Genomic DNA, 57671 nt, shown 5'->3' with positions numbered 1-57671 from the left:
GGAAATTTGTAAACGAGTTATGGAAGTACGTGTGAAATCCCCCACTGGTAGAGAGTTATATCGAAAACGAAAATACATGGTCGAACCAGTTTTTGGTAATATGAAACATAATATGAGGTTTAGGAGTTTCTCTCAAAAAGGGAAAGAGAATTGCGAGGGAGAATTCTTTTTAGCTGCATTAGTGCATAATATAAAAAAACTTATCAGATTTGAGGGTATAGTTAAAATTAAAGAATTTGCTACGAATATTATAAAACCGTCAAGAGGTTCAGGTTTTTCCTATATTTTTGCAAACACAGTATGTAAAGTGGGAATTGATACATGCAGGTTCATACATCAATTAGTCTATTTTGGTTGATAGCTTAAGGGGTAGAGATCGATCATTTGTGATCCTGCATGATATTGATCATTGGTGCAACACCCTCATATGCTGTATTAAAAGAAATGGTAAATAAGGCTGATACCTATGGGATTTCATTAACCCTTATGTTCACTCCCCAGTGGGGAAAGATGATAGGATCTGATCCCGAAAAACTATCCGAAGTAAAATCATGGGAACAAAATGGACATGAAATTGCTCTTCATCATCACAGTATCTACCATGGGGGCTGGGATGGATATACGGATTATTCTCCGGAAGAAGCACGATTAGAGCGTTTGAAGCATACCAAAAACCCTGAACCATATCTGGGAACACTTGATGACATGATGGATGCATTAGCACCCTTAAATCCAAATATATCATCTGGTTGTGCCAATGATGAACAGGATAAAACAGTTCTCCCTTCCACCATCAGATATGATACCTGTTCAGGATTTCTCAACACAGGAGATCCTGGTATACGTTCCGATAGACAAAGTCAGGGAAAAGGAGTAAATGATTATATCATTGTTGGAACAGTAAATGGAACTGAACACCGATGGCTGAGTCACCGGATAATCGGAACCATGGAACCTGAACGAGAGGCAGAACAGGAGATGGCGAATTCAAACGTGAATAGTGTCTTTGGAGCTATCACCCATAGTACCTCTGAACAGGTAAAAGCAACATACAAATTCTTTGAGTATATCCATGCACGTGATACTACCGGAAGCCGGAGCAGAACGGTCAGTGAAATCATGGAAGAAGGAATTTTACCCGAAAAAACATTATCAGATGATATCATCAATGCCCGCTATTCATATGAACGGGTTACCTCTGATTCTGTCAAAGAGGGCCTTCCTTTAACAGAAACTCCCCGTGAAGAGAAACAATTTTCGCTTCAAAAACCAAGAAAACCATGATGAAAATGAAAAGAAATCCTATTCAAATTATTATTCTCATCACATGCATCGCACTCATGTATCCGGTTTTAACCGAAGCTACCTCCTGTCAGATTGAGATTGATCCCTCCCAGGTTACCGGAGAGATACTCCCACTTCTGGGGATAAATGCCGGCCCTTCTCCAATTGGAGATCCAAAAAATCCTGATATTACCTCCCAATACCAGAATATCGGGGTCCAATCAATCCGTAATCATGACATATATGGTGCTCATTCAATGTCGATACTCTACCCGAACAGAATGTGTGATCCACAAATCAGGGATTGTTACAATTTTTCCTCGAGTGATGATACCTTTGCAGCAATTGTGAATGGTGGATTTCAGCCATATTTTCGTATCGGAGATGGGTATGAAATTGTAAATCCACCAGCTCCCGAGGAACATGAAAACTGGTCTGATGCTACAGTACATGTCATTCGTCATTACCATCAGGGACTGTGGGATGGCTTTCATTCAAACATCACCGGTGTAGAAATCTGGAATGAACCAGATAATATTCATTTCTGGCCGAAACCACATACCCAGGAGGAATTTTTCAGATTATATGCGATGACGGCAAAAAAACTCAAAGCAGCATTCCCAGACCTGAAGATTGGAGGACCGGGAGTTACTCCGGCATGCATAAAATCAGAGAAAGGAAGGCAATACCTTCGTTCATTTCTCACATATATGAAACAGCACCAGGTACCACTGGATTTTCTTTCCTGGCATATGTACTCCAACAATCCGGATGATTATACTGAAGGTGGATTATACATTGACTCTTTGTTGAAGGAATTTGGATATGAAAACGCAGAAAACCACCTGACTGAATATAATACAGAAGTAAAGAAAGGAAAGGCAGATGAGGGGGCTCTGGCACTTCGTGCTGGATCTCGTGGTTCAGCAATCCTTACCGCTGCCTGGATCTCACTTCAGAATTCCGGAGTGGATGCAGCATATCTCTACAGGGGAAATGATCCCTCTATTGCATTTCCAGAGTTTTATGGAATCTTCTACGCGAACGGAAAGCCAAAAAAGACTGCTCTAGCCTTCTCTCTCTGGTCTGACTTGGTGAACTATCATACAAAAATTCATCTTGATATCCCTGATTCCTATGGTTTTATGTATGGACTTGCGGGTCAGGACGATAATGGGAATATCGGCATTCTGGTTAGCAATACAAATAATATGACCCAACCGGTACACTTCCATTTCAAGAACAGTACCTATACAATGGAGAAGGGGTTCATGGTATCACATCTTTCTGATTTAGTTCAGGAGATTAAAATAAAGGATAATCAGATGGTAATGCCACCAGATTCAGTTTTATTTATACAGATGAATACGATAGATCAGGTATACCATACCTCTTAATCAATTATTTATCGAATGATCTTCATATTCCATTCTTTCGATATATTCATCTCCTTTGATTTCCAAAAAGTTAGTAAATACAGTCCGTTTTTCATGAGATATGGAAAGATCATTATAGATTCACGTATTTCATTCTGGCCTTTCCTACAGGATTAATCTCATATGGACTGATATGAAAAATCTCTCTCAAATGAGAAGAGAGTGATTTTATGATATCATTTGGTTATCAGACAGGACCGATAGGTCCATATCTACAATATATTATTCCATTCCTTTCATTGCCCGGAAATAATGAGATTGATAGATCTGGAATGATTCATTCCTTCATAATTTTTAGAAAACGAGCACCACGAAATGAAAGATGAGATGGTAATATTTTTAAAAACACTCTTCTACACAATTATCAATGGAAGAATACTAACATTTTTCAAAATAAAAAATACACCCAACTATACATGATACAACGGTACTCTCTGCTCATGATCCTTCTTCTTTTCATATCCGCTTCACCGGGAATTATTGTAATATCTGATAGTGGGCAGGATGATCTTCAGGGTGATCAGAATGATACGCTCTCCAATAATGATCTGGTTTGTATTGGAATTCTGGTCATGCAAAGTGGATTTATTAAAGATATCGGGGATGAATATATTCGGGCTTTTCAGATGGTACAAGAAGAATTTCCGGATGTAACCATTGAACCGATAATCATGGACGGGGGAAGTGAACCTTCGGTATCTGTTTCTTCATGGGAAACCATGAAAGAATCACATCCCGATATTCCCGTAGTAATTACCGTATCAAGCTGGACTACAAACGTTGTTTATCCTGATGCAGCGGATACAGGCATCGTCCATTTGGCACTTGGAAGTGCAGCAATAAACCGGTCTCACACATCCGACCGGTTAATCCGGTTTACACCCGGAGTACAGCAGGAATTACCGCTGCTTGTATCCTACCTTGAAGGATTTGAACGAATCGCAATCATAGGTGGCGAAAATGACTACAGCCGGGAATATTATATTGCTCTGCATGAGGCTCTCCCGGATAGTATTGTCCTTGATTCACGGTATGATCAGAATAATGTTGCAACAACCCTGAATATTACATCAATAAACGAAGCTCATCCGGATGTTATTCTCCTGCTCAGTGAATCTGAAGGAGGAGAGGTTATCAAATTGTTGAGAACCAATAATATTCTTTCACCGATCATTGGAACCAGGGTTATTGAACGAAATACACTTACAGAAATTGATGAAACGGAGGGGCTTATCTTCACAACTCCGCAGCTCAATGAATCGCATCCATTTTTCACCCGGTTTTATGAAAAGTACGGAGAGATGCCAACATTTTACGGGGCGGAAGGATATGATGCATTAACGACCTTATTCTCTGCAATAACTGAATGTGGGAATTCTTCTGAATGTATTGCTAACTGGTATCAGAACCGGACATATGATGGAGCTCTCGGTTTCGTTCAGATAGATGACCATGGGGTCGCAACATATCCGATTGGGTTTAAAATTGTAAAAGATGGAGAGATTGAAGATTATATTCCTTCAAGTCTCTAATTATTAAATTTCATTCTTTTTATCTTGAAATTATCCCCTTTTTCATCAATTTTTTGATCTCTGCCAGGTATACACGTATATGGTAATTATCATTTCAAAAAGTGATGAATCATACGTTAAGGTTTTTAATCGCCCCATTTCATCTATTCTGCATTCAGCAAAAAGCGAATACATACCATTATAGTGAAAGCAGGTTTTTCAGATACAGAATTGTATCATCCGCTTATTGATGGTATTGTGCTCTGTTTTTTTATTGGCTTCCTTCAGATCATCGCGAACCAGATTTGTAAAAAGTATAATGAATACCAATCTCCTTACTTGTTCCATAGGTTAAAGGTATGGAACAGATTATTGATATCGTAAAAATAATTTCAGGGATATTGATCCTCATAATGGGGTTCGGATTTCACTGGATAGGTCAGTTAATATCCGTAATGAACCGTGATCTAGCGATCAGGTTAGGAATTTGGGAGAAAGACAATCTTCAGGAATATGAAGTCTATGAAAACGGGATATCCATTGCTGATGTATCACTTGGATGGATATATGGTGTTGCCGGTGCAGGCCTGCTCTTAGGATATGAATGGGGATATTCCCTGTGTTTGATCCCCGGGTTTGCCTTACTGTATCATGGGATAAGCTTCTGGTCATGGACTAAAAATCAAATCAAAACCGGTCATCCTTCATCGAGTGCCAAAAATCCCATAAGAATAAGCTGGACTGTATGTAATATGTTAACCGGAGCACTTGCAATTATGGTATCATTGACAGGACTCTATGTTTTCAGATAATGTGCGTATACATATTCGGGAGAGCTCATTCAAAAGAGAAAAGATTGAAAGTCTTATGTGAGGAAGGAATTCGCATACATTGGTCAGGCATCGTGTATGAATTTCTTATGGATACACAAAAAAAGATACCTGATGACGATCTATCAGCATTCAGGTTTGTACATTCGTTTATGGATTCTTCTCTTCCGGGATATTGTTCATAGGGGTGATAATCTACAATGTTTAAACCAGGGGTTCATTATCATGATGCGAAAATTATGTGATTTCATATATACGTATCTGCAGGCATTCAATATTCAGGGAGGTCCTATCATATGAAAATAGCCGTCACCGGGAAAGGAGGAGTTGGAAAGACATTCATTGCCGGAACTCTTGCCGGTCAGTATGCTGCTGCGGGGAACAAAACGATAGCTATCGATGCTGACACATCCCCAAACCTTGCTCTGACACTCGGCATGACCGAAGCTGATCTTGAGAAGATTATACCCATTGCAGAAAATACATCCATCATCGAGGAAAAGACCAAAACTGATTACCCGGGAGTTTTTAAATTAATCTTTACCGTTGATGATATCATCAAAAACCAGTCAGTTCAGACACCTTGCGGGGTATCCCTCCTGGTTATGGGAACGGTCCAGTCGATGGGGTCAGGGTGTGCCTGTCCGGCTTATAGTGTCATCAGAAATCTTATCGGCCATCTGATAACCGAATCTGACGAGGTCATCATCCTTGACATGGAGGCAGGAATTGAGCATCTGGGAAGAGGCACGGCTGAACATGTTGATGTGATGCTCATCGTCACCGATGCACATCAGGCATCCCTGGTTACAGCGGAGCGGATTGCACGACTGGCCAGGGAAGGAGGCATCCCACGAATTGCTCTCGTCGCAAACCGGGTCAGGGGAGAGGAATCATCCACCCGGATTTCAGATATGGCATCACCTCTCCATATACCAGTTGCTACAGTCATTCCCTATGATGAAGAGATTCTTGATGCCGGAGTCAGGGGATTGTCACCGGTCCACCTGGATACACCGGCAACAAGGGCAATAACTGACTTATTAAACTGGATTGAAGGAACAAGAAAATCATGAAGACCATCGTTATTATGGGACGGGGAGGAACCGGTAAAACCTCCTTTGTAAGTCTTATTGCGGATTATTTCATCAGAACAGGGCAGACACCCCTGCTCCTTGTAGACCTGGACCCGGATCAGAGTCTTGGCGAGATGATTGGAGTGGATCTACAGCGGGAAGGGAAAAAAAGCATTGCAGAACTTATTGAAGACACCTTTATTGAAAAAGGAGGGACCACGATTGGAGTTCCGCCATCCGAACGGATTGAGCACCGGATCTGGGAGGAGGGTATGTATGAAGGTGAGAAATTTGATTTCATCGCCATTGGAACCAAATGGGTTGAGGGATGTTATTGTATGCCTGATGCAGCCCTTCGTGATGCCCTGGGCCGGCTTATTAAACAGTACCGGTATGTCATTATCGATGCACCCGGAGGACTGGAACACCTGAACCGGCGGGTGACAGCCAGAGTCGATGATATCATTGATGTCCTTGGACCTTCTGCAAAATCCTTTGCTCACCTGGAACGAGCGAAAAAAATTGCGGATGAATGCGGGATTTCCTATGAACGATTCATCTCCGTTGGGGGATTTTTATTTCCGGAGGAACTTGGGAAGCGGGCAACATCCATCCCTGATACCCGGTTCTTTGGAAAAATTGCATATGACGATGAAGTCTCACGAAGGACGATAGCAGGAGAGAGCATATTCGGCATTAGATCTGACAGTCCGGGTCCGGTTTCTGTTGCAAAGATACTCGCTAAAGCGGGGTATGCGAACCCTTCCCATTCGGAATGATCAACAGAGGTAAATCATTAAACCATAATGAATTGTTACTTATGAGAAGCAACTCTCCGGCCGGATACCTGTGAACAGAAAAAATATACATATACGTTTGAGCGAAGCGAAAAGCTCGACCGGATCCATAAAGGATCTGGACATCAAGATTGGAAAAATTAAGGGCGAACAATGGGAAGAAAAGGAAGGGCCAACACCTTTCCCTGATCATACCGCACTCCGAAACTGGGACCGGATGCTCCTTACCCGGTACAAACCATTGTATATTCCTTTTTGTGACCTCTGCTGTTTATGTACTTATGGAAAGTGTGACCTTTCCGGGGGGAAGAGAGGAGCATGCGGGATTGGCATGGAGGCTCAGCAATCCCGTATTGTGCTTCTTGCCGCCTGTATCGGGGCAGCGACTCATATCAGTCATGGACGGCATCTGGTTGACCATTTAATAGAGAAGATGGGACGGAGAACACCCATCGATGTCGGGGGCTCCAATGTGGATGTTGAAGCCCCGATGATCCGTCTTGTCTGTGGGATTAAACCAAAGACCCTTGGGGATCTTGAGACGGTCCTTGACTATCTGGAAAGCCAGGTGACCGAGCTCCTTGCTGCCGCCCATACCGGACAGGAAAGTGATCCTCTTGATTTTGAGTCCAAGGTGTTCCATGCCGGGATGCTGGATCATGTCGGGCTTGAACTTGCCGATATGGCACAAATATCTGCTTTCAATCTCCCGAAGGCAGATCCTGATGCTGCATTGGTCGAGTTAGGGCTTGGAACTATCGATGCAGAGAAACCTGTTATCCTGGTTATCGGACATAATGTTCCACCGGCAATAGATATCATACAATATTCACGGAAACACAATCTCTCCGGGAAGATTGAGGTCACCGGTATATGCTGCACAGCAATTGATCTGACCAGGTTTGATCCAAATGCAAAAATTGTCGGGCCAATATCATGGCAACTCAGATATATCAGGAGCGGTGTTCCAGACCTTATTGTTGTGGATGAGCAGTGTGTCCGGGCAGATCTATTAATAGAGGCAGGAAATATCCAGGCACCTCTTATTGCCACCAGTTCGAAAAACTGTGCCGGCCTTGTTGACCGGACCGATGATGATCCGGATGATATTGTGAGAGATCTGGTATCAGGGGTCGTTCCGGGTGTCCTCATCCTGAATCCCCTGAAAGTCGGGGAAGTGGCAGTCCGGGCAGCCCTTGAATCTCATGAGATCCGGAAGACGAAGAAAACCAGTATCATACCGACTGCAGAAGAACTGATTGAATATGCAAAACGCTGTGGTGGATGTATGGAATGCACCCGTGCTTGTCCGAATGAAACACCGCTTCCGGAAGCGATGAAACAGGCAGCCACCGGAGATCTCTCCTTCCTTGCAGATATCTATGATACCTGTATCGGGTGTGGCCGATGTGATGATGCCTGTAATAAGGAGATCCCAATCCACAGCTCTCTGGTTGCAGCGGCACGGGAAAAAGTCCTGAACGAGAAGCATTTTGTCCGGGCCGGACGGGGTGCAATTCAGGATATCGAGATTCGTGAAGTCGGCGGACCAATAGTCCTTGGAGAGATTCCCGGTGTTATTGCCTTTGTCGGATGTGCCAATTTCCCGAACGGTGCATCTGAAGTTGCAGAAATGGCAAGGGAGTTTGCCAAACGCAGGTATATCGCGGTTGCAACAGGATGTTCTGCGATGGCAATTGGCATGTACCGCAATGAAGACGGACAGACCCCGTACGAGGAGTTTCATGGTCGATTTGACGCCGGGGGAATTGTTAACGTCGGTTCCTGTGTGTCCAATGCCCACATATCAGGGGCAGCAATTAAGATAGCCAGTATTTTTGCCAAACGCAACCTGAGAGGAAACTATGAAGAGATCGCCGACTACGTCTACAACCGGGTCGGTGCTGTCGGGGTTGCATGGGGAGCAATGTCCCAGAAAGCAGCGGCGATTGCGGCAGGATTCTGGCGGCTTGGTATTCCGGTTATCGTCGGTCCTCATGGTGCAAAATACCGCAGAATGCTCCTTGGCAGGAAAGACCATGACGAGGACTGGTATGTCTTTGATTCACGGACCGGTGAAAAGGTGCAGGTCGGGCCGGTTCCTGAACATCTCTTTGTGACCGCTGAAACAAAGGAAGAAGCGATGGTTCTTATTGCCAAATTGTGCATGAGACCAAATGATACTTCACGTGGCCGGTCCATGAAACTAACCCATTATATTGACCTCTATAAGCGGCTATATGGTATCATGCCGGATGATCTCCACCTCTTCATTCGATCGCCGGCAGATATCCCAATTACCATGAAAGAAGAGCTGCTTCCAATCCTTCAGGAGAGAGGGCTCAAGGACAGGATCATCCCTGACCCGACGCTCCTGAAATCCCAGATACGGACACAGATGGGAGGAAGATCATGAGCGGTCAGGATAGTTGGATTCGGGCTGAGATGGGAGGAACAAAACAGGCGTCTGTCATCTCAAAACCTGAAGTCCTGATGGCCCTTTTGAAAAAGGCGAAACGGCCCCTGATCATTATAGGTCATGAGACCATCTCTGACAGGGTCAGGACCGATATCCTTATCAGGATGGTTTCTGAATTTCAAAAAACCCAAAGAATACCGATACTAACCACCTCTCATATCGCCGGTCAGGTCATGGAACGGGGAATCCGGTTATCCGGAGTTCTTGGAAGTATGGAGATTATTGACCGGCTGCGGGACCCGACCTGGAATGGATGTGACGGAAACGGGCAATATGACCTTGTCTTTATCGCGGGATTCTCCTATGCTCTTGGATCCCTTCTTTTCTCCGCATTAAAACAGAATGCACCCCAGACAAAGGTGATCTCTCTGGATCCGAAATACCATCCCCATGCCACCTGGTCGTATGCAAATATGAAGACAGATTCCTGGAAAGCAGAGATTGATCGTCTGATTGACCTCTTACATTCAGAGAACACTCATCAGAAGATGGAGGAGATACATGTTTGAAGATATCCCGGTTGAAGTAGGTCTTGTTCATGAAGGGGAGCGTATCAGAAAAGAGGATATGCGGGTGGAACTTGGGGGTCCGAAGGTATCAGAGAAGTTTGAACTTGTCCTCGTAAAAAAATCCGATGAAATAACTGATGGAAAAATATCTATTCTCGGGCCTGATCTTGCCGACCTTGAAGAAGGGAAGAGTTATCCGTTTGGTATACTGGTAGAGGTTACAGGGGAAAAACTGGAAGAGGATTTGGAAGGGGTCTTTGAAAGACGTATCCATGAATACCTGAATTATATCCAGGGCGTTATGCATCTGAACCAGCGATATGATCTCTGGATGCGGGTCGGGAAAAAAGCATTTGCAAAGGGCCTGAACTCTTTTCATCAGATTGGAAGTGCCCTTATCAGTTTATACCGGAGTGAGCTTCCGATTATTGAAAAGATCCAGATCACCTTCTTCACAGGCGGAGAGGAGTTTCAATCCACCTATAATCTCGCCCGTGAACGATATGAAACACGGGATGCACGGGCACGGGGACTTCTTGATGAAGAAGTAGACACCTTTTACGGGTGTGCACTCTGTCAGTCCTTTGCCCCCTCACATATCTGTGTCATCACCCCTCAGCGATATGCTAATTGTGGTGCTATCAGCTGGTTTGACGGTCGGGCAGCAGCCAGAATGGATCCTGACGGGCCTATCTTCCCGATTGCAAAAGGTGAATACCTGGATTCTGAACATGGCGAATACTCCGGAGTGAATGAACACGCCATCAAACGCTCAATGGGAGCGGTAAACCGGGTCTGGCTCTATTCTGCATTCGGATATCCGCATACCTCATGTGGCTGTTTTGAGGCTATTGCATTTTACATCCCCGAAATTGAGGGTTTTGGTATTGTTCATCGCCGGTTTGCAGGACCTACAGTCAATGGTCTTGCATTCTCAACTCTTGCTGATTCAACAGCCGGGGGGCGACAAGTGGAAGGATTTCACGGTATTTCACTTGAGTACATGCGGTCAGTGAAATTTCTGCAGGCAGATGGCGGATGGAATGCCATCGTATGGATGCCGGCAGAGATTAAGGAGATGCTGAGTGGGATTATTCCTGAAGATGTTGCAGGGGCAATCGCAACCGAGCAGGATGCCCTGGATATTAATGCCCTGAAATCATTTCTTACATCACATCACCATCCCGTCGTATCAAAGTGGATTGTGCCGGAAGACACTGAAGAAGAGATCTCATCTGATTTTGGACCCGCAACTCCGGTTATGTCCTTTGGAGAACTCCCGCTCATGGCAGGTGGCGTGAAAATTATCCTGAAAAATGCAAAGATCTATGCAGAACGGGTAATCATACAGCCTGCTGATACACATAGGAAGAAACAGGGAGGGAAGAATGACTGACCAGGAAAAGCCGGATATCAGTAATCTCATCAGACTCTTAGGACCTGGCCTTGGAGAACTCCTGTCCGGCAGGCAGATTGAACTCGAACATGTGGAACTGGAACTTGGAGAACTGGAACTCTGGATCCCGGTAGGAGGTATCTCTCAAGGATTCCCGGCACCCGTCGCAGCCGCTGCTAAACAGATGACACCTCCCGTAAAACGACTGCCACGACCTGATGACCTCATTTCAGAAAAATTCCTGATGGAACCGGATGTATTCCCCGCACAAATCAGGGAGATTACTCTTGGTGCCACCCGGGCTGAAGGAGGAACACGGGGCAGTACTATCACCGTCGGGGGATCAACCTCCATTCCATTCACGCATCCCCAGTCACCGCCACCTCATCCTCCGGTCATATCCCTTGATGTGTTTGACACCCGTGTCCCGATGCCAAAGGCTTTGAAAAACCATCTGACCGAGGTAATAGATGATCCTGCAGCATGGGCAAAGATGAATGTAGAGCAGTTCGGAGCTGATATGGTAACGGTTCATCTGCTCTCAACCGATCCACTTATTCAGAATAAATCTCCTAAAGAAGCTTCGAAGACGGTTGAGGAAGTCCTGCAGGCTGTGGACGTTCCTCTTATCATAGGCGGATGCGGCGATCCCAAAAAGGATGCGGAGACCTTTACTGAGATAGCAGCAATGGCAGAAGGAGAACGTCTGCTTTTAAATTCAGTCACCTCTGACATGGCAGATGCCAAGACACTAGAACCGGTGTGCAAAGCAGCGGATACCCATGGCCATTGTCTTCTTGGGTTCACCGGTCTTGACCTGAATAGTGCAAAGGAACTGAACCGACGTATATACCAGTATTTCCCTCCCGAACGACTTCTTATGGACCTGACAACGGTTGCCTTGGGATATGGTCTAGAATACTCGTTTTCAATCCATGAACGTGCACGAATGGCTGCACTCATGGGTGATCCGGAGCTTCAGCATCCGACAATATCAGCCTGCACGAATGCATGGTCAGCCCGTGAAGCATGGATGGATCTGGGTCCTGCATTTGGGAGGAATGATCTCCGGGGGCCATTATGGGAAACAATCGGTGGAATAACCCTGCTTCTCGCCGGTGTGGATCTCTTTTTGATGATGCATCCACTGGCCGTATCAACGCTCCGTGACGTAGCTGGAAAACTCATGCACCCGGCAGAGATAAAACCGGATATGGCTGACTGGGCAGCACTGAAGATATGAGGTGGACAGGATGAAAGAGGAACATAAAAAAAGTATTCGGGAGATCAGTCCGATTGACGTATATAAACTCCTGCCACGGACAAATTGTGCAGAATGTGGCGAAGCTAACTGCATGGCTTTTGCAACCAAAGTGGTGAATGGTGAGGCGTTTATAGAAGGATGCCCCCCTGTTCTGACAAAAAATTATGAGAAAGACCTGCTCAAACTTCAGGAGTTACTCGCCCCGCCGGTTCGTGTAATCCATTTTGGAACCGGAAATAACCAGCTGAAGATCGGCGGAAAACATGTCCTGTACAGGCATGAATTCACCTACCAGAACCCGCCCCCCATCGCCATCGATATCTCTGACGATATGGAGAATGAGCAGATTGCTATCAGAATTAAAAAGGTGCAGGATTTCTCATATACCTATATCGGAAGACCACTCTCCCTTGATGCCCTGGCCGTACGGTCAGTAACCCAAAACCCATATCGATATACAGAGGTTATTCAGCACATCTGTGAGCTTTGTAACCTTCCCCTTATTCTCTGCAGCACTGACCCGAATATCATAAAAGCAGGATTGTCCGCTTGTGCAGAGAGAAAACCGCTCATATTTGCCATCACGAAAGAGAACTGGAAAGAGATGGGTGAACTGGTTCTGGATACCGGCTGTCCGGTTGTGGTATCAGCTCCGGGAGATCTATCCCTTCTCAGAACTCTGGTCAGAACACTTCAGGAATGGGGCATCGTAGATATGGTTCTGGATCCTGGAACATTCCATAGCGACCAGATAGGGCAGACGATTCATCTCTTTACTGCTCTCCGAAAAGCGGCTGTGAAAAATTTCGACTCCCTGTCCGGGTATCCGATTCTGGGAACCCCTATATCGGTATGGAACGGACCGGAATTATCCGATGATCTGAACCACTGGCAGGAGGCATATCTTACATCCATGCTCATCACCCGGTATGCTGATCTCCTGATTATGCACAGCATTGAGGGATGGGCTCTTCTTCCCCAGCTTATCTGGCGGTTTGGTATCTACACCGACCCACGAAAACCGGTATCTGTTGATGCAGGTGTCAGAACTTTTGGCAATCCGGATAAGACGTCTCCGGTTCTCATCACCTCAAATTATGCCCTGACCTTCTTTACTGTGGAGTCTGACATCAAGGCTGCAAAGATAGACTGCTACCTTATTGTCATCGATACCGGAGGTCTTTCTGTCGAAGCAGCAGTCGCCGGACGATATCTAACCGCAGCAAAAATTGCCGAATCTCTCAAAGAATGGAAGGCAGATACACTTGTCTCTCACAAGAATCTTATCATCCCCGGTCTTGCTGCCCGATTATCCGGAGAGACCGAGGAAGAGACCGGATGGCGTGTTCTTGTCGGCCCACGTGATTCATCAGGAATCGGGCAGATGATACGGGAATGCTGGCCTCCTGCGGATGAATAATCGTGTCAGATTTAATATCTATTCTTTTTCAGCCGATGAACCGGATGGTGACCGTCGAGGCCGGCTTAACGGTTCTTGATGCAATCCGGGAAGCTGGGATTCAGTTTGAAGCAATCTGCGGGGGAAAGGGAACCTGTGGAAAATGCCGGGTAATCAGGGTATCGGGAAAGGTATCTGAAGAGGGCTCCGTCTGTGCAAAATTCCTCACCCTTGATGAACAGCGAAAAGGATACTGCCTGGCATGTCTTGTGAGGGTCTGGACCGATGCCGTTTTCACCATTCCCATTGAGAGCAGAATTGACACCCCCCAGATTCTTCTAGACGTTGCCCGGACAATCGGGACAATCCACCCCTCTGTGCATAAGTATCAGGTTGAGAAAAACACTACCGGACCAACGGCAATCTTGGGACCTTCTATCAGGTTTACCGGTTATACCGGGAAAAGGCCGGTAATGACTGAGGAACAGAGACAGGTCATTCTGCATGCTAATGGCCCTCTTACCGGAGTTATCTCTCTGGATGGAGGAACAAGCAGGCTCATCAGCCTTGAAGAAGGAGATACAACCGGGAGTTTATTCGGTATTGCCCTTGATCTAGGGACCACCACCGTCGTCGGTCTTCTCATCGATCTCATCACCGGAGAGGTTATCAGACGGGCCTCAACCCTGAACCGACAGATAACCCTGGGAGAAGAACTGGTTACCAGAATAGCCATCGGAAGAAAAGAAGATGGAAGGGCAGAACTCCGGGCGGCAGCTCTTGGAAGTATCAATGAGGTCATCCACAAGCTGACCAGGGATGCCGGGATTATGGATAGTGAGATCAATGACATCTGTATCGGCGGGAATACCGTGATGTCCTGGTTATTTGCCGGAAGAGATCCAACTCCCCTTGAATATGTGGATGCACATATCCCAACCGATCCGATTATTCTGACTGCAAAAGACTGTGGAATTGCTACCGGGCCTGATGTGCTGGTATACTGCCTTCCTGCGGTGAGCAGATTTGTCGGTGGTGATGCCATTGGCGATGTTCTGACTGCAGGCATACACAAAAAAATGGAGATCTCTCTGCTCATCGATCTGGGGACAAATGGTGAGATTATCCTTGGGAACAAGGACTGGCTGGTTTCCACATCATGTGCTTCAGGCCCGGCTTTTGAGGGTGCAGGGATGCGATCAGGGATGCGGGCGATGAGAGGGGCAATAGACACCGTCAAAATCGGCCTTGACGGCCATGTCACCATTCATGTCATTGGTGATACAGAGCCCAAGGGGATTTGTGGTTCAGGTATCATCGATGTCGCTGCAGAAATGGCTCGTGCCGGCATTCTGGACTTTAGCGGGAAGTTCGTCGATACTGCACCGGGTGTCAGACAGGGTGAGAATGGACCTGAATTTTTACTGGTTCCTGCTCTGAAAACTGCTACCGGAAAAGATATTGTCATCACGAGTGAGGATATGGCCTATCTCATGGACTCGAAAGCCGCTGTCCTTGCAGCGATAACGGTCCTCTTACAAAAATACCGGTTACGCCTTCATGATATTCAGCATGTATTCCTTGCCGGAGCATTTGGCTCTTTTGGAAACATTGATCACCTGATATCATTTGGAATCCTTCCAGAATTTCCGTCTGCAAAATTTCACCGGATAGGTAATGGTTCTCTTGCAGGAGCATATGCCTGTCTTCTTTCCATAGATGCACGGCGGGAAGCAACCGAGATTGCAGAAAGGATGGGATATATCGATCTCCTCGTTGATAATGATTTTATTGAGGAGTACTGGGCTGCACTTCGGATACCAGGAAAAGAAGAGTTGTTTCCCTCCCGGTTTCCTAAGAAACATCGAATTCATCAAACCGGAATGAGTAATTCAGTCAGTAATTCCTCTTCAGGCACGTCATCCGGATCATTCAGGTAATTATCACGACATGGGGCCTTCGGTTCATATCCCTGTTTCGCTGTCCATTCATAGAGTTTTCCCCATGATTCATGAGCATCCTGATATGGTCCCTTGTGTATTGCTGATGCAAACCGGCCGCCAGGCATCGTTCGTATGGTAATACCCGGAATCTGATCAGGCAATCTCCCGGTCACCGGAACGGCCACTTCTACATCTGCATCAGATTCCCGGTATTCACCATCATGATAGATCGTCATGAATGGGCCGGTTATGGATACCTGTTCTAACCCTCTCTGGGGAGAAGAGAAATATTGACACAATGTGCCAATAAGTTTCGGGATAACCTCTTCATATGTTCCCTTATCACGGATAGAAAGCACTCTGAGCGATTCGATATCTTTCAAGGTTGGTTCTGCTACAATCATAGAAAACATCTCCATCTGCTGTCTTTGCAGAAAGTGATCAATGGATTGTAACCGTTTGATCTCGGCAGATACCCGCTTTCGTTGCTCCTGAATGAGCTGTGCCACAGTACTGTCATCTCCCTGTTCCTTGGCTTTCAGGACTTCGATTATCTGTGCAAGAGGGAATCCAAGATCTACGAGAGAGCGGATCATGACACCACGTTCAATCTGTGATACCTGGTAATACCGGTATCCGGTAAACCGGTCCTTCACCGCCGGGGATAAGAGACCAGTTTCATCATAGAGACGAAGTGCTTTGCAGGTCAGGCGGGTAATCATTGAAAACCTGCCGATGGGTATCTTTTCCGGGATCATAGTGCTACTCATACATGTGTGCTCCGGATTGGTATAGGTGACCGCACTTTCCCATGGGGTAAGGTTTGAATGGAGCAGGTATGATTATCAGGGTATTTTTTAGGAATAGAATGAATAGTACAGTATGGATACTGAATCAGTCCCCACCGGTTTTCAGAATGTGGATAAAACAGGTGAATCAGATTATTTCATTGAATATCTGAAATTCGTGATTTTATCTATAAAAGTACCAAAAAATTATCGATAATCACATGCTTTTCAGCAGGTTACCCATTTTTTTTCTCCTTCTCATCAAGAAAATACCCCAGATGAGGATAATACCAATGGGAAATAATATCGCCCAAGATATAAAAAGCAGGATACATGATGTTAAAATGAGCGAAATCCCACTCATAAATAATGCACACCGGCTATCTTTGAGTAAAACCAACCCGGCTGCACATCCACCAATATAGGTTAGGATAAACGTGGAATTCGGGAGTTGAATAAGAAATGCAAGAGAGAGCAGACCGGTGCTGTACATGATAAATACTATTGAAAAGCATCCGGCCAAAAAGATAAGCCCCCCGATGTGGGTGTAATACCGCTCTGATAACCGTGCAAGAAATGACGGTGCATAGCCGGTCACGGCTAGGGAATATGAAAGCCGGGAGGCTGCCCCGATGTAGGATATGGACGGTGCCAGACAGACAAATAACCCGGTCATTCCGGTCAGGATCATGCCAGACTGCCCAAATGATTTCTCGATCAGATACACGAGCGAAACATCCGATATTCCTGGTCCATACATATGGGTTCCAACGACGACATATGCGGTGAGAAGATACAGACTTCCGATGATGATTGAGGCGATAATCGTGCCCCTGACTACATCCCGCTTTGGGTCCTCAAACTCTTCGGCAATATGAGTCACGGCTTCCCATCCGATATAACTCCAGAAGAGTAAGGTTGCTGCATACCCGATACTCATCCATCCGTGTGGAATTAAAGGGGTGAAATGTGACGGGTCAACGATCCGGTAACTCCCGATACATGCACCAAGCAGAATGCAGATGGTCCCAAGGACGACAATGATCTGCACCTGACTGCTGACCCGCATACCGATGTAATTGAGAAAAATTCCTGCCAGAATAATTGAGACTGCAATAAGGATTCTGAAAACTTCCGAAAGCCCATATGCAGCAGCAATATATCCGGCTCCGGTTAATGCAAGGATTGGAACACCAATGATTCCTGATACCAGGAAGAACCATCCGATGAGTGCTCCGAGCTGTTCATTGAACGCAAGAGTTACGAAATATGAAACCCCGCCGTCATTTGGAAACCGGGCGGAGAGAAAACCCATGGTGAGTGCCATGGGAAACGCAAGAACGATGATGAAAATCCAGGAGAGGAGAGATCCCGGCCCGGCAATCTCTGCTGAAAGACCGGGAAGAATTAGGACACCACATCCCAGAACTGAACCAACATAGAGCGCTACGATGTGATGAAGGCGAAGAGAAGATCGCTCTGTCGGTTTTATCATGAATGGCTGAGATATTGACCCATATACACGATAAAGAGTCTCATACCAGTCGGTTGAATACCAGATTCAGGTATCCGGAATGATTGGCAAAAATAATTACACCACTCTCCGGGGATTGCATTTCCCATGAAAATCGGTATCAAATAGGTTGACTTGAACCATTAATTCGCATAATCTCCTTACCTTCCTCTTGAATAATTATCTCAGCTCCCCTGGACAAAAGCTGAATAATCTTTGCGATTCCAACTCTCTCAATTTTTTCTGGAAACTTGGGAATCTTAACAGTTTTCACTCTAGGAATTCCATCTTCAAATATTTCATTATTGATGAGAAGATGCCAAACAATCCGTAAAATCTTACGAGCAACAGCAACAATTGCTTTTTTGTAACCCTTTCTAGGTAAGAGACCGTTGAAATAGTCATTCAATTTCCCTGGTCTTCTAATCGCAGAGTGTGCAGCTTTAATAAGAGCCCATCGAAGATATTTGGAACCATGTTTCGTGATGGGTCCAGTGTAATTGATATTTGCAGACTGGTAAACAGATGGGGTAAGTCCTGCCCATTTGGCTAATTTATCTGCGGTTGGAAAATCATGGATATCACCTATTTCTGCCAACAAATTAGATCCAATTACTATTCCAATCCCTGGAACTGACATTAAAATACGTAATTCATTCTCTTTATCCTTGAGGTAAAATTTGATTCTTTCCTCGATCCTTTTAATCTCAACCTGGAGGTTGTCATATATTTTTAACATCGAATCTATGAGGAATATAGCTGAATCAGGTATATACTCTGGAATCTGCTCAAAAAAGACAGGTGCAATCTTTCTTGTTTTGGCGGGTAATGCTTTTATGATCTCATCCTGAGTTTTTCTTTCAACAATCCCTTTTAAAAGAGCATATCCACTTTTACCAAATACATCTTTTAAAACAGTACATAAACGAATACTGCAAACATCTTACTGGTGGAGGATTTTGTTTTTAAAAACTGTACTATTATTAACCATCTTATTTCGGGCTCGGGTCAATGTCCGAAGTTCGTAAAGATCACCCGTAAAAACTCGTGACGGCGTGATAAGATTATTTAATTCCAATTCGGCGATCCATTGAGAATCTAACACATCTGTCTTTTTACCCGGGATGCCCTTCATATGGTAAGCATTTCCAATGGTGATATTGATCTCTGGATTAAGAATACCATAAGCGGGACGCCAATATTCAGCAGTAGATTCCATAGCTACCGATTCACAACCCGAATCAAGAATCCAATTTTTGAGCAAAATTAATTCGTCCAAATCCTGTTCAAAACGTTTAGTTTCACAATTGCCTTCATTGTCCAGGATAGAGGCAACAAGAAACCTTTTGTGAACATCAATTCCACAAACTTTATTCCGTTTTTTAGACATAAATTACCCTGTGGGTAGTAAATTCGTTACACCAATTTCCCATTCGCGATCTATGTCGCATTCTGGTGTACGAAAAAGGACTACTTTCTTAACCGAGATCAAAGTTTCAGAAATTAACCAGTCTTATTACCCACTATGATCGGTCAACCGATGAGATTTTCATGGTTTCGGGTGTGAACCGCGAAGCGGTTCATGTCTGTTTCATTGCCAATTAACGTTCCAACCGAATGGAAATTGTACTCTTGAGGAAACGACATTTTAGTTGTGCAACAACCTCTTAAATTATCTTAGTATTACCTTAATTATAGGCAACCATAATCTATTTACTATCCAGGGATAGGTAGTAATTACACATCGACAGGGGGTACTGTATGTTTCTTGATAACATTCCAATGAAAAAGAAACTGATTGGAGGATTTTTATGTGTCATTTTATTGGCTATCCTCATTGCCTTGGTAGGGTACATGGCAATGGGTGATATGACAGAACAGGCGAAAACAATGTATGATGATAACCTCGTTTCATTAGAGCAATTATTAAATGCCGATAATAGTTTTCTCAATATCAGAATTAACATCTACAAAACAGTATTTGCAAAAGATGAACGAAAAGATAAATTTGCAGAGATTGATGATGAAATTATAAATATTAAAAGTAAAATCGAAGCGTATAAAAGTCAGTCACTATCTTTGGAAGAGTCAGCACTCATCGAAGAATTTGAGAGAAACTGGCCGGTATTTGAAACTAACCTTCGGAAAATTATTGATGATATGAATAATGGAAGGGAAGAAGCGGCATTAGAAGGGATATATAGTAAAAATTTTTCTGTTCCCAGAGATGCAGCCCAGGATGCTCTTGATAATCTGGAAATTTATAACCAGGAAAAATCAAAATTAATGAGAGATGATATCGTTCGAACCTACCAGGAATCGTCACTCTTGTTTTTTGTTATTGTTCTGCTGACTCTGATTTTTGGAATCGGTCTTGCCTTACTTCTGACCAGAAGTATTACCAGTCCGCTTTCACGGGCTGTCACCATGATTCAGGAGATGAATAAAGGCCATCTGGGAATGCGGCTTGATATGATCAGGAAAGATGAGATCGGTCAAATGGCAGAAACAATGGATTCTTTTGCAAATAATCTTCAAAAGGATGTTATCGGGTCGATGCAGAAGATTGCCCAGGGTGAGAAGATATCCCATATCCCAATTGTGGATGATAAAGATGAGATAGGGCCTGCTCTCCGTGTTACCGCTGATACAATTAGTAATCTGATTGATGAGACTGAAAAAATGGTTTCAGCAGCAAAGGATGGCAACCTATCGATCAGGGGCGATGAAACATTATTCAAGGGTGCATATAGAGATATCATCAAAGGATTTAATGCAACTCTCGAGAATCTGCTTGTTCCCATAAATGAGGCTATGGCCCTTTCCAAAGAATATGCCAGAGGTAATTTTACAGCCAGATTTTCTGAAGAAATTATTGTGAAAGGGGATTTTATTCCCTTTAAAGATGCCCTGAACACTATTGGAACAGATACCGGCTCATCCATACTGCATGTAAGACAGGAGGTTGAATCACTTCTTGGTACTATTGAGGAAACAAATGCCAGTTCGGAGGAGATTGCTGCCGGATCAAGAACCCTTGCATTAAATGCCAATCAGGTCAGCGACCTCTCAGAAAAATCCTCCCACGGTATAGAACAGATATTAAGTGCTATGAATGACCTTGCAGCGGCGGTATCATCTGTTGCGACAGAGACAACAGATGTTGCAGGACTTACACAGAAAACCAATAATCTCTCGATGGAAGGAACAAAATTGGTTCAAAAAACCGGAGAGGGAATGAAGAATATCAAGGAGTCCTTTGAAGCGACAAATCAGGTGGTTCAGGAAATTGACGAACAGATGGGTGAGATAGGTTCTATTGTTGAACTTATCAGTGGTATTGCAGACCAGACAAATCTCCTTGCATTGAATGCAGCAATTGAGGCCGCGAGGGCAGGAGATGCTGGTCTTGGGTTTGCTGTTGTTGCAAATGAAGTAAAAGCCCTTGCAGAAGAATCAAGAGTGTCAGCAGAACGGATTGCAGAACTTATAGCCATTCTCCAGAAAAAGTCAAAGAATGTAACAACCTCCATGAACCGTTCTCTGGAGGATGTAACAACCGGTGATGCGGCTGTACAAGAGATGATGACTATCTTTGAACATATTGCTGATTCAATTGAGATAGCATCAAAACGAGTCAGTGATGTTGCTGCGAACACACAGGAACAGGCTGCAAGTGTTGAAGAGATAACAGCGAGTGTTCATGAACTTGAATTACTTGCAAAAGATACATCACAGGAAGCAATTTCATCATCTGCTGCAACCGAAGAGATAAGTGCATCCATTGATCATGTGTCACGATCAATATCTGATGCCTCATCTTCCTTGCAGAAAATCTCGCAAGAAATGAATAAATTTAAAATTTAACCTACTCTTTTTTACGGAATAATTTTCATAAAACATCCACAAGGCTCTATGTACTCTATCCTGCCCCAATCATCCATATCCTATCAATATCCAGTACATAACTGATCTTCAGGACAGTCAGATTGGTACATGGATTTACCGAGTAATTATCAGTTATGCCACCTCCCGATTGTACTTTATCGAGAAAGACCCTTCCATGCTAATTCCGAAAGGATTTGCAAAATTTTGGTTTATGGCACTATCTGATCGCCACATAACTGAAACACCTTTTTCTTTGCCTTGTTCTTCTCCTTAATGAGTCGGTCAATTATGTGCCCAAGGGTTTTTTCGTCTCCGATTCCTTCTTCAATGTGATGACCCAGCATATGGATCATTCCTGCTCCTGCAGTCCGTTCTGCCAGGTACCCACTCACGTATGAAAGGTTTTGTGAACCGACGACATGCTCTGATGTAAGATATGAGAGAGCTTTCTGCTCAAATTTCTTATAGAAATCAACAATATCTGTTATTTCAGCAGAATCAAGACAGACCCATTGTGAAAGTCTTTCAAGATACTCAATTGTTGCAGATGATGCAACATAAACCGCTACTGAAGCAAAGATCAGATGGATATCTATCCGGTTCTGATATGAATTCAGCATAGCACTATTCGGGAAAATTCGTCTGATAAACCGGTAAAGCCATAACCCGTACCTGGACTCTGGTGCATAGAGACGGATCGGTGGATGATAATTCCCTGACTGAATAAAATCCTCGCGGATGGTAGTCTGGTACTGCAGCTCGGCATATACCGGAGAATGAATGAGTCCGTCATCATAGAGCTGGCGGTATTGCTTCTGCTCATAATGAATTGCTTCTAGCCAGAAAAGCCTGATAACACTCATCCGGTCAGGTGTCTGGTGCACTTCCTGCCAGAACTCACGAACCTTCTGTTCGGTATACTGGGATTTTTCACGATACGTTCGGATATATTCATCAAGAATGGCAGAATCAATGATCCCTGCCAGGTCTGACTTTAAAAGACTGGACTGTGCTGCCCTGGAAGTGACTAGATCTCCATATACCTGGTGAAATGTTCGCAGAAGCCGTGATTGTCCGAGCTCCAGATACTGAATGAGTGGGCCGATAGTCATACCCTGGACAAAGATACTGAACAGAACCGTGAGAACTGAGAATGCAATGATCAGATCACGAAATGGCAGGGAAAGCGGGAGAGAGAGAACCAGGGCTATCGCCACCGCACCACGAAGGCCTCCCCAGAAACAAACAATCTGGTATGAAAAAGGAACCTTGTGTCTGGTAAACCGGTTAAATATGGCAAAGGTTCCTACTATCGGGACAAAGCGTGCAAGTAATACTGCACCAATGAGGAAAAAAACTCCCAAAATCCCTCCTTTGATGAGAAGGGAGAGATCTTGTAATGATGAAATGGTAATACCGACAAGAAGGAAGATCAGACTATTTGCAAGGAATCCGATATACTCCCAGAAATGATTCAGTTCTTCACGCCGATCCGGTCCTATCCAGTCTGATACTGCCCGTGCGGTGATAAATCCACATGAGACGACTGCAATGACTCCTGAAAATCCCATTTCATCACCGAGCAGGTATGTCAGATATGCTGCAACCAACGTTGCTGTCTGATGAATATGAGAGTGAAGGGGAGTTTTCCTAAGTATTACTCGAAGGATGAGACCACCAATGACTCCAATGAAGACCCCGCCGACAAATGATGTGAGTAACTGGGAGGTAAAGAGAGCTGATGTTTCAAAAAATGACAGATCATTTTTCAGAAGCGGATGACTAATGAGAAGTAACACCAGCTGGAACATTATGATGGAACAGGCATCATTGAGGAGACTCTCTCCTTCAACAAGGATCTGCAATCGTTTCGGAACACCCACTTCTTTAAAGATGGAGATGACTGCAACTGGATCGGTGGATGATATCAATGCACCAAACAGAAGAGCAAAGAGAAGCGGGATTGCAAAATACCATGCGATCATGTACCCGATAATTCCTGCGGAGATGATGACCCCGAATATGGCAAGGCATAATACCGGAAACAGGTTTCGATTGAGCAGCCGGGTATTTACCGCAATGGCAGATTCAAAGATCAACGGTGGAAGAAATATATAGAGGATGATATCCACCGCCGGGAAATAGGGTCCAATCGGTTTTAATGCATCTATATGAGGAACGATAAATTCGGAGAAGGCATATCCGATGAGAACCAATCCGATGGTATAGGGCATCTTCAGGTGCCGCAATGTCATTGAAGCGATGATTGCGACCAGGAGAAGAGCGATGATAATTATTTCATTAGCAATTATGAGGTTATGTTCCATATATTCGGATCCTTGATATTACATTAGTACTCATGAGTAATGATGTGTCACTCATGCTCCTGAATTCTATATAACCAGGTCTGTGATAGAGAATCCGGGATACGGTAATCTGGTTTATCTGGAGATCAGGTGAGACAAACCGATTACAGGGGTCGGTGTCACTTCACTCCTAAACAAATCCTTTTTATACCTAATCCGCATTTTATCATACATATGGACACTGAAAAGATCCTCGCAATCATCTTGAGCATCGTGGTTCTTTTATTCGGCATAGTTGCCGTCACCGCTCCATCGGCAGTATTTGACTTCCTTGTTCTCATTGTTGGAGTAATATTCCTGATATTTGGAATTCTGACCGCTGGCGTGGCACTATCAGCAGAGGGTGGGACGCCAAAGATGATACTTCTGGGATCAGGTCTCGTGAGTATTCTTATTGGGCTACTGGCTATCATCTCTCCCTATGTCGCAACCATTGCAATTGGGTACCTGATTGCATTATGGCTTACCCTGAATGGTCTGCTGACTATTGCATATGCCATTTCAATCACCTGGGAAAAACATCGCATCCTCACCGGTATCGCAGGTGTTATCAGTTTACTTATTGGTATTTACCTGTTTACAAATCCAGGTGCAGGAACAGCTCTTATCATCATGATCCTCGGAATATTCTTTATTATTTCTGGGATGCTCTCTCTTATTATGACAATCATGTACTGGAAAAAATAAATCCACCCATTTTCCTTCAGAGGATTCATGAGAGTTGAATCATATATTCAAGGTACATAATGAGAGGAAAATCAGGGTATACCCTTGATCATGAAGAGTAATATCATCAAATTGTGGTTCTGATTTGCTAAAATTCTGGACCTCATCGAATATTTTCTTCTGAATGCCGGTTGCAGTCAGGGATCTGTTCTCCCATATAATTGATTTCAGACGTTCTTCACCAAACATTTCTTGTGACGAACTCAGTGATTCCGTGACTCCATCGGTATACAGGACGATGATATCACCGGGCTCTATGGGGATAGTTCTCTGACCGTAAATTTCATCCTCAAGAACACCGATTGCTAATCCGGTCATGGTTAACTCTTCAAAGGTATCACTTCCTGCCCGGTACACCATGGGGGGATTATGTCCGGCATTGACATACGTAAGGGTCCGGTCCTCTTCAGAGAGGATACCATAAAACAGGGTTACAAACATCCCTGACTTTGAATCCTGGGCGATTATCGTATTTGCAGATGCAATAGCTTTTGCCGGTTCATGATGCCAGGTTGCATTCACTCTGACTACAATCCGGGACAATGCCATGAACAGGGCCGCCGGAATTCCTTTCCCGGATACATCAGCGATGAGAATCCCATAGCTTCCCTGATGAAGAGGAACAAGTTCCATTGGGATGACATCAAAAAAATCTCCTCCGACTTCTTTTGCCATCACACAGGTCGCTGCAACGTCAAAGCCCTCAATGGAAGGAATTGTGTCAGGGAGGAAACTTCGCCGTATTTCAGCGGCGATGTCAAGTTCAGCCTACGATCTGGCAAGTATCTCTTCCATCTTCCTTTGGTCGGTAATATCCCTGATGGTCTCAATAGATCCCGTGATGGTGCCATTCAGATCATACAGAGGACTTGCTTTCGCCCACACAAACCGGCTTTCCCTTCCTGATAACGGAAGAAATGTATCAACAACAAGGGTGTCACCATCACGGATGATATGGTTATACCGTTTTGCTACCTCTTCATCCGGAAGGAGGATGAGATTGGCAAGCATCGGTTTTCGTTCGTTGTAAAACGGAAGGGCATAGGCATAGTCACCTTTTCCAAGGATGTCAGAGGCAGTAACTCCGGTGACATCCTCCATGGCACGGTTCCAGGCAATGACTTTACCGTCCAGGTCAATGACAAATGTTGCATCGAGGAGAAAATTTATTATTTCTTCGCAATAGCCTTCCATTTTTAGTTTTATAATATGTTGATGGTAGAGTATGGGGGGATGTGGTATGGGGTATAAGTATAATCCGTTTAGGAGTTAGAGTGGGATATGTATGGGATAAAAATTCCTGTGATTGAACATGAGTGATTGTAGATAATCGTGATTAAGACTTATATTTACCACCAAAAGATGAAAAAAATGAAGGTATTCAAAAAAATAAAATCAGAGAGAAGAGTAAATAATTATCGATTGTCTCTAGAAATGGGGAATTTTTTTCTGGAATGTGATTTTCATGCTTATTTGTATAAACCCAGGAGATCTATGAGAAGAGCCTTTACAATCTCATTATCTGCATGGGAGATCTTACCAATCGTTTTCTCAAGTCTTTTCTCATCAATGGCGACTATCTGAAATGTCATTGCTATACTTGGCGCCGAAAGACCGTTCGATGATGTCGGTTCGATAAGATAGGTATGAGGGTAATTCAGAACTTTTATCTGAGTGGTCAACGGGATTACAATATTCATTCCAATGACTGATGCCATAACAATCACCGGCCTCTTTCCACCCTGTTCATGCCCCCTGGAATCAGTCAGATCAATTATCCAGATCTCGCCTCTCGCAGATCTCATCAATCACTCAGAAGAGTGTTCAGGGCGACCGCTTTCCAGGGTGCAGTTTCATTCTCCAGAAGTTGTTTCTCTTCTTCAGTCGGGGGATAAAGAAATTCTTTCGCTTTTGAGATCCCTATTGCTATTTGTGAGTCAGAATACTGGGATTTCATCTTTTTTACCATCTTCATGGCTTTCAGGGGATCATATGAGAGAACATAAGCGAAGTACCCATATGTCCCGCCAATTTCTAAATATGAAGCTTTTTTATTAAAGATTTTATCCAGATTCTGAATGATCTGATGTTCTTCACCAGTAAGATCTTTCCCGGTTATCAGAGATTTGAATTCTTCTTTCTGATGATAGTAATCTGATGCCAATGAAGGAGAATACGGACCTCTGACATACAAACCATAGGGATATCCAAGGTGAAACCCTTTTAACTGGAGGAGAAAGATTACTTTTTGAACAATGAGCCGGTGCTCAAATTGACTGATGTCGAAATAAAAATCAAGAGCTTTTAAACATGCAATAGCTTTTTCAATATCCGCCACAAGAATCACCTGAACATTCCAGCAACCGGCACAGCCATTTTTTCACTTTCTTCCATTCTTCTAATCCCTCAAGAGTCATTGACCAGAGTTCCAGTTCTTTTCCCTCAAAAAGAACCAATTCACATTTTAAATATCCAAGTATTTCAAGTTTCTTTAAATTTGAATATATGGCTCCATCATTCAGATTTAGAGCGGATTTCAGCTGACGTGCGGTTGCCCCGTCATCGCCGAGATCTGATAATGACCAGAATAATTCAAGACGGACCTTTGAGATAAGATCGCTATTTACTTCCCCTGATTCATCTATAATCTCCATAAGATCATCAGGCATATCTCCACCTCCTTACGATATTTCAATAAATAACAATAATTCACCGACTTTATTTTTAAAGTTAAAATGAAAGTATAAATATAATTCTTTTCTGTATGATGATAACTTTGTCTATCAGATTGGGAAAAATCATGGGTATTTGATATCGTGGTCACTTGTCAGATATTGATTCCCGAGAAAACCAAACCCCTTAATTTGTTATTCTGCACTCACCCCTCTCACCATCTCCAAAACATCCCCTTTACTATAGGGTCCTCCATGTCCCGTATAAATCACTGAACAATTTTCATCGCATATTTTCCGAATACTATCCAGTACAAGATCTGGCTCTTCAGCCCAGAAGGGGAAACCGGGCTTCCCGGATGGGATCTTCGGGAAGATAAGATCCCCCGTAAACCTCTCCCCGGAATTCAGAGCTACTGAAACAGAACCTTTCGTGTGACCTGGTGTTGGAATAATAATTCCAGAAATACCATAGGATTCAAGATCAAATGGAGAATCAATGAGAATATCCGGATGAACCGGAGGATACTCTGACAGTTTTTTCCGGTTGAAAATGAATTGGAGGAAATATCCCGTTATAGAACAGGGTTTTAATGTATTCTGTTTTCCTTTTTCAAGAAAACCTGCATCATCAGCATGACAAGCCACCGGTGCTCCGGATAACCCATGAAGAGATGCTGCAGATCCAGCATGGTCCTGATGCCCGTGAGTGATAATGATCAGAGAAATATCCCTAGGTTTGCATCCGTGGTCTCGTAATGTATCCAGAATTTTCTGTTCACTACCCGGAATTCCCGTGTCAATAAGAATAATTCCATCTTGTTTTACAATGTACGCATTCACAAAACCGAGTGAGATTGGAATGATCAGCGGAACATTATCAGGAGAGGTCATGATTTTCTGATTGGTTTTTCAGATAATAATATCATGCAATCAGGATCTACCATTATGATCTCAAATGATAAGAGATTGACATATTGACCAGAGAATTCCGCCAGGATGAATAGAGAAAATACGATATCAAAAGATTATTGTAAAAATTAACAAAATAAAAAGTTTATGCTGATATGGGGATTCGAACCCCAGTCGTCGGCGTGAAAGGCCGACATGATTGGCCGGACTACACTATATCAGCTGTGCCATTAGATGTCTACGTTTGTCCTTAAAAATATTATGATCGTTTTACCTATACGATAGGTGTTCCTTCCTTCTGTACTACTATTTTGAACTGCTCCATGCATTGACGCGTGATGGGACCTGGTTTACCGTTGCCGATTGTCCGTCCATCAATCCAGGTTATCGGGGCAACTTCGGCTGCAGTTCCAGTTACAAAGACCTCATCTGCACAGTAGAGATCATAATATCCCATATTGCGCTCGTGCACCGTAATACCAAGTGAGGTTGCAATCTCCAGGGCTACCATCCGGGTGATACCCCGTAGGTTATTCAAAGTCGGTGGGGTGATAATGACTCCGTTTTTGATAACAAAGATATTATCCCCGGATCCTTCTGATACATACCCGTTTGTGTCAAAAAATATTGCCTCGTCTCCGCCCTTGCAGTTAGCCTCAATCTTGGCAAGAATATTGTTCAGGTAATTAAGACTCTTGACATTTGGTGGAAGAGCTTCAGCTGGATTTCTCCTGACTGATACCGTAACGGCTTTCAGACCCTTCTCATAAAGATCGCCATACATGGCTCCCCACTCAACAGCCATGATAACAACACTGGCCTTTGGGCATTTCCGGGGATCAAGCCCCAGGTCTCCGACACCACGGCTTACAATCGGTCGGATATATGCATTGGTCAGATTATTCTTTTTGCAGGTCTCGATGATTGCAGCAGTCATCTCCTCCTTCGATATCGGAACAGCAAGATCGATGGTTTTTGCAGAATCATACAGGCGGTCAAGGTGTTCCTCTAGTCGGAAGATTCTTCCGGAATATGCTCTGATTCCTTCAAAAACACCATCACCATAGAGAAACCCATGATCAAAAACTGATACCTTAGCCTCCTCTTTGGGATAGAATTTCCCATCGATATATATCTGCATACCAAAGTATCTGACTCGACTTCTCATAAAGGATCAACCTGTCGGACCTGGTGCAAAGGAGAAAAAAGAACAATCTGACCAATTATATGGATGAGTCAGACAGACAAGCGGACAAAAATGAATAGAGCAGGTCACGGGACGGGACCGGATGGATGTGTGTATAGGATCCGACTACCTTGTTGAGCACCATCCCGTCATGGGTTGCATCAATCCCAAACCCACGATCCAGTTCATACCCGAATGTTGATCCCTTATCCGGATGAACCGTGGAATAATGAAAGGCATGACCTTTTACCGGGAGAGGTTTTTCTGCGAAAGGAAAATTTGGTGTAGTCTTTCCGGAGACATAGGTGACAACCCGTTTTTTTGGAATGGTACACCGGGCTGGAAGCACATCTGCCATTTTGAATGATGTTCCGGCAGAAAGTCCTGAGAAATCGTGAAGAACATCTATCTCCCTGCATAAATACATAAGACCTCCGCATTCGGCTAATATGGGCCTCTCATCTCCGGCTGCTGTTCGAATATCCTCCATCATGGACTGGTTATCAGCAAGTTCTCGACCATAGTACTCCGGATACCCTCCACCAAGTATATACCCGTCTGCATCAGGAAGATCTCCATGAATCGGTGAGAAATATACAATATCATATCCTCGTGCTTCGATGAGTGAAAAGAGATCTGCATAATAAAAATTGAATGCCTCATCCCGTGCAACTGCAATCCTTTCGCGGTGGTGCTGCTCAACTGATGCAAACAGGTCAGGAATATGAAGAGAACTTTTCATCTCACGTGAGAGGGAGAGCAGGGCATCAATATCCAGGTGACTGCATATCATCTCAACGATGGATGAGACCCGGTCAAGAAAAGGCTGATCCTTCAGACCCTCCTCAAACGGAACAAGACCCAGATGCCGCATGGTCAGGTCCAGGTTATCGACCCGAGGAACTGCCCCGATCACCGGGATACTACAATAATGCCGGATTGCCTCCGTGGCCTTTCTGATATGCTTCTCTCCCCTGACATTGTTAAGAATAACACCGGCAATCTGAATATCAGGGTCGAATTTCATGAATCCATACAGAAGGGCTGCCGCACTCCGGGTAATACTCCGGGCATCTATCACCAAAATTATCGGTACGTGAAAGTGTTTTGCAATCGATGCCGTGCTGCCGATATCAGCAATACTATCGGCCCCTTCATACAGGCCCCTGACCCCTTCAATTATTGCAATATCTGCACCAATACAGGCATGGTTAAATACGGCAGTCATCTCATCCCGGTTCATCACAAATGAGTCTAGATTCCTGCAGGGCCGCCCGGTAACCCCGGTCAGGTAAGAAGGATCGATATAGTCCATCCCGACTTTGAAGGTCTGAACGGTGCATCGTTTTGCAAGAGCTGCTGCTATTGCGAGGGTTATACTGGTTTTTCCTGATCCCGACCGGTCACCGGAAATCAGGAACGCCTTCATAGAAAACTCCGGATGACGGCCCCAAATTCGGATTCCACAATACTTCTGACACCGAGAGTTCGTGGATGGAGATCGATCTCAACGACCACATGTTCATGTCCCAGATCCTTGAGTGGTGCAACCTGGCGGGGACCGTTTGTCACTGAAAAACACTCGATCCCATCGGTGTATTCTCGGGGGATCGCATGAGGTACACCGGTAATGAATGCAAAATCAGGATTCTCATCCTGTATCCACCGGCCCAGCATATCCCCGGTCGCTCCATATTCGTCAAGTGCCCCTTGTTTCACATACGAAAGACCTGTTGCATCAAGGTCAGCAATGATACGCTCTGCATCCCGTCTGACCTTTGGAAGCCCCCGCATCTCAAGATTTACAGAATAGACAATAGGAGCATCAGGTGCAAGCTCATGGAGAGCAGTAAGACCATCAGCAAACATGTATGCAGTCTCCTTCTTTGCATTCATGATGGCAACGCCTTTTTTACCCTCCTGGATAATATCTACAAGACGTTCTGCAACCTTATGCTTCAGATCTCCCCGTGATGGTTCGATGTACTCTCTGACTGCAGCTCCCCGAAGTCGTTCCACCTGATTGGCTGCCTTCAATAATTCCTGCTGGCGTACCAGTTCGTCTAAAGAGATCCATCCAATCTCGGCTGCAGGTTTTAACGTTGCAATGACTCCGTCAATATTCTCGGTAAATCCGGCATGAATATCTACGGCTATCGTCTCGGTACTGACACCGGAGTTATCAATCGCAGCCTGCAGATCTTCACCGATAATCATCGAGACACAGGTTCCCATGACCGCCATTCGTTTCGGGGCAAATTTCTCTTCTGCATAGAGAATAACATCCTCAAGTCGTCCCTGTCCACCAAAGACAAACTCATTCTCGGCAAGAGATGTCGTCAATACCCGCATACCATCCTCTTCCAAAAGCCGTGCATGCTTAAAAGAGCATCCGGAGGGGCCATGGAGGACAGCCACATCAACTTCCAGGTCACGGGCAGTATAGAGGGCAGCGACAATAGAACTGGGCCTGGGTTGTACATATTTCATTATTTCCACCGTTTTACAGACAATAAAATTAGAGTATTATTCAGTGTTTTCGCTCTTCTAATTCCTTCTTCAGTTGAATTAGCACAGATGCAGGTAATCCCGGTATTCGCACAGTACTGTATGATCTCCTCCTTCATAATCCGTTCATCTCCGGGAATGAGGATAACATCCCGGGGATTAATATCAGAGATGGATGCACAGATCTCATGAGTGCTGAAGTTTTCACATACCGATGCTGACTCCTGACCAATGATGAGGGTTACCGGTTCATTTTTCGCTATCTCTCTGCCATAACGGTATGCATCAAGCGTTGTTGAATGACACGTCCCGCTGTTTGCATTATCGATAATGGTGTAACCAGTATCTTTCGTGACCTCCATGCGTCCTGGAAGAGCTGAAAAATCTGACAAACCGGCGGGATCCACTCCAAGAAGCAGGGCTGCCCCTGCAGCGAGCATAAGAGGGGTTTTGTATCCTGGCAGGAGGAGAAGCGGATTTACAAATGAACCTGACAAATCTCCATACCGGTAGCAAGCCCTGGTTCCGGATACAGATACAAGGTCAGATACGGGAATACATCCGTCATGGACAAGTTCTCCTCCCGGTGGAATCAGAACCTGTTTTACCAGGTGGGCCTGTTCAGTTTTCAGTGCAAGGGCCCTTCTCTTTCCTTGTGCAACCGGATAATCTAGAAAGGAGGTCAGGATACCAAGAGTTCCAATCCCACAAAATCCTAACGATACTTCACTGATAAGCCAGCCATCAGAAAATTGTTCAGATAAGACCTGCAATATTGACGCAGGGGTGATAGAATATCGCCCCAGATGTTCCAATGATGGATACCTGACAACTCCTGCGGATGTATGGAGCAGCCCTTCTCCTGGCATGATAGATGCGAGTGCCGCTGCTGTAGTAGATTTACCTTGTTTTCCGGTAATCTCAATAACCGAAGATACTGCGTGATCTGTGAAAAGCCATCTGACAGCTGCATGATGTGATATTACAGGAATCCGGAGGTCCTGAAGGAGTGAATAATCAGGATCCAGATGAACAGGAGCAATGATAAGATCATAAACCCGGGTTCGTGCCAGGTCGGGAGAAATGCCTTCCTGGTTCCGGTACACATCGATGAGATCAGTCACATGACCATGGGCTGATAGGTGATCTACTATCACCTTTCCGCCATGAATCGAATCGAGAACGAGAATCCGCATCAGATCAGGTCAAGAGCCGCTTTGGCATTCTCCATCATAAGATCTGCCAGGAGCGGGTTGGGTCCAATCGGATCTGCATAGACAAGAGGGACTTCTTTTCCTGTAAGAGAGAACAGGCCCTTCTTCTGACCGGGTGCAAGACCGAGAATTCCGGGAATATCCTCATCAATATGAACACCACGGGCAAGGAAGAGTGGAACAACCGCAATACTGTCCACTTCATCTTGTTTGAACGAATCAAGTGATTCGCGAATAGTCGGCTCATTAAACTCCATAAATCCACATCGAACGATATAATCCGGATTCTTCTGAGCGATTATTTCCGCAGTTTTGGTGATGAGATTCTTGTTGTATTCCTTTTTACTTCCATGTCCTACAAGGAGGATACCAGTCTTTGTCATTCTCAGTAGGTAGTACTGCACGTAATAAAATAGTTATCAAATGTTATATTCTATCGTAATATGTATCAAATAGATCATATGAGAGAGGTTAACCTAAAATAGCTTTCATACCTATTTCCAGAAACATGCAGAGAACCTTATACATAAGAACGATCGATGGTTATGGACAAGGATTATAATGGATACAAATTTCGATCTTTTTATCGGTGATAAACCGGTAAAGACACCAATCGCGGTAGCCTGTATGGCAGGCATTACTGATGGTGCATATATTCGTAATCTTGCGGATCATATCGGGCTTGGCATTATCGGCGGATATGCAATTGATGAACCTACTATAAAAGCAGCACGTGTCCTCTCTGATCTGGGAAGGGAGGAATTTTTACCGAGAAATCTCGTCGATGATTTGAAGGGCCAGATAGCGCTCATCAAGGCAGCCGGTGTTGTTCCGGTTATTAATCTGCGGGCATCAGAAGCCGGTTCTCTGAATGCCCTTGCGCAGGAACTCGGGAATTCAGTCATCTATGAGATTGATGCTCATTGCAGACAGCAGCCGATGATAGATGCACGAAGCGGAGAATTTCTTCTTCATCATCCAGAAGTTCTGATATCCTACGTTCAGGCATTAAAAATTGCGGGGGTGCTGGTATCAGTAAAGATTCGCGCAGGAATAGCTGCCGATGATGTTGAATTGTCCCGTCTGCTCTGGAAAGCCGGTGCTGATATCCTCCATATTGATCTCATGGACTTTGATCACACCCACCTGAAAAAAATCCGCGATACATCTCCGATTTTCATCATAGCCAATAATGGTATTACTACCTTTGAAAAAGCAAAAGAGATGTTTGCGCATGGTGCTGATATGATCTCTCTTGCCCGGAAATCTGATAAAAAGACCCTCTCGACCCTGTATGCGCAGATAGCACAGTACACAAAGGAACATGGGTGGTATAATGCACCAAAGCAGCTCTGCCGGGGAGGAGATATCAGATCGCTTGCATTTTGCTGTATGCCGGTCAAACCCTGTCCTCTCCTCCCCAAACTCCAGCATTATAATATCAGTCCGCAGGAGTTCGTTACCATGAAGATGGAAGCCGTCGCAGGGACCCCTCTGGAGCAGGGAGCCAATACCTGCTTTGGCAGTCTTGTATATTGCTGTAAAGACACCACGCCGTGTATGTTCAGGGATGCGGCACTCAGACAGGCGGGAATTAAAAAATCCACCTACATGGATCTGAAAAGAGAGATCTCTAAAAAATTACTGAAAAAAATCTTCAAATGAGGCCTATAATCAGCAGAACGGAACGGGCGCAGATGGCTATGGCTTTTGAAGTCTGCGCCTGGGACAAGCCAGGGAATGTAGACCGGTGTCATGACTATCCTGACACAAAACTTGAGCATTTTCTGGCATCCGTCATCTTCTGTAGATCGGCCCTGGAAAAGGCTGAACAAAGGAAGGGCTCTGTTGGTGCTCTTATCAGGGAAGCGACTATCCTGACAGGACGACATAAAGGTGGTAATACCCATTTCGGGGCTTTTATATTGCTCATCCCCCTGATCATGGGTGACACCATAAAGGAAGCATCAGAAATTGTAAGACAGACGACCATCGAGGATGCCCTGGATTTTTATGATGCCTTTACCCATACAGCAGTCAGGGTCAGGGACGAGGATGAACTTGACATCAATGACCCGAAGGCAAAAGAAGAACTCATAAAGCGGAAGATGACATTTTTTGATGTCATGGAATATTCTGCACCTCATGATCTTATCGCCCGTGAAATAACCCAGGGATTTCCTCTTACCCGGTATACTGCCGACCTGCTTATTACTCATCAGAACGAGATAAATCCTATATCAAAGGTATTTCTAAAACTATTATCAGAATTTCCGGACACCTTCATCGCGAAAAAGTTCGGAGTCAGTGCATCAGAACTTGTCAGAGAGAAGGCTGCACAGGTATTGGCAGGGAAGATACGTTCTGCACAGCTGGATGAATTCTGTCTGGATAACGGTTACAACCCCGGTTCATTGGCAGATATCATGATATCCGGGCTTTATGTAGCCTTAGGAGAAGGATGGGAGTGGGACCATTAACAGATCCGGTAGACCAGATATTCACTGAAGGAATCAATGAGGTGATCGTTACAACCTATAATAATGCTGCCCCCATGGGCATTATCAGGAAGAATGATTCACTCTCAATGATAGTATTCCGGACCAGTCATACCGCGCAAAATATTATACGGAATGGATGGATTGTTGCCCATATATCCCATGATCCGATTCTTTTCGTGAAAACAGCCTTTGAAGATCTCTCAGAAGAATCCTTCATTCAGGAACTGATCGGGAATCGAATCATTCACCGGCTTCGAGGGATTCAGAACTGGATATGCTGTAATGCACATATTGAACATACTACACCGGATAAACTTTTTGTAAGGCTTGAACCAATCCATGTGAATATCACACAGGTCCTGCCAATTCCGGTTCACCGGGGTCTTAATAATATCATCGAAGCCACGGTCCATGCTACCCGGTTCATTCTCAATGAAGATCCTGAACTTGCCCGGTTTATCCGTCATCATGGTGAACTGGTTCTCCGATGTGGAGGAGAACAGGACAAACGGGCTATGCGGCTCCTCTATGAATATGTTAACACAGCGGTCCCGGGAACATTTTTATAAAATCAGATCGGAGAAATCCTCCTGATTGCTCCTGTTTCATTCGTTCTGTATCCTCCGAGGCGGAAGAGGAGGGATTTGAATTCGTCAGATTGAATGAGGGATACAAGGCTTTGAACCCTGGAATCTGACTCAAAGATCTCTTTTCTCACGACAAGTTCGTACCGCTCTGTTCCGATCGGTATGAATGGCAGATTATATGCTTTTGCTGCTGAATGAACTGCCATTCCAAGATCGGCATCCCCGCTCATAACAGCAAGACAGACGGCAAGATGGGTTGTTACTTCACGATTATATCCCTGAATGGATTCAGAAGAGATTCCTTTCTCTTTTAACATATAATCAAGCAACATCCGGGTCCCTGATCCTTTCTGTCGGTTTATAAACCGATGCGTAGTAATGGCATCAAAATTCAGTCCATCCCTGGAGACGATCCCCTGTTCCCGTTCGGCAATGCAGATAAGGATCAATTCTTCATCAGGCATGTACCGCTTCAGGAATGCGATATTATAATCACCATCATCTGAGAGGAGATGCATAGGGGCCAGATGACAATCACCCCTCTTTAATGCCATAAGGCCTCCCATACTCCCGACATGAACGGATGCAGGGAATATACCGCTGGTTCTAAGAAGATCAGACAGATGATCAATGACGGGATCATGAGAGCCGGTAATGAGAATGGTCTGTTCTGCCTCAGTCAAAGGTACCGTGACCTTCACTGAAACCAGAGAACCTGCTTCAAATCCTTCAGAAGAAGCAGGAATAGTGATGTATCCGTTCGACCTGACAAGACTCATCTGGATACCTGACCCCCGACTCTGAGGGAGAGCAACCCATGTATCTTTGATCTTTCCTGTCGTTACCAGGACAAATTCATCAATGCCAATCTCCGAATAGAGCGGCCCTGCCAGCCTGGCTTCAATTGTCTGATACCGGGGAACATTCAGCCCATACCATATGAGAATTGGCCGGACAATTTCCCGAAGAATGGTATGACAGGCGACCGGATACCCTGGCATTCCAATGACTGGCTTACCTGATATTTCTCCAAATATAACCGGTTTTGCTGGCTTTATTGCAAGACCGTGCACAAAAACAGTTCCCAGTTCACTGATGATCCGGCTGGTGTAGTCTTTTGTCCCTTTTGATGAGCCGGCTGATATGAGGACCAGGTCATGAAAAGCCACTGCTTCGGTGATGGCATCTCTGATTTTTTCAGGCTCATCTGGGACTATTGGATACAATGTAACATGGGCGCCGCTTTCCAAAATCTCAGCAGCAGCCATGAGCATATTACTCTCAATAACCTGCCCTGGTTTTGGCATCGTTCCCAGGGGAACTATCTCACTTCCGGTTGGGATGAGAGCAACTCTGACCGAAAGAACATCAACACCACTAATCCCGTATGATGCCATCGCTCCGATATCTCCTGACCGAATGGTATGACCCCCCGGCAGAATCATCTCTCCAAGAGCGATATCTTCACCGACGGGACGGATATGCTGCCAGGGAAATGCAGGCATACGGATTTGAAAACCATCATCGGTCTCTTCCGTATCCTCGATCATTATGACGGCATCATATCCTGATGGGATGAGATTTCCAGTGTTCACCCGGACAAAATCGGTGATGATAAGTGGGTTCTGATCCGTAGCTCCGTGAGTATCCCCTGACTTTACCGCAATACCATCCATCGCAGAGAGATGACCGGCAGGGTAAGAGAGAGATGCATGAATAGCATGAGCAGTTACCAATCCGATTGAATCCTGAACCGGCACGGTTTTAATTCCTGCCTCAAACGGGAAACGGTTTTGTAACATCCTCAGTCCTTCGGATAAGGATTTCAATTGGAGATATCGTTCAGTCATAAACTCCTCCAGGGTTCTGCAAAAACACGGATCCCTTTTTCATACCCTTCAGTATCTGCAGGAATACAGAGTAGTCCGTCACTCGCGGTAAGGGTATTGGTAAGTCCTGATTTACCAAAAACCGGAGCTATGGCATCTTCATTCAGCATAACCCTGATATAATCTTCTCTTCCTTTTGCCGATGGAACAGAAGAAGTGAGTATTCCTGATATCCGGATCGGATGTGAAATCTCGCCGGTCATACAATAAATCAGGTCCCTGACGAGAGCATGTAAGACAACATAGGCCGAGGCAGGATGACCAGGGAGACCGATAACCGGTTTTTCATGAACCTTGCCGATTATTGTAGGTTTTCCTGGTGAGAGAGCGATACCATGTACCAGCAGTTCACCTTTTTGTCTGATGATATCCGCACACATATCCCGCTCACCTTTTGAGCTTCCTCCTGATATGAGTACCATATCTGTCTGACTGATGGCCTGTATGAGTGCATCTTCAAGAGCGGTCCGATCATCGCGGACTATTCCGACAGGAACCGGAATACCTCCCGCCTCCTCTATAAATCCTGCACACAGATAGGTATTCACATCCCGAATCTGCCCGCCTTTAGGAATGTCTGATACGGGGACTATCTCATTTCCCGTTGAGATGATCGCAACCCGTGGTTTTTCAGATACCGGCACTTCTGAAACCCCACAGGCGGCCAGGACACCCATAACCCGTGAAGAGATTCGTGTGCCTGCATGAAGAGCTGGTTTCTGCGAAGAAAAGTCCTCACCTCTGAAAACAATGTTCTCACCGACCGCTACCGGTTTTGAGATGAATACATCATTTCCCATCTCCTCGCAGTACTCAACCATGACCACGGCATCAGCACCTGGTGGAAGATACGCCCCGGTCGGGATATACATACAGATCCCAGAAGACACACTCCCCGATGGCTCATCACCCATCTCTATCCTGCCTGACAACCGGAGCATGACCGGAATACTCTCTCCTGCACCAATGGTATCTGCGGCACAAACAGCATAACCGTCAACGGTAGAACGGTCAAAACCGGGAATATCGATATCTGATATGATATCAGCACTCAGGACATATCCATGTGAATCTGCAAGGGGAATAGTCTTACCGGTGGTTTTTCTGGCAAGACTTAAAAGAATGGTCCTCGCATTATCGACGGGGATGACCGAAAGAAACCGACTCATTTAAAGCAGCCAAGTTGACATGCACGAATTTTTACATTGTTGGTGTTGCAGTATTTTGCAATATCCATCTTTGAGATGCCGTACTTTTCAGAGATCTCAAAGGCTTTCGGACATTGAATTTCTGTAATGATACCCTCAGTTTCAAAAATTGATTTTATCTTTTCAGGTTCCATATATAATAATTGTAAATTTGTGAATAAAGGTTATAGCTAATAATTACTTACCTTTCGCTGATCTTATAAGGTAAATGTTAAATTATAAAGCTTAACTTTATATCTGAGAAGTGTACATATATATGGGATGATCGCTCCGACACATCAAATTGAACACATCGGCGGAATCCCATATATCTTTGAAACATTAAAAGAACTTCAAATCATACGAATTTTGAATGAGGTATATTCGCCTCACAGAAACTGGGTGGGTTTGCCGATTGGTGAAACGATTGCCATTTGGATCTGCTACTGCCTGACCGAAAATGATCATCGTATGTGTCCCTTGGAGAAGTGGGTTACTACCAAAAAAAATTTACTGGAAAAATTGATTGGTTTTCAATTTAGTCCAAAATGCTTTACTGATGACCATTTGGCTCGTATATTATCTCTATTGCACAATAATGAACTTTGGAACCGATTTGAATCTGAATTAAATCGTTCTACACTGCGTATATATGGTTTAACGGATGAAAACATCGTCCGTCTTGATATGACAACAGTAAACAGCAATGGAATTATCGATAAAAACGGATTAATACAATTTGGCAACTCAAAAGATGACGCCTCCCTCCCTCAAATAAAAATCGTACTTTCAGTGCTTGATGTGCTGGGTTTGCCCCTCACCGTTAGTGTAGTCCCTGGAAATTGTGCTGATGATCCTCTCTATATCCCTGCAATGGAAAAGGTGAAAAAATCTACGGGACAATCTGGATTACTTTTTGTGGGAGATTGCAAAATGGGTGCCATAGCAACTCGTTTGTATACGACTATCAATAATGACTTTTATTTATGCCCGTTATCAGAAGTCTCTCATCCTACTCAGGAAATTTATTCTGCAATCATAGCACATCAGGAGTCTAATCTTTCCTTCACACAAGTTTCACGATCGTACTATGATGGAAGCGATGCGATTATAGCCGAAGGATTTGAGAAAAAAATATCTCATTCAATGGAATATGAGGGGAAAATCATAACCTGGGAGGAACGGCTAATCTACGCAAAATCATTTGCTCATGCAAATAAATTCAGATTATCACTTGAAGAGCAAGTAAAAAAAGCTTTCTTTGAGATAAATTCAATGAATAAAAGAGGAAAGGGAAAGAAAATTTACCGAACAATCGAGGAAGCAAAAGAAAAAGTACATGCTATTCTTGGAGATAAGGGATTAACAGCGGTATTCGAAGTTGAGTATATCGAGCATATTAGTAATACTCCAAAACGAAAATACGGAAACAATCCCGCCAGAATTGAACAATCGACGAGAATTGAGGTTAAACCAACTATTAACTTGCAAGCCCTTCAACAAGCGCAGGAATTATCAGGATGGAGGGTATATGTAACAAATAAACCAGAAAATGAATTATCGATGCAAGATGTTGTTCTGACTTACCGTGATCAGTATATCATAGAGCATCAATTTCATCGGCTGAAGGGAAAGGCACTTTCACTTGCCCCAATGTTTATTCAACGAGATGACAGAATTGATGGTTTAGTGAAGTTTTTGACTATTGTAATGAGACCACTTGTTATTATTGAGAAAAAAGTCAGGGATTCGCTGAAAAGTAGAGGTCAGGGTTTGAGTGGTCTTTTCGAATATAATCCAACGAAAATAGTAAATAATCCTAAAACTGAAAGAATTATTGAGTTTTTCAAAGAGATTTATTTGTTAGTTTCATTTTATGGTGAACAGGTTTTTTACACAATTACTGGGATAAATCAAAAGCATCGAGAGATTTTAAATCTGATGAATGTTGATATTAGTGTTTATACTCAATTGGGATCAATTCAGGAATCTGAATTTAAGATCAGCGAACGGTGAGAATTACCATTCATGACACCAAAAGAACAGTCTCCAACAACCTTACTTATCAGCTCACGCAAAGACCCGGCCGGTTCACTCATTCATGAAGAACTCTATTCATTCCTAGAAGATGACAAAAGGGCTCATTCCCATATCAGACACTGGCATGCAGAAGAACGGCTTATCTATCTTGACGGCCCCTCCCTGCCCCATGATGCAGATAGGATTCTTTTTCTATCACGCCATGCCAGTGAACGGCCACGGCCGGTTTTAACGGTCCATGTCACTGGCAATTTTGGATCTGCTGATTACGGGGGACGTCCAAACACCCTGACACCTGCAGCAACCGGCCTTATGCATGCTCTTATCAACCGGCTGATCATCCATGCTCCGGAAGGGTATGAAGTTATGTATGAGGCTACCCATCATGGTCCGACAGACATCCCTCTGCCCTCCTGTTTTATCGAGCTCGGTAGTACAGAGAAGGAATGGAATGACCGGATTGCTGCCAGGGCAGTAGCACAAGCGGTACTGGATGCTCTTCTCATGGATACCTCATCGGTCATCCCATTAGCAGGATTTGGAGGGACGCATTATGCCCAGCGTCAGACAGAGATCACAAAATTAACCAGAGGCGGCTTTGGTCATATTATGCCGACCCGTGATATTCCTCACCTGACGGATGCATTATTTCAGGATATCATCTCTTCTACCGGTGCTTTTGCAATCTATATTGATGGGAAATCCATGTCTGGAAAAGAGGAGCGGATGATTACCGGTCTTGCAGACAAGCATACCATCCCGATCCTTGGTCAGGGGGATCTGATGCGGCTCTTTGATCTCCCGTTCTCTGAATATATGTCTATCAGAAACCTTGCAGAATCACTCATTCCCGGATCATCAATCGTTCTCCATACCATCCTGGAGATGCCTGCCCCGGTCTCCCTGACCATTCCGGGTGAGCTGGTCGATGAAGTTATGAAAGTTGCTGCAGAAGAGTTCATTTCTGCGCTAGACTCATTTCCAATCGTACATATGACCGGGAGAGGAAAAGCATGTCATCCGGTTTTTATTACCGATGCAGCATTCAGCGGCAGAATATCGGATGAATTAATACATCTCTGTGTAACATTGTTACAGGACAGATACACCTGTTCTTTTGAGGGGGATTCTTTAATCATCAAAAAATTACGGTTTGATCCGAAGAAAGCCAAAAATCTGGGCATACCCTCTGGCCCGCTCTATAGTGAGCTGATGGCAGGAAAGCCGGTCGAGGTTGGTGATTCGGTTATCTATCCGGAAATGGTGATGACAGAGACAGAAAAGCGGATTCACATTCCGCAGAGGCAGGCCAGATGAAATCAATCGTTGAAGAAGCGCTCAACAGGGCAAAAGCAGAGCAACAGATTCCGCAGAATAATAGTGATCTTGATGCTGTTCTCCGGACGATGACAACCCGGATCTCAGTTATCGGTTGTGGAGGTGCCGGGTCAAACACAATTACCCGGATGAAGGATGAGGGGATTGCAGGAACCACCCTGTATGCCATCAATACCGATGCCATGCATCTTGCAACCGTCAAGGCAGATCACCGTATTCTTATAGGAAGACAGCGGACACGAGGTCTTGGGGCAGGATCCTATCCGCAGGTCGGGGAAGAGGCAGCACTTGAGAGTGAACATGACATCCGACGGGCTGTTGAAGACTCTGACATGGTCTTTATCACCGCTGGTCTTGGCGGGGGAACTGGTACTGGGTGTGCTCCGGTGGTTGCACGGGCAGCCCATGAAGAAGGTGCCCTGACTATAGCCATAGTCACCTTACCTTTCACATCTGAAGGGGCCATCAGGATGGAGAATGCCGAGGCAGGGCTTGAACGTCTTCGTGATGTTGCAGATACCGTCATTGTCGTTCCGAATGACCGGCTCATTGAGGTTGTACCGAAATTGCCACTCTATGCCGCATTCAAGGTAGCCGACGAGGTCCTGATGCGGGCGGTCAAAGGTATCACCGAACTTATCACCGTGCCCGGTCTGGTAAACCTTGACTTCGCCGATGTGCGGGCCATCATGGAGAAAGGAGGAGTTGCCATGATCGGGATGGGTGAGAGTGATGCCCAGGACAAATCTGCGGATTCGGTGCGCAAAGCCATACGATCTCCTCTGCTTGATATCGATATTTCCTGCGCTACCTCTGCTCTAGTTAATGTTACCGGAGGGCCGGATATGACCATGGCTGAAGCTGAGGGTGTTGTTGAAGAGGTTTATGCCCTGATTGACCCTGATGCACGGATAATATGGGGAGCTCAGATAGATCCAACGATGCAGAACACCATACGGACCCTGCTTATCCTGACCGGCGTTCGGTCGCCACAAATATATGGTAGAAATGAAAAAAATAACCCGAAATTTCAGAGACACTTTGAGATTGATTTTCTGAAGTGATATACATGGAAATCCCCAAACTTGACATCAATTTAAACGAGGAACTTTTCCGCAAATACATGCGTATCCTCAAACTGGCCCGCTTTCCAACACGGGATGAGTATACAAAAATAGCACTCGTCGCTGCGGCAGGTGTCGTACTGATTGGAATTATCGGGTTTGCAATCTACGAACTCTTCCTAGTACTTCCGGCCTGATTCGTATGGAGAATGAACACCGTCTTACCCGCATTTTCGCGGTAAAGACCACAAACCGGGCAGAACGGTCGGTCGCAGACAATATCGACAAGGCGGTGCGGGACGCGGATAATGATATCCGGGTTATGTCAGTTATTGTCCCTGACGAACTGAAAGGATATGTTCTGGTAGAGACCGATGAGCCGATCGCCAGGGTCCAGGAACTGATGGAACATGTTCCCAGTGCGCGCACTGTCCTACCAGGAGTTACCACCCTGGAAGAAGTCGGTCACTACCTGATACCAAAACCGGCAGTCAGTGGCATTGACGAAGGGACGATTGTTGAACTTATCAATGGTCCGTTCAAGGGAGAAAAAGCGGTAGTCAAGCGTGTAGACGCCTCAAAAGAGGAGATTACCGTTGAGCTGTATGAAAGTGTTCTGCCGATTCCTATCACGGTTCGGGGTGACCATGTCAGGGTCATCGACCGTGGTGAGGACGACTCATAAGGTAGCTCCGACAACCTGGCAGGACATATTCTTTTTTATCTATCCTTCCAACCTTTATGAACCCAGATGGACATAACCGTCCTGACTGGTGATACACAATGGCAGAAGTAGTCGAGGTACTAGTACCCGGTGGCAAAGCCACTGCTGGTCCGCCACTCGGTCCGGCACTGGGTCCCCTTGGTATCAACGTCAAAGCTGTTGTTGATGAGATTAACAAAAAAACCGCATCCTTCAATGGTATGCAGGTTCCTGTCCGTGTAGAGGTGGACGAGAAGAAGAACTTCACCATCTCGGTTGGTATTCCACCCACGACAGCGCTCATCATGAAAGAAGCAGGCGTTGAAAAAGGCTCTGGTGAGCCGAACACCAAGATTGTCGGGGACGTGCCACTTGAGGCTGCTGTCACGATTGCCAAAATGAAACTTGATGACATGCTCTCCTATGATCTCAAGAATGCGGTCAAGGAAGTTGTCGGTACCTGCGTATCGCTCGGTATTACAGTTTCAGGCAAAAAACCCAAAGATATGCTCAAAGAGATAGATTCGGGCGCTCATGACGCAGTCCTCGTGGGATAGAATCGATATGTAACCATAGAAGATCGTGGAATCAATCACGGTCGCATCACTATGGAGGAACCTGATGGTAGAGAAGAGCGTCCTTATTGACGCATTGAAAAAGGCAAAAGAACAGGCGCCTGAACGGAAATTCACCGAGAGTGTCGATATGACCATTAACCTGAAAAATATCGACATGTCTCAGCCGAAAAACCGTATTGATGAGACAATCCTCCTTCCCCACGGGAATGGACGAGTAGTCAAGATTGCCGTTCTTGGTTCTGGTGACATTGTCACTCAGGCACGAGAATCCGGTGTTGAACTCATCATGGGACCGGAAGAAATTGAGCGCCTTGGAGGTGCCCCTCGTGAAGCACGTAAAATTGCATCCGAGCATCAGTTTTTCCTTGCAGAAACGCAGGTTATGAGTCTTGTCGGAAGATGGCTTGGTCCACGACTTGGTCCACGAGGCAGAATGCCCCAGCCGATTCCCGCCGGTACGGATATCCGTCCAATCGTGGAGCGTCTTCGGAAATCTGTCAAAATCAGAACCAAGGACAAGATGTCATTCTCACTCAAGGTAGGAACAACCGCCATGAGTGAAGAGGAGATTGCAGAGAATATCGATGCAGTCCTCAAGCGTATTCTCTCAAAACTTGAGATGGGTGACTTCCAGGTCAGATCGGTCTATATAAAGACAACGATGGGGCCGTCTGTGAAGGTGGAGTTATAATGGCATTGTATACCGCACATCTGCCCCAGTGGAAGAAGGATGAGATTACCACTATCAAGCGTCTCTCCAGCGAATATAAGCTGGTAGGACTTGTTGATATGTATGGAATCCCAGCCAGACAGGTGCAGGATATCAGAAGAAATCTTCGCGGGAAAGCCGAATTGATTATGACCCGTAACACGCTCATCGAACACGCATTCGGTGAGATTGGGGGATCCATAACAGACCTCTCTTCACACTTATCCGGACATTCTGCTCTCATCTTTACCAATGAGAATCCTTTCAAGCTCTACAGCATGCTTGAAAAGACAAAAACAAAGATGGCAGCACGTCCTGGAGAGACTGCACCGGAAGATATCGTCGTTTCAAAAGGACCGACCAGTTTCCGTCCAGGTCCAATTGTCGGTGAGCTTCAGCAGGCCGGCATTCCTGCAGCAATTGAGGCAGGAAAAGTTACCATTCGTGAAACAAAAACTGTGGTAAAAGCCGGTCAGGAGATCAACAAAAAACTTGCAGATGCACTTGCAAAGCTGGATATAAAACCGATGGATGTCGGTCTTATTCTGCAGGCAGCCTTCTACGAAGGAAGTATCTACGAGTCTGATGTTCTGGCAATCGACGAGACTGCATTCTATAACAGCATTATCACCGCTGCAACCCACGCCTTTAATCTGTCAGTCAATGCTGCATATCCAACCAGGGATACCGCATCTGCACTGCTGACCAAGGCTGTCCGTGAAGCACGCGGAGTTGGTGTCGAGGCTGCAGTCACCAGTAGTGACATAATCGATGCTGTTCTTGGAAAGGCACAGGCTCAGGCCATGGCCCTCCAGAATGTTGTCGGATAATCAATATGCTAACAATACGAGTAATCGGAAAAATATTTAGGTGAATTAACATGGAGTATGTATACGCTGCACTCCTTCTGCACAAGGCAGGAAAGGAGATCAACGAATCCTCTGTTCAGGCAGTACTTTCTGCCGCTGGTATCGCTGTCAACGAATCACGTGTCAAGGCACTTGTCGCATCCCTTGATGGTGTCGACATTGAAGATGCAATCAGCAAGGCAGCAGCAGCACCGGTCGCTGTTGCAGCAGCTCCTGTTGCAGGTGCAGCTCCGGCAGCAGCAGCAGCAGAAGAAGCACCAGCTGAAGACAAGAAGGCAGAAGAAGAGAGCGGAATGGCAGGGCTTGGTGCTCTGTTCGGCTAAACTCTTTTCTTTTTTCTCTTCGACAAAGTTATTATTTGTTCCAGAGTTCACAATTCATTGAAGAACTAGGAATTCTTTTCTGTAAAAATCAGGGGTTGAGAGCCGTTGCATTATACGACGGGTTCATCTCATCATACGAAACACCGAGTCTTTTCAGAATCGTCGGTGTGATATCTTTCTGATCGCCGGTCAAATTATATCCCGGTTCATTGGTCACCATCCAGAGAGATATCTGTCCGGTATGATCTTTGGGACCGGTATTGAACCCGTGATCAGTCGTGACATATAATACCGTCTTATCAGAAATCCCCAGATCCTTGAGGGCTTTAAGAATATTTCCGGTCGCTTCGTCTATCTCCTGAATTGCCGTAATCTGCTGAGGAGATCCTGCCCCGTATGCATACCCTGCATCTGCCGCATCCCTGAAGTGAGCGAAGATAAAAAAGCGACCCAGAGATCCGAAATGGTAGACTGATTCAGATGCAACCGACCCGACTAGACCTGCATCACTGTTCCGGTCATAGTAATAATCAACCACCTTGCCTGCATGATAAAAGGGCAGCCCTTTGAGCGTCCCAAGACTTCTCTCCTGTGATGCCACAATAGCAGTACTGATATTACCTGATCCAAATGCATCTTCAAGCCGTTCAAATACCGTCATCCCATGAGGGATCTCGCCATATCGCATACTTTTAAAGACTCCGGTCTGTTCCGGTGAATAACCAGTCAGAATCTGGGCGTGACCGGCCATGGTATCCGGATAGTGATCGGTTATTGAGATATTGATAAAACTGCCATTTTTTAAAAGAGAGGAGAGATGAGGAAGAGAGCCGGTTTCAAGAAGATTTTGGAGGGTATCTTTAGAAATGCCATCCCATGAGATGAGGATAATACCCCGTGGATCCGAAGGAACTGCAGAAACATTCCCGATAATGATACAAATCAGCAGAAAAAGTACAACCACACTCTTTCTTTTGGTATTACACAGATGGTCTTTCATATCAGAACAGACTCCGTCCATAACGCTGACCAATTTTCAGAAAATAGGACTGATGATACTCCTCCGCAGGCCAGAAAGTTTCTGCCGGAACAACCTCTGTCGCAATTGCGGCATGATATCGGCCTGACTGGTTCATCTCCGCAATAAACATTTCTGCCTCCTCTTTTTGCTCAGGTGAGGTATAGAAGATGACGGAGCGGTACTGGCTGCCGACATCAGGCCCCTGCCTGTTTACTTCTGTTGGATTATGCAGGGAGAAGAAAATTTCCAGAAGTTTTCGATAGGTGATTGCCGTATCATCATATTCAAGAGCAATTGTCTCTGCATGACCGGTCGTATCTGAACAGACCTCCTGATAGGTAGGTTCTATTGTATGCCCCCCCATATATCCGACTTTGGTATTGATTACTCCCGGCACTTTCTGAAATCCTGCTTCAATGCCCCAGAAACAGCCACCAGCAAAAAAGGCAATTCCCATATACCGATCTTGATCTGAAGACTATTTAGTGAGATGGGTGAAGAAAAATTTAAACTATAAAGGAAATTGTTCATTATGAAATATTCTCTAGCCGGGCTTTTCAGCCTGCTCATGATTCTCTTCTGCGCATCACAGGCAAGTGGAGATTTAAGAACAATCTCACCAGGAGGGACCGTGTTTCTAGGAGAAGAAGGACTGGACATTTCTGCAACCGGTGTTATGAACGGAGGGCAGATTGGATGGTGGGCTCCGGGGAGCAGCAGGAGTTCAGACCCGACGGAACTCATGACGGTATCATCCCCTGACTCATTTTATGTTTCGCCATCAGCCTTTTCCGGGAAAGAGGGGCTCTGGTACTCCTGGCCGGAAGGTAGCCCGGTATTCCAGGTAAAAAGGCCACAGGTATCGGTCAGAGTTTATGATGAGACTGCGGATTTTGATGCAACCGGAAAATGGATCCCAAGAGGAGATGCGGTATCATTCCGGATATCATCAAATGTTTATGAAGCAAATTCCCGGGGAGGTCCGGACGGGCAGGTGGATATCGTTCTCACCAGTCCTGAAGGTGCAAAATACTCTTCCGTGTCCGGCCCGTCCGGATCTTTCAGTCTGTCCGGGATTCCGCTTACCTCATCTTTAACCTCCACCGGTCCTGTCTGGAATACCGGGGGAGTTACCGTCGGGACCTGGACCGTTCAGGCAGAACTCTCAATGAACCGCATTAAGGATAATATGCCGGATACGGGGGCAGGGATATCATCTCCGGTGGAAGTTCTTATTCAGAATATCAATCCCCTCATTAAAGCACCAGTAGCGATTGAGATCGGAACCCCCGAACCGGATATAACTCCAATGGTCACACAAACAACACCTCCCGCATATTCAGCCCCGGTTACAAAACCCATAACCCCGGTCCAGACTGTAGAGACACAGGTACAGATCCCTGCACCAACGTTCACGCATGTTCCAACCCCCACCTATACAACCGTACAAACTATCGAACCAACACCGGAGAAAACACCTGAATCAACACCAGTCCCTGAACCTACCAAAGCCCCTCTCGGTATACTATCAATTATTGGAGCAGGATTCGTTCTGATGGTTCTGATAAAACCCTGAAAATGTATTCTGTACCGGATTTCATCGCCCTCTCAATCAATACTTATTTTACCAGCCAATAGATAGTAGTGAAAGAGATGTCCCATCTGAAACTACCGATAGGTATCCAGTCTTTTACTGAAATCAGAACCGGGGGATATGTCTATATTGATAAAACACCTCTGATTCACTCATTAGTACAATCCGGAAAATATTATTTTCTTTCACGTCCCCGGCGGTTTGGAAAAAGTCTTCTCATCGATACGTTTGATGCGGCTTTTTCACAGAAACCGGATCTCTTTTCAGGACTTTTTCTGGACAGTCCGGATTCAAAGTGGGACTGGAATAAGAGGAACCCAGTCCTCCGGATAGACTGGTCACTCTCATCCCCACGGACACCAGCAGAGTTGAAAACACAGATACATGAGCTCATCTCTGCCTGGGCAAGGACCTGGAATTTTGAACCTTTTGAGACATCGATTGGCGGACGATTTTCATCATTAATCAGGGATATTCACACGAAAACAGGTGAACAGATCGTTATCCTTGTTGATGAGTATGACAAGCCTATCCTCGACACCCTGGAAGATCCTGTTCGTGCGGCTGATATGCGGGATATTTTGCGTGACTTTTATGGATTCATAAAACCGCTTGATTCTCATATCAGGTTTGTTTTTATCACCGGTGTATCGAAATTTATCAAAACCGGTATCTTTTCCGGTCTGAACAATCTTCAGGACATAACCCTTGACTCCCGGTACTCCACCATCTGCGGATATACAGAAGAGGACATCAGGACCTCCTTCGCATTCTGGTATGAACAATATGATCCTGATCTCATCCGTGATTGGTACAACGGGTACTCCTGGACCGGTAAATCAGTCTATAATCCCTTTGATATTCTTTTGTTTTTTGATTCAGGTATCTTCAGACCGTACTGGTTCGAGACAGGAACACCATCATTTCTGCTAAAAAACTGGCTGAATGAGCCACGATTACCCGCAGAGTATGACGGAATGATATCAGGTGATGATATTCTCCTTTCATTTAACCCGGAAAAGATAACGGTTGAAACCTTATTATTTCAGACCGGATACCTCACCATCAGATCCTGGTCATCTGACGGCATCCGGGGATTTCGATGCACACTCGGGTATCCAAACAAAGAAGTGAGAACGTCTCTCAACCTGCTGTTCTCTGAGGCTCTTTCCGGTTATTCACTCTCGGATAATCGTGATATCCTGTTTTCGATCCTGGAACTGGGGGATGAAGAAGGATTACATGCTCACCTTCAGTCTTTCTTCGCATCAATTCCTCATGACTGGTACCGAAGAAATCCCCTTGCAAGATTCGAAGGGTATTGGGCAAGTCTCATGTATTCGTATCTTGCAAGTCTAGGGTTCGAGGTAATCCCGGAAGATACAACGAATAAAGGTCGGATAGATCTGACGGTTAAAACACCCTCATATATCTGGATCTTCGAATTCAAAGTAAAGGGCATCGGGCAAAAAGGAAAAAAGGATCCACTTGATCAAATTGACGAACGTGGATATGCAGAAAAGTACCTTTCAGACCCCCGGCAGAAGATAAAGGTCGGCATCCTGTTTGATCCTGAAACGCGAAATATTGAATCCTGGACAGTTGGATAACCTTTTTTCCGAATTCACCTGGAGCGGATGATACCCCTCAGGGACCGATAATTATCTTCAATGATAAGTAATAATGAATACTATGAATCTTGGAGTGACGATTATCAAATCACGGCGGAGCGTCAGATCATACATTGACAAACCACTCAGCGATGAAATTATTAAAGAAACCCTTGAGTGTGGTCGTCTGGCTCCGACAGCAATGAATCTGCAGCCCTGGCTTCTTGGTGTTGTAACAGATCGTGATCTGCTGAAAAAAATTGCAGATTTTACCGATCATGGGAAGTTCATCGCTGAAGCAGCAGCCTGTTTTGTCATATGCGGGGATAAAAATGCGAAATATTATCTGGAAGACTGCTGTGCAGCAACCATGAACATGATAACCTGTCTGCAGTCCTATGGTGTCGGGACCTGCTGGGTTGCCGGAGATAAAAAAGAGTATGGGGCTGATATCTGTAAACTTCTGGAGATACCAGAGCCTTATTCATTAACATCACTCATTCCGGCAGGGTACCCGAAAGAAGTGAAGGTTCCAAGCAAAAAACCGGGAAAAGAGATCTTCTTTACCAACCGGTGGTCACCGGAAGAAAAATAAGGGATTGAATAATCCAATCTTGATTTTACCGTCCATTACCATTATATAGACTGGAATAACTTGACCACGTCTGTATAATCAATTCTGTTATTTCCTGAAAAGTCAAATGCTGCCACCGGTTCATTTTTACTGATCCAGTCCATCTGCTTAAAGAAGGTCACCACGTCCGAGTAATCTGCACGCCCATTTCCGTTCACATCCTCATACTTCCCGTCACCATTGAGGTCTTTTGGTGGCTGGCTCATACCCGGAAGGGCAACAACACCCGAAGAAGAACCTCCTCCGCCAAGGGCTTTATAAACATTAATTCTTCCACCAGAAACTGTTTTCCCAGAGAATGCAGGGAGTTTATCGACGGTGTCCATTATCTTAGCCTTCAGAGCTGCAGGAGTCATGGATGGATTCTTCGAGAGCAGAAGGGCTGCAAGACCTGCTACATGAGGTGTTGCCATTGAGGTCCCTTTCATCTTCACATACTGATGACCGAGTGATGTCGGATACGTAGACATAATCCAGTCTCCAGGAGCCGCGACGTCTACGGTGGTTGCGCCATAATTAGAGAATGAAGGTATCCCATCCTTTGCATCAGATGCTGCAACTGATATAATCTGGGGTGAATCAAAGCCGGATGGGTAATGCGGTGTGATATCATTGTTAGATCCCGCATTTCCTGCAGCACAGGGGAACAGAATATTGGTTGAAGCAATCGCATCCCCTAATGCCTGACTTTTTGCGGTCCCACCCCATGAACAGCTGATAACATTGGCTCCCATCCGTCGTGCATAGGCAATGGCATTGAGTGATGCTGCTGTATCTCCGTTACCATCGGCCCGCAGAAACTTCAGAGGCATGATCTTTACCTTCCAGGCAACACCAGCAATTCCTACCCCGTTATTTCCAATCGCTCCGATGACTCCGGCACAATGAGTTCCATGTCCGTTGTCATCCATCGGGTCATTATCGTTGTTGATAAAGTCATATCCGTGAACATCATCCACATACCCGTTCCCGTCATCGTCAATACCATTATTAGGGATTTCTCCGGGGTTTGTCCAGATATTTCCCGCCAGATCCGGATGGTTATAATCCACACCGGTATCAATGACGGCTACTACTATAGCATTTGATCCGGTAGTAATGTCCCAGGCCTTTGAGGCTCCAATATCAGCACCACTAATCCCCCCGGTCTGGCCGGTATTGAAAAGGCCCCATTGATCGGAAAATTTTGGATCATTCGGAAATGACAGGGCAGAAAGCGCTCCTATCTCATCAGGACCTGCCGGCTCTGTCTCCGGAAGTGATAACGAGATGATATAATTCGGCTCAGCATAGGCGACATATGGTGAACTTTCAAGTTCTGCGATGGCCTCTTTTACAGACACCGGGCCAGTAATATCAAGTGCCTGAAGATTGGAAAGACCCTCAGCTGAAAAATCGGTTGCTACTTCTGCCCCCAGCGCCTCAAGAGCAACCGGTCCTGATCCTTCAGCTGCAAGTGCTGCAACTGTCCCGTCTTTATACTTTACAATGACTTCGCCGGGCACATACGGAGCAGGTGCTGACTCTCCGGTCCCATTTGACGATTCAGATACTTCATCAGCATATACTCCGGATATCAAACCTGAAAACGATAATCCGGTCAATATTATAAGAGTTAACAGATATCGAAAATGCGCGAACTGCATGTTCATCCCCCACAAAGACAGCCGGTTCAGACTGTATGTAATAGGATCTATAAATTCAGAGAGATTTAAGTATCTTCCCCGAGGGGTATGGCAGACATTATTCCAGGGCATACAATCATAAAAAGGAAAACAATTATCCAAGATACCGGTAACGTGTACCTATGAACCGGTCTGTACTCCAGGTCGCGCTGGATCTGGTTGAACTTGACCGAGCTATTACCATAGCCGGTGAAGCTGTTCTCGGAGGTGCTGACTGGCTGGAAGTTGGAACTCCGCTCATTAAAAGTGAAGGGATGAGAGCCGTGTCCGCATTGAAATCAGCATTTCCTGACCGGCAGATCATTGCGGATATGAAAACTGCTGACACCGGGGCAATCGAAGTAGAAATGGCAGCAAAGTCAGGAGCAGATATCGTTTGTGTCCTCGGAGCCTCTGATAATTCTGTCATTGCCGAATCGGTTCGGGCTGCACGAAAATATGGGGTGAAGATCATGGCAGACCTCATCTCCGTTCCAAACCCTTCAGGCAGGGCCGGCGAACTTGAACAGCTTGGTGTTGATTATATCTGTGCTCATACCGGTATTGACCAGCAGATGACCGGGACAGACTCACTTGACCTTCTCATGAAAGTTATCAGGGAAGTGAGCATACCAGTCGCTGCAGCCGGTGGAATATCAGAGAAAACAGCACCTGGAGCAATAGCTGCAGGGGCCTCCATTGTCATTGTCGGTGGATCCATTATCAGGTCATCTGATGTCACCGGTTCTACGCGCAGAATTAAGGAGGCCATGAATCAGCCGGTTCCCTATGCAGGCCCTGACATCTCTCAGGAAGATGAAATTCGGGAGATTCTCAGGTATGTCTCATCATCCAATGTATCTGATGCCATGCATCGGAAAGGAGCCATGTCAGGAATGATCCCGCTCTGCCCGGGAACAAAAGCAGTCGGGAAGGCGGTCACGGTGCAGACTTTTGCCGGGGATTGGGCAAAACCGGTGGAGGCAATCGATATCGCATTACCAGGTGATGTCATCGTTATTAACAACGACAAGGGAACACATGTTGCTCCCTGGGGAGAGCTTGCAACCATCTCCTGTCTGAACCGGGGGATTAGTGGTGTTATCATTGATGGAGCAGTCAGGGATGTTGATGATATCAAAAAGATGCAGTACCCCCTATGGTCCACGGCAATGGTCCCGAATGCCGGAGAACCAAAAGGATTTGGTGAGATTGGATCTGAAATCCAGTGTGGTGGGCAGACGGTGAACCCCGGAGACTGGATCATCGCCGATGAAAGTGGTGTAGTTGTCATCCCAAAAACCAGAGCCTATGAGATTGCCAGACGTGCCAAAGAGGTTTACAATACGGAGCTTCGGATAAGGCAGGAACTCAAACAGGGAAAAACACTCTCACAGGTGATGAATCTTCTCCGGTGGGAAAAACATTCCTGATTTTTCAAAAAACACTTTTTTAGAATGCTTATTATAAACTCCTGAATAAGAGTTGCGGATAAATTATATAGTTACTAAATCATATAGTAACTAAGGAAAATGGAAGATAATCAAAATATCCGGGACCTGTACCAGGTCTGGATGCGTCTCATGAACAAATTAGGCGAATCAGAAAAACTGCCCCGAAATTATGGGATTAATGAACTGATGACACCATCAGACATTCACCTGATTCAGGCAATCGGTGCTAATCCAGAGTCTAATATCCGGACAATTTCAGATATTCTCGGGATTACACCAGGAGCTGCCTCTCAGCAGGTGACGAAATTGGCAAAACGTGGTCTTGTAACTAAAAGTAGGGGAGTAAAGAATGAGAAAGAAGTATTCCTGTCACTGACGCCCCTTGGTGAGAAAGCATACCGGCATCATGAAACGCTCCATGAAGAAATTTATCAGCGGATTATCAGCCGAATAGACCCTCTGGAAACCAAAGATATACACACAATGAAGAAGGTCCTCCAGGCGATGGAATCGGTGTATGAAGAACGACTCTGCGAGGTCAGAAGAGAACTTATGCAGTATAATGCCCGGAATGAGACAGATGAATCAATGGGGGACTTCTGTTGAGTGCTTTTCGGAGAATCGGTGAACTAACCATCGCCCACCTGATCAATGATATTTATGCTCCTATCCTGATGGCACTCCAGCCGGTGCTGATCACCATGTATGGATACGGGTATTTTGAGGCTGCATTACTCCCGGTTGTTCATAGTCTTACCTCATCACTCTTACAACCCCTCTTTGGATATCTGGCAGATAACAAGGGAATTAAAGTCAGTATTGGAATTTCCATCCTCCTCTCCGGTATAGGAGTATCTGTGCTTGGTCTGATTCCAAACCAGTATTATATCATGCTCCTGTGTGTAGCCCTTTCAGGGGTTGGACATGCAAGTTTTCATCCCGGTGCTCTCTGTCAGGTCAGTATTCTTGCAACCGGAAGTTCCCGAGGGAAACTTACCTCGCTCTTTGTGGTAGGTGGGAATATGGGAATGGCTCTCGGGCCCATCATTGCCGGGATAATCCTGACAACCGGGGGAGTACCTCAGGTCATCTGGCTGATTGTCCCTGCAATTGCAACCGCATTATTCCTGCACGTAAACCCGATTACGGATTGCTGTAACATAAAACAGGAGAAGACATCAGAAGGAAAGGAGAACTGGAGACCGGTCATGCTCCTCTTCACTGGAGCTACCCTCCGATCATGGGTTACCTTTGGAGCTATGACCTTTTTACCCACATATCTGGTGCTTGAAGGATATTCGCTCCTTGAAGCGACTACACTGGTGAGTATCATGATGATAGCAGGTGTTGCCGGTCAGTTATCAGGTGGTGCCCTGTCTGATCGGATTGGACGGAAAAAAGTTATCGTTTTCACCACATTAGCATCCATTCCGGCATTCATCGCTATTCTTCTGACCCATGGACTGTTCCTGATTCTTTCCATGATGATCTTCGGATTTTTACTCTGGTCGTCTTTCTCGGTCACCATTGCATTATCCCACGAGATGATACCCTCTAAGATAGGGCTGATTTCTGGATTATTCCTCGGAATTGCTATGGGTGCTGGAGCAATCGGGGTGTCGATATCAGGAGCGGTTGCTGATATGGCAGGACTGTACACCTGCCTTGAAACATTTCCGGTAATATTGATGGTATCTGTTATCATATTCATGATGGTAAAATCCTCCTCACCTCATCCAAACCAGGATTAATCTATTCTTTCTTTTTTATGAAAGGTGACTTATGTAAGATTACCTAATATACCATAAGGTGAGGTGGATGTGGTCAGGGAAGAGTCTGTGCATTCTTCTTATTATTGCATTAATAGCAGGAGGGACTCACTGCTATGCGGATGGAGAGGATTTCAGTGAGGGGGGGTTTGCTCCCTTGTCACTTCAATGGCAGAAGATAACAGAATCTGAGAATACCTCAGCAGACAGCCAATATTGCTGCGGAAGCGGGCCGCTTCGGGAGAGCCCCGTGGATCTCTCCCACCTGATAGGAAAGAAGATTCGAAGTCTGTCAATTCTGGCAGATTATCCATCAAAATTTGATCTTCGGGATTCAAAACGGGTCCCTGCTATCCGTGACCAGGGGCAGAGCGGGAGCTGCTGGGATTTTGCTGCAGTAAAATCTCTTGAATCATCTCTTCTTCCTGAAGTTGCCAAAG

Annotated in this window: 56 protein-coding genes and 1 tRNA gene (2 of these 57 cut by a window edge); 34 read left to right on the top strand and 23 right to left on the bottom strand. The window is 45.1% G+C overall.

The window, feature by feature from the left end; translation table 11 throughout:
- The 13 genes from MHUN_RS03665 to MHUN_RS03600 form a co-directional block, all read left to right on the top strand.
- Positions 1-358, top strand: partial view of an IS1182-like element ISMhu2 family transposase gene (locus MHUN_RS03665; protein WP_011447733.1) — the 3' end only. Its footprint begins 1253 nt before the window's first position; 358 of the gene's 1611 nt are visible here — the last part of the coding sequence; its start codon lies beyond the left edge, outside the window; the stop codon is at positions 356-358.
- Between the two features lie 38 nt (positions 359-396).
- Positions 397-1284 carry a hypothetical protein gene (locus MHUN_RS03660; protein WP_011447732.1) on the top strand — a complete coding sequence of 296 codons (888 nt, stop codon included), beginning with the start codon at positions 397-399 and terminating at the stop codon, positions 1282-1284.
- Positions 1285-1289: 5 nt separating this feature from the next.
- Positions 1290-2681 (top strand): GH39 family glycosyl hydrolase, encoded by a 1392-nt coding sequence (locus tag MHUN_RS03655; protein ID WP_158498149.1) that lies wholly within the window; start codon positions 1290-1292, stop codon positions 2679-2681.
- A gap of 455 nt (positions 2682-3136) precedes the next feature.
- Entirely contained in the window at positions 3137-4252 is a 1116-nt protein-coding gene (locus MHUN_RS03650) for an ABC transporter substrate-binding protein (protein WP_011447730.1), read from the top strand.
- Between the two features lie 338 nt (positions 4253-4590).
- A complete protein-coding gene (locus MHUN_RS03645) occupies positions 4591-5043 on the top strand; it encodes a hypothetical protein (protein ID WP_011447729.1) in 453 nt (150 codons plus the stop codon).
- A gap of 314 nt (positions 5044-5357) precedes the next feature.
- On the top strand, positions 5358-6137 hold the full coding sequence (locus tag MHUN_RS03635; protein WP_011447728.1) for an AAA family ATPase: 780 nt from the start codon (positions 5358-5360) through the stop codon (positions 6135-6137).
- Positions 6134-6916 carry an AAA family ATPase gene (locus tag MHUN_RS03630; RefSeq protein WP_011447727.1) on the top strand — a complete coding sequence of 261 codons (783 nt, stop codon included), beginning with the start codon at positions 6134-6136 and terminating at the stop codon, positions 6914-6916. The genes MHUN_RS03635 and MHUN_RS03630 overlap by 4 nt, the downstream gene beginning before the upstream one ends.
- Before the next feature lie 97 nt (positions 6917-7013).
- The gene (gene cdhA / locus MHUN_RS03625) at positions 7014-9350 is read left to right on the top strand and encodes a CO dehydrogenase/acetyl-CoA synthase complex subunit alpha (RefSeq protein WP_239441565.1); all 2337 of its coding nucleotides are present in this window, start codon (positions 7014-7016) and stop codon (positions 9348-9350) included.
- A complete protein-coding gene (cdhB, locus tag MHUN_RS03620; RefSeq protein WP_011447725.1) occupies positions 9347-9922 on the top strand; it encodes a CO dehydrogenase/acetyl-CoA synthase complex subunit epsilon in 576 nt (191 codons plus the stop codon). The genes cdhA and cdhB overlap by 4 nt, the downstream gene beginning before the upstream one ends.
- Positions 9915-11318 (top strand): CO dehydrogenase/CO-methylating acetyl-CoA synthase complex subunit beta, encoded by a 1404-nt coding sequence (gene cdhC, locus MHUN_RS03615; protein WP_011447724.1) that lies wholly within the window; start codon positions 9915-9917, stop codon positions 11316-11318. Before cdhB ends, cdhC begins: the two co-directional genes overlap by 8 nt.
- Positions 11311-12561: a CO dehydrogenase/acetyl-CoA synthase subunit delta gene (gene cdhD, locus MHUN_RS03610; RefSeq protein WP_011447723.1), complete on the top strand. Its 1251-nt coding sequence runs from the start codon at positions 11311-11313 to the stop codon at positions 12559-12561. Before cdhC ends, cdhD begins: the two co-directional genes overlap by 8 nt.
- Positions 12562-12571: 10 nt before the next feature.
- Positions 12572-14002 (top strand): acetyl-CoA decarbonylase/synthase complex subunit gamma, encoded by a 1431-nt coding sequence (gene acsC / locus MHUN_RS03605; RefSeq protein WP_011447722.1) that lies wholly within the window; start codon positions 12572-12574, stop codon positions 14000-14002.
- Positions 14003-14004: 2 nt separating this feature from the next.
- Positions 14005-15921 carry an ASKHA domain-containing protein gene (locus tag MHUN_RS03600; protein WP_239441564.1) on the top strand — a complete coding sequence of 639 codons (1917 nt, stop codon included), beginning with the start codon at positions 14005-14007 and terminating at the stop codon, positions 15919-15921.
- On the opposite strand, the gene MHUN_RS03595 is transcribed toward MHUN_RS03600, so the two are convergent.
- The 4 genes from MHUN_RS03595 to MHUN_RS17180 all read right to left on the bottom strand — a co-directional run bounded on the left by MHUN_RS03595 (position 15855) and on the right by MHUN_RS17180 (position 19615).
- Positions 15855-16694, bottom strand: coding sequence for a MerR family transcriptional regulator (locus MHUN_RS03595; protein WP_011447720.1), 840 nt, complete (start codon positions 16692-16694; stop codon positions 15855-15857). The two genes, MHUN_RS03600 and MHUN_RS03595, sit on opposite strands and share 67 nt — an antisense overlap.
- 235 nt (positions 16695-16929) lie before the next feature.
- Complete coding sequence (locus MHUN_RS03590; RefSeq protein WP_011447719.1) at positions 16930-18207, bottom strand: APC family permease; 1278 nt, start codon at positions 18205-18207, stop codon at positions 16930-16932.
- 139 nt (positions 18208-18346) lie between these two features.
- Positions 18347-19063, bottom strand: a complete 717-nt coding sequence (locus tag MHUN_RS17185; protein ID WP_275039208.1) for an IS110 family transposase — start codon at positions 19061-19063, stop codon at positions 18347-18349.
- 105 nt (positions 19064-19168) lie between these two features.
- A complete protein-coding gene (locus MHUN_RS17180) occupies positions 19169-19615 on the bottom strand; it encodes an IS110 family transposase (protein ID WP_052288812.1) in 447 nt (148 codons plus the stop codon).
- A 371-nt stretch (positions 19616-19986) separates the two neighbouring features.
- Between MHUN_RS17180 and MHUN_RS17175 the strand changes: the two genes are divergently transcribed.
- Positions 19987-22092 (top strand): HAMP domain-containing methyl-accepting chemotaxis protein, encoded by a 2106-nt coding sequence (locus MHUN_RS17175; protein WP_011447718.1) that lies wholly within the window; start codon positions 19987-19989, stop codon positions 22090-22092.
- 230 nt (positions 22093-22322) lie between these two features.
- Here the strand turns inward: MHUN_RS17175 and MHUN_RS03575 are convergent, their stop codons facing one another.
- On the bottom strand, positions 22323-24440 hold the full coding sequence (locus tag MHUN_RS03575) for a cation:proton antiporter (protein ID WP_011447717.1): 2118 nt from the start codon (positions 24438-24440) through the stop codon (positions 22323-22325).
- A gap of 213 nt (positions 24441-24653) precedes the next feature.
- On the opposite strand from MHUN_RS03575, the gene MHUN_RS03570 reads away from it, so the two are divergent.
- Positions 24654-25166: an HdeD family acid-resistance protein gene (locus tag MHUN_RS03570; RefSeq protein ID WP_048067256.1), complete on the top strand. Its 513-nt coding sequence runs from the start codon at positions 24654-24656 to the stop codon at positions 25164-25166.
- 39 nt (positions 25167-25205) lie between these two features.
- On the opposite strand, the gene MHUN_RS03565 is transcribed toward MHUN_RS03570, so the two are convergent.
- The 12 genes from MHUN_RS03565 to cfbA form a co-directional block, all read right to left on the bottom strand.
- A complete protein-coding gene (locus MHUN_RS03565) occupies positions 25206-25880 on the bottom strand; it encodes a PP2C family protein-serine/threonine phosphatase (protein WP_052288811.1) in 675 nt (224 codons plus the stop codon).
- 93 nt (positions 25881-25973) lie between these two features.
- Positions 25974-26399, bottom strand: a complete 426-nt coding sequence (locus MHUN_RS17170; protein ID WP_052288810.1) for a PAS domain-containing protein — start codon at positions 26397-26399, stop codon at positions 25974-25976.
- Between the two features lie 275 nt (positions 26400-26674).
- Positions 26675-27010: a type II toxin-antitoxin system PemK/MazF family toxin gene (locus tag MHUN_RS03560; RefSeq protein ID WP_011447715.1), complete on the bottom strand. Its 336-nt coding sequence runs from the start codon at positions 27008-27010 to the stop codon at positions 26675-26677.
- Positions 27010-27543 carry a hypothetical protein gene (locus MHUN_RS03555; RefSeq protein WP_011447714.1) on the bottom strand — a complete coding sequence of 178 codons (534 nt, stop codon included), beginning with the start codon at positions 27541-27543 and terminating at the stop codon, positions 27010-27012. The genes MHUN_RS03560 and MHUN_RS03555 overlap by 1 nt, the downstream gene beginning before the upstream one ends.
- Positions 27530-27874: a winged helix-turn-helix domain-containing protein gene (locus MHUN_RS03550; RefSeq protein WP_011447713.1), complete on the bottom strand. Its 345-nt coding sequence runs from the start codon at positions 27872-27874 to the stop codon at positions 27530-27532. The genes MHUN_RS03555 and MHUN_RS03550 overlap by 14 nt, the downstream gene beginning before the upstream one ends.
- A gap of 198 nt (positions 27875-28072) precedes the next feature.
- Positions 28073-28771 carry an MBL fold metallo-hydrolase gene (locus MHUN_RS03545; RefSeq protein ID WP_011447712.1) on the bottom strand — a complete coding sequence of 233 codons (699 nt, stop codon included), beginning with the start codon at positions 28769-28771 and terminating at the stop codon, positions 28073-28075.
- 166 nt (positions 28772-28937) lie between these two features.
- Positions 28938-29012 (bottom strand) — tRNA-Glu (locus MHUN_RS03540).
- 51 nt (positions 29013-29063) lie between these two features.
- Complete coding sequence (gene ilvE, locus MHUN_RS03535) at positions 29064-29930, bottom strand: branched-chain-amino-acid transaminase (protein ID WP_048067255.1); 867 nt, start codon at positions 29928-29930, stop codon at positions 29064-29066.
- An 82-nt stretch (positions 29931-30012) separates the two neighbouring features.
- Positions 30013-31404: a Ni-sirohydrochlorin a,c-diamide synthase gene (gene cfbB / locus MHUN_RS03530; protein ID WP_011447710.1), complete on the bottom strand. Its 1392-nt coding sequence runs from the start codon at positions 31402-31404 to the stop codon at positions 30013-30015.
- A complete protein-coding gene (gene cfbD / locus MHUN_RS03525) occupies positions 31401-32465 on the bottom strand; it encodes a Ni-sirohydrochlorin a,c-diamide reductive cyclase catalytic subunit (RefSeq protein ID WP_011447709.1) in 1065 nt (354 codons plus the stop codon). Before cfbD ends, cfbB begins: the two co-directional genes overlap by 4 nt.
- On the bottom strand, positions 32465-33679 hold the full coding sequence (cfbE, locus tag MHUN_RS03520) for a coenzyme F430 synthase (RefSeq protein ID WP_011447708.1): 1215 nt from the start codon (positions 33677-33679) through the stop codon (positions 32465-32467). Before cfbE ends, cfbD begins: the two co-directional genes overlap by 1 nt.
- Positions 33679-34080, bottom strand: coding sequence for a sirohydrochlorin nickelochelatase (gene cfbA, locus MHUN_RS03515; RefSeq protein ID WP_011447707.1), 402 nt, complete (start codon positions 34078-34080; stop codon positions 33679-33681). Before cfbA ends, cfbE begins: the two co-directional genes overlap by 1 nt.
- A 178-nt stretch (positions 34081-34258) precedes the next feature.
- Between cfbA and MHUN_RS03510 the strand changes: the two genes are divergently transcribed.
- From MHUN_RS03510 to MHUN_RS03500, 3 genes are read left to right on the top strand one after another with little or no spacing between them, the layout of a single operon-like run.
- On the top strand, positions 34259-35362 hold the full coding sequence (locus MHUN_RS03510; protein ID WP_011447706.1) for a methanogenesis marker 9 domain-containing protein: 1104 nt from the start codon (positions 34259-34261) through the stop codon (positions 35360-35362).
- Positions 35359-36177, top strand: a complete 819-nt coding sequence (locus MHUN_RS03505) for a triphosphoribosyl-dephospho-CoA synthase (protein WP_011447705.1) — start codon at positions 35359-35361, stop codon at positions 36175-36177. Before MHUN_RS03510 ends, MHUN_RS03505 begins: the two co-directional genes overlap by 4 nt.
- Positions 36165-36767 (top strand): DUF447 domain-containing protein, encoded by a 603-nt coding sequence (locus MHUN_RS03500; protein WP_158498148.1) that lies wholly within the window; start codon positions 36165-36167, stop codon positions 36765-36767. Before MHUN_RS03505 ends, MHUN_RS03500 begins: the two co-directional genes overlap by 13 nt.
- A 2-nt stretch (positions 36768-36769) precedes the next feature.
- Here the strand turns inward: MHUN_RS03500 and MHUN_RS03495 are convergent, their stop codons facing one another.
- From MHUN_RS03495 to MHUN_RS19185, 3 genes are read right to left on the bottom strand one after another with little or no spacing between them, the layout of a single operon-like run.
- Positions 36770-38635: a molybdopterin biosynthesis protein gene (locus tag MHUN_RS03495; RefSeq protein WP_011447703.1), complete on the bottom strand. Its 1866-nt coding sequence runs from the start codon at positions 38633-38635 to the stop codon at positions 36770-36772.
- A complete protein-coding gene (gene glp / locus MHUN_RS03490; RefSeq protein WP_011447702.1) occupies positions 38632-39843 on the bottom strand; it encodes a molybdopterin molybdotransferase MoeA in 1212 nt (403 codons plus the stop codon). The genes MHUN_RS03495 and glp overlap by 4 nt, the downstream gene beginning before the upstream one ends.
- A complete protein-coding gene (locus MHUN_RS19185; RefSeq protein ID WP_204223024.1) occupies positions 39840-40016 on the bottom strand; it encodes a hypothetical protein in 177 nt (58 codons plus the stop codon). Before MHUN_RS19185 ends, glp begins: the two co-directional genes overlap by 4 nt.
- A 127-nt stretch (positions 40017-40143) precedes the next feature.
- Here MHUN_RS19185 and MHUN_RS03485 point away from each other — a divergent pair, with 127 nt between their 5' ends.
- The 9 genes from MHUN_RS03485 to rpl12p all read left to right on the top strand — a co-directional run bounded on the left by MHUN_RS03485 (position 40144) and on the right by rpl12p (position 47485).
- Complete coding sequence (locus MHUN_RS03485; RefSeq protein ID WP_011447340.1) at positions 40144-41877, top strand: IS1634-like element ISMhu4 family transposase; 1734 nt, start codon at positions 40144-40146, stop codon at positions 41875-41877.
- Positions 41878-41889: 12 nt separating this feature from the next.
- A complete protein-coding gene (locus MHUN_RS03480; RefSeq protein WP_011447701.1) occupies positions 41890-43218 on the top strand; it encodes a D-aminoacyl-tRNA deacylase in 1329 nt (442 codons plus the stop codon).
- Positions 43215-44303 carry a cell division protein FtsZ gene (gene ftsZ / locus MHUN_RS03475; RefSeq protein WP_011447700.1) on the top strand — a complete coding sequence of 363 codons (1089 nt, stop codon included), beginning with the start codon at positions 43215-43217 and terminating at the stop codon, positions 44301-44303. The genes MHUN_RS03480 and ftsZ overlap by 4 nt, the downstream gene beginning before the upstream one ends.
- A gap of 5 nt (positions 44304-44308) precedes the next feature.
- Positions 44309-44500, top strand: a complete 192-nt coding sequence (locus MHUN_RS03470; protein ID WP_011447699.1) for a protein translocase SEC61 complex subunit gamma — start codon at positions 44309-44311, stop codon at positions 44498-44500.
- A gap of 5 nt (positions 44501-44505) precedes the next feature.
- Positions 44506-44988 carry a transcription elongation factor Spt5 gene (locus MHUN_RS03465; protein ID WP_011447698.1) on the top strand — a complete coding sequence of 161 codons (483 nt, stop codon included), beginning with the start codon at positions 44506-44508 and terminating at the stop codon, positions 44986-44988.
- 98 nt (positions 44989-45086) lie between these two features.
- Positions 45087-45563 (top strand): 50S ribosomal protein L11, encoded by a 477-nt coding sequence (locus MHUN_RS03460; protein ID WP_011447697.1) that lies wholly within the window; start codon positions 45087-45089, stop codon positions 45561-45563.
- 64 nt (positions 45564-45627) lie between these two features.
- The gene (locus tag MHUN_RS03455) at positions 45628-46275 is read left to right on the top strand and encodes a 50S ribosomal protein L1 (protein ID WP_011447696.1); all 648 of its coding nucleotides are present in this window, start codon (positions 45628-45630) and stop codon (positions 46273-46275) included.
- Positions 46275-47123, top strand: a complete 849-nt coding sequence (locus MHUN_RS03450; protein ID WP_011447695.1) for a 50S ribosomal protein L10 — start codon at positions 46275-46277, stop codon at positions 47121-47123. Before MHUN_RS03455 ends, MHUN_RS03450 begins: the two co-directional genes overlap by 1 nt.
- A gap of 50 nt (positions 47124-47173) precedes the next feature.
- Positions 47174-47485, top strand: a complete 312-nt coding sequence (gene rpl12p / locus MHUN_RS03445) for a 50S ribosomal protein P1 (protein ID WP_011447694.1) — start codon at positions 47174-47176, stop codon at positions 47483-47485.
- Between the two features lie 88 nt (positions 47486-47573).
- Here rpl12p and MHUN_RS03440 read toward each other — a convergent pair whose 3' ends face one another.
- Positions 47574-48485: an alkaline phosphatase family protein gene (locus MHUN_RS03440; protein ID WP_011447693.1), complete on the bottom strand. Its 912-nt coding sequence runs from the start codon at positions 48483-48485 to the stop codon at positions 47574-47576.
- 1 nt (position 48486) lies between these two features.
- The gene (msrA, locus tag MHUN_RS03435) at positions 48487-48963 is read right to left on the bottom strand and encodes a peptide-methionine (S)-S-oxide reductase MsrA (RefSeq protein WP_011447692.1); all 477 of its coding nucleotides are present in this window, start codon (positions 48961-48963) and stop codon (positions 48487-48489) included.
- 75 nt (positions 48964-49038) lie between these two features.
- On the opposite strand from msrA, the gene MHUN_RS03430 reads away from it, so the two are divergent.
- The 3 genes from MHUN_RS03430 to MHUN_RS03420 all read left to right on the top strand — a co-directional run bounded on the left by MHUN_RS03430 (position 49039) and on the right by MHUN_RS03420 (position 52305).
- On the top strand, positions 49039-50082 hold the full coding sequence (locus tag MHUN_RS03430) for a DUF3821 domain-containing protein (RefSeq protein WP_011447691.1): 1044 nt from the start codon (positions 49039-49041) through the stop codon (positions 50080-50082).
- 77 nt (positions 50083-50159) lie between these two features.
- Positions 50160-51710, top strand: coding sequence for an ATP-binding protein (locus MHUN_RS03425; protein ID WP_011447690.1), 1551 nt, complete (start codon positions 50160-50162; stop codon positions 51708-51710).
- A gap of 82 nt (positions 51711-51792) precedes the next feature.
- On the top strand, positions 51793-52305 hold the full coding sequence (locus tag MHUN_RS03420) for a nitroreductase family protein (RefSeq protein WP_048067772.1): 513 nt from the start codon (positions 51793-51795) through the stop codon (positions 52303-52305).
- A gap of 41 nt (positions 52306-52346) precedes the next feature.
- Here MHUN_RS03420 and MHUN_RS03415 read toward each other — a convergent pair whose 3' ends face one another.
- The gene (locus MHUN_RS03415; RefSeq protein WP_011447688.1) at positions 52347-53990 is read right to left on the bottom strand and encodes a S8 family serine peptidase; all 1644 of its coding nucleotides are present in this window, start codon (positions 53988-53990) and stop codon (positions 52347-52349) included.
- Between the two features lie 161 nt (positions 53991-54151).
- Between MHUN_RS03415 and hxlA the strand changes: the two genes are divergently transcribed.
- From hxlA to MHUN_RS19690, 4 genes are all read left to right on the top strand, one after another.
- Complete coding sequence (hxlA, locus tag MHUN_RS03410) at positions 54152-55441, top strand: 3-hexulose-6-phosphate synthase (protein WP_011447687.1); 1290 nt, start codon at positions 54152-54154, stop codon at positions 55439-55441.
- A gap of 99 nt (positions 55442-55540) precedes the next feature.
- Complete coding sequence (locus tag MHUN_RS03405) at positions 55541-56068, top strand: MarR family winged helix-turn-helix transcriptional regulator (RefSeq protein ID WP_239441563.1); 528 nt, start codon at positions 55541-55543, stop codon at positions 56066-56068.
- Positions 56065-57213, top strand: coding sequence for an MFS transporter (locus MHUN_RS03400; protein ID WP_011447685.1), 1149 nt, complete (start codon positions 56065-56067; stop codon positions 57211-57213). The genes MHUN_RS03405 and MHUN_RS03400 overlap by 4 nt, the downstream gene beginning before the upstream one ends.
- A 67-nt stretch (positions 57214-57280) precedes the next feature.
- Positions 57281-57671: the 5' portion of a NosD domain-containing protein gene (locus tag MHUN_RS19690; protein WP_011447684.1), read on the top strand. The gene runs 2888 nt beyond the window's last position; the window shows 391 of its 3279 coding nt (coding positions 1-391); its start codon is at positions 57281-57283; the stop codon falls past the right edge of the window.

Origin of the sequence: Methanospirillum hungatei JF-1, assembly GCF_000013445.1 — an archaeon.
GTDB lineage: Archaea > Halobacteriota > Methanomicrobia > Methanomicrobiales > Methanospirillaceae > Methanospirillum > Methanospirillum hungatei.
Note: the sequence above shows the minus strand (reverse complement) of the source record. Positions and strands in the feature narration are given on the sequence as shown.

Excerpts from the sequence above, each read along its gene's own strand:
- MHUN_RS03505 (WP_011447705.1), top strand. The coding sequence starts at position 35,359 with ATGAGGCCTATAATCAGCAGAACGGAACGGGCGCAGATGGCTATGGCT.
- ilvE (WP_048067255.1), bottom strand. The coding sequence starts at position 29,930 with ATGCAGATATATATCGATGGGAAATTCTATCCCAAAGAGGAGGCTAAG.
- MHUN_RS03660 (WP_011447732.1), top strand. The coding sequence starts at position 397 with ATGATATTGATCATTGGTGCAACACCCTCATATGCTGTATTAAAAGAA.
- MHUN_RS03450 (WP_011447695.1), top strand. The coding sequence starts at position 46,275 with ATGGCATTGTATACCGCACATCTGCCCCAGTGGAAGAAGGATGAGATT.
- MHUN_RS03495 (WP_011447703.1), bottom strand. The coding sequence starts at position 38,635 with ATGACTGAACGATATCTCCAATTGAAATCCTTATCCGAAGGACTGAGG.
- MHUN_RS17170 (WP_052288810.1), bottom strand. The coding sequence starts at position 26,399 with ATGGAAGGCTATTGCGAAGAAATAATAAATTTTCTCCTCGATGCAACA.
- acsC (WP_011447722.1), top strand. The coding sequence starts at position 12,572 with ATGAAAGAGGAACATAAAAAAAGTATTCGGGAGATCAGTCCGATTGAC.
- cdhB (WP_011447725.1), top strand. The coding sequence starts at position 9,347 with ATGAGCGGTCAGGATAGTTGGATTCGGGCTGAGATGGGAGGAACAAAA.
- MHUN_RS03590 (WP_011447719.1), bottom strand. The coding sequence starts at position 18,207 with ATGATAAAACCGACAGAGCGATCTTCTCTTCGCCTTCATCACATCGTA.
- cfbA (WP_011447707.1), bottom strand. The coding sequence starts at position 34,080 with ATGACAAAGACTGGTATCCTCCTTGTAGGACATGGAAGTAAAAAGGAA.
- MHUN_RS03595 (WP_011447720.1), bottom strand. The coding sequence starts at position 16,694 with ATGAGTAGCACTATGATCCCGGAAAAGATACCCATCGGCAGGTTTTCA.
- MHUN_RS03465 (WP_011447698.1), top strand. The coding sequence starts at position 44,506 with ATGGAGAATGAACACCGTCTTACCCGCATTTTCGCGGTAAAGACCACA.
- MHUN_RS19185 (WP_204223024.1), bottom strand. The coding sequence starts at position 40,016 with ATGGAACCTGAAAAGATAAAATCAATTTTTGAAACTGAGGGTATCATT.
- MHUN_RS17175 (WP_011447718.1), top strand. The coding sequence starts at position 19,987 with ATGTTTCTTGATAACATTCCAATGAAAAAGAAACTGATTGGAGGATTT.
- MHUN_RS03510 (WP_011447706.1), top strand. The coding sequence starts at position 34,259 with ATGGATACAAATTTCGATCTTTTTATCGGTGATAAACCGGTAAAGACA.
- MHUN_RS03425 (WP_011447690.1), top strand. The coding sequence starts at position 50,160 with ATGTCCCATCTGAAACTACCGATAGGTATCCAGTCTTTTACTGAAATC.
- MHUN_RS03645 (WP_011447729.1), top strand. The coding sequence starts at position 4,591 with ATGGAACAGATTATTGATATCGTAAAAATAATTTCAGGGATATTGATC.
- MHUN_RS03560 (WP_011447715.1), bottom strand. The coding sequence starts at position 27,010 with ATGAGATCTGCGAGAGGCGAGATCTGGATAATTGATCTGACTGATTCC.
- MHUN_RS03630 (WP_011447727.1), top strand. The coding sequence starts at position 6,134 with ATGAAGACCATCGTTATTATGGGACGGGGAGGAACCGGTAAAACCTCC.
- MHUN_RS03480 (WP_011447701.1), top strand. The coding sequence starts at position 41,890 with ATGACACCAAAAGAACAGTCTCCAACAACCTTACTTATCAGCTCACGC.
- MHUN_RS03405 (WP_239441563.1), top strand. The coding sequence starts at position 55,541 with ATGGAAGATAATCAAAATATCCGGGACCTGTACCAGGTCTGGATGCGT.
- MHUN_RS03420 (WP_048067772.1), top strand. The coding sequence starts at position 51,793 with ATGAATCTTGGAGTGACGATTATCAAATCACGGCGGAGCGTCAGATCA.
- ftsZ (WP_011447700.1), top strand. The coding sequence starts at position 43,215 with ATGAAATCAATCGTTGAAGAAGCGCTCAACAGGGCAAAAGCAGAGCAA.
- MHUN_RS03570 (WP_048067256.1), top strand. The coding sequence starts at position 24,654 with ATGGACACTGAAAAGATCCTCGCAATCATCTTGAGCATCGTGGTTCTT.
- MHUN_RS03650 (WP_011447730.1), top strand. The coding sequence starts at position 3,137 with ATGATACAACGGTACTCTCTGCTCATGATCCTTCTTCTTTTCATATCC.
- MHUN_RS03470 (WP_011447699.1), top strand. The coding sequence starts at position 44,309 with ATGGAAATCCCCAAACTTGACATCAATTTAAACGAGGAACTTTTCCGC.
- rpl12p (WP_011447694.1), top strand. The coding sequence starts at position 47,174 with ATGGAGTATGTATACGCTGCACTCCTTCTGCACAAGGCAGGAAAGGAG.
- cdhD (WP_011447723.1), top strand. The coding sequence starts at position 11,311 with ATGACTGACCAGGAAAAGCCGGATATCAGTAATCTCATCAGACTCTTA.
- cfbD (WP_011447709.1), bottom strand. The coding sequence starts at position 32,465 with ATGAAATATGTACAACCCAGGCCCAGTTCTATTGTCGCTGCCCTCTAT.
- glp (WP_011447702.1), bottom strand. The coding sequence starts at position 39,843 with ATGAGTCGGTTTCTTTCGGTCATCCCCGTCGATAATGCGAGGACCATT.
- MHUN_RS03635 (WP_011447728.1), top strand. The coding sequence starts at position 5,358 with ATGAAAATAGCCGTCACCGGGAAAGGAGGAGTTGGAAAGACATTCATT.
- MHUN_RS17180 (WP_052288812.1), bottom strand. The coding sequence starts at position 19,615 with ATGTCTAAAAAACGGAATAAAGTTTGTGGAATTGATGTTCACAAAAGG.
- MHUN_RS03440 (WP_011447693.1), bottom strand. The coding sequence starts at position 48,485 with ATGAAAGACCATCTGTGTAATACCAAAAGAAAGAGTGTGGTTGTACTT.
- MHUN_RS03655 (WP_158498149.1), top strand. The coding sequence starts at position 1,290 with ATGAAAAGAAATCCTATTCAAATTATTATTCTCATCACATGCATCGCA.
- MHUN_RS03455 (WP_011447696.1), top strand. The coding sequence starts at position 45,628 with ATGGTAGAGAAGAGCGTCCTTATTGACGCATTGAAAAAGGCAAAAGAA.
- MHUN_RS03550 (WP_011447713.1), bottom strand. The coding sequence starts at position 27,874 with ATGCCTGATGATCTTATGGAGATTATAGATGAATCAGGGGAAGTAAAT.
- cfbE (WP_011447708.1), bottom strand. The coding sequence starts at position 33,679 with ATGCGGATTCTCGTTCTCGATTCGATTCATGGCGGAAAGGTGATAGTA.
- cfbB (WP_011447710.1), bottom strand. The coding sequence starts at position 31,404 with ATGAAGGCGTTCCTGATTTCCGGTGACCGGTCGGGATCAGGAAAAACC.
- MHUN_RS03460 (WP_011447697.1), top strand. The coding sequence starts at position 45,087 with ATGGCAGAAGTAGTCGAGGTACTAGTACCCGGTGGCAAAGCCACTGCT.
- cdhC (WP_011447724.1), top strand. The coding sequence starts at position 9,915 with ATGTTTGAAGATATCCCGGTTGAAGTAGGTCTTGTTCATGAAGGGGAG.
- msrA (WP_011447692.1), bottom strand. The coding sequence starts at position 48,963 with ATGGGAATTGCCTTTTTTGCTGGTGGCTGTTTCTGGGGCATTGAAGCA.
- MHUN_RS03545 (WP_011447712.1), bottom strand. The coding sequence starts at position 28,771 with ATGACCTCTCCTGATAATGTTCCGCTGATCATTCCAATCTCACTCGGT.
- MHUN_RS03575 (WP_011447717.1), bottom strand. The coding sequence starts at position 24,440 with ATGGAACATAACCTCATAATTGCTAATGAAATAATTATCATCGCTCTT.
- MHUN_RS03430 (WP_011447691.1), top strand. The coding sequence starts at position 49,039 with ATGAAATATTCTCTAGCCGGGCTTTTCAGCCTGCTCATGATTCTCTTC.
- MHUN_RS03485 (WP_011447340.1), top strand. The coding sequence starts at position 40,144 with ATGATCGCTCCGACACATCAAATTGAACACATCGGCGGAATCCCATAT.
- hxlA (WP_011447687.1), top strand. The coding sequence starts at position 54,152 with ATGAACCGGTCTGTACTCCAGGTCGCGCTGGATCTGGTTGAACTTGAC.
- MHUN_RS03415 (WP_011447688.1), bottom strand. The coding sequence starts at position 53,990 with ATGCAGTTCGCGCATTTTCGATATCTGTTAACTCTTATAATATTGACC.
- MHUN_RS03565 (WP_052288811.1), bottom strand. The coding sequence starts at position 25,880 with ATGGCAAAAGAAGTCGGAGGAGATTTTTTTGATGTCATCCCAATGGAA.